50 protein-coding genes, 1 riboswitch and 1 other annotated feature (1 of these 52 cut by a window edge) are annotated in these 57,671 nt (G+C 36.2%); of the genes, 8 read left to right on the top strand and 42 right to left on the bottom strand.

Features of this window, described 5'->3' with window-relative positions:
• A protein-coding gene (locus HMPREF0077_RS04125) for a putative ABC transporter permease (RefSeq protein ID WP_004836707.1) crosses the window boundary here: on the bottom strand, positions 1-429 show its 5' portion. It extends 348 nt beyond the left edge of the window; 429 of the gene's 777 nt are visible here — the first part of the coding sequence; the start codon lies at positions 427-429; its stop codon lies off the left edge, out of view.
• Between the two features lie 188 nt (positions 430-617).
• On the bottom strand, positions 618-3,344 hold the full coding sequence (locus HMPREF0077_RS04120) for a hypothetical protein (RefSeq protein ID WP_004836706.1): 2,727 nt from the start codon (positions 3,342-3,344) through the stop codon (positions 618-620).
• A gap of 263 nt (positions 3,345-3,607) precedes the next feature.
• Between HMPREF0077_RS04120 and HMPREF0077_RS04115 the strand changes: the two genes are divergently transcribed.
• Positions 3,608-4,972 (top strand): Na+/H+ antiporter NhaC family protein, encoded by a 1,365-nt coding sequence (locus tag HMPREF0077_RS04115; RefSeq protein WP_004836705.1) that lies wholly within the window; start codon positions 3,608-3,610, stop codon positions 4,970-4,972.
• A gap of 58 nt (positions 4,973-5,030) precedes the next feature.
• Here HMPREF0077_RS04115 and HMPREF0077_RS04110 read toward each other — a convergent pair whose 3' ends face one another.
• A complete protein-coding gene (locus HMPREF0077_RS04110) occupies positions 5,031-5,678 on the bottom strand; it encodes a Crp/Fnr family transcriptional regulator (protein WP_004836704.1) in 648 nt (215 codons plus the stop codon).
• Between the two features lie 241 nt (positions 5,679-5,919).
• Between HMPREF0077_RS04110 and HMPREF0077_RS04105 the strand changes: the two genes are divergently transcribed.
• Entirely contained in the window at positions 5,920-7,140 is a 1,221-nt protein-coding gene (locus tag HMPREF0077_RS04105) for a diphosphate--fructose-6-phosphate 1-phosphotransferase (RefSeq protein ID WP_004836703.1), read from the top strand.
• A 140-nt stretch (positions 7,141-7,280) separates the two neighbouring features.
• Here HMPREF0077_RS04105 and HMPREF0077_RS04100 read toward each other — a convergent pair whose 3' ends face one another.
• Positions 7,281-8,315 carry a YeiH family protein gene (locus HMPREF0077_RS04100; RefSeq protein ID WP_004836702.1) on the bottom strand — a complete coding sequence of 345 codons (1,035 nt, stop codon included), beginning with the start codon at positions 8,313-8,315 and terminating at the stop codon, positions 7,281-7,283.
• A gap of 106 nt (positions 8,316-8,421) precedes the next feature.
• On the opposite strand from HMPREF0077_RS04100, the gene HMPREF0077_RS04095 reads away from it, so the two are divergent.
• Positions 8,422-9,297 (top strand): LysR family transcriptional regulator, encoded by an 876-nt coding sequence (locus tag HMPREF0077_RS04095; RefSeq protein ID WP_040349400.1) that lies wholly within the window; start codon positions 8,422-8,424, stop codon positions 9,295-9,297.
• Positions 9,298-9,381: 84 nt separating this feature from the next.
• Here HMPREF0077_RS04095 and brnQ read toward each other — a convergent pair whose 3' ends face one another.
• The 17 genes from brnQ to HMPREF0077_RS04010 form a co-directional block, all read right to left on the bottom strand.
• A complete protein-coding gene (gene brnQ / locus HMPREF0077_RS04090; RefSeq protein ID WP_040349399.1) occupies positions 9,382-10,725 on the bottom strand; it encodes a branched-chain amino acid transport system II carrier protein in 1,344 nt (447 codons plus the stop codon).
• A 64-nt stretch (positions 10,726-10,789) separates the two neighbouring features.
• Positions 10,790-11,018: a binding site (T-box leader), on the bottom strand.
• A gap of 99 nt (positions 11,019-11,117) precedes the next feature.
• On the bottom strand, positions 11,118-12,056 hold the full coding sequence (locus tag HMPREF0077_RS04085) for a 2-keto-3-deoxygluconate permease (protein WP_004836699.1): 939 nt from the start codon (positions 12,054-12,056) through the stop codon (positions 11,118-11,120).
• Positions 12,057-12,189: 133 nt separating this feature from the next.
• Entirely contained in the window at positions 12,190-14,307 is a 2,118-nt protein-coding gene (locus HMPREF0077_RS04080) for a glycoside hydrolase family 3 protein (RefSeq protein WP_004836698.1), read from the bottom strand.
• Positions 14,308-14,386: 79 nt separating this feature from the next.
• A complete protein-coding gene (locus HMPREF0077_RS04075) occupies positions 14,387-15,781 on the bottom strand; it encodes an MFS transporter (RefSeq protein ID WP_004836697.1) in 1,395 nt (464 codons plus the stop codon).
• A 15-nt stretch (positions 15,782-15,796) separates the two neighbouring features.
• On the bottom strand, positions 15,797-16,879 hold the full coding sequence (locus HMPREF0077_RS04070; protein WP_004836696.1) for a Gfo/Idh/MocA family protein: 1,083 nt from the start codon (positions 16,877-16,879) through the stop codon (positions 15,797-15,799).
• Positions 16,879-17,733 (bottom strand): sugar phosphate isomerase/epimerase family protein, encoded by an 855-nt coding sequence (locus HMPREF0077_RS04065; RefSeq protein ID WP_004836695.1) that lies wholly within the window; start codon positions 17,731-17,733, stop codon positions 16,879-16,881. Before HMPREF0077_RS04065 ends, HMPREF0077_RS04070 begins: the two co-directional genes overlap by 1 nt.
• Positions 17,726-18,751: a Gfo/Idh/MocA family protein gene (locus HMPREF0077_RS04060; RefSeq protein ID WP_004836694.1), complete on the bottom strand. Its 1,026-nt coding sequence runs from the start codon at positions 18,749-18,751 to the stop codon at positions 17,726-17,728. The genes HMPREF0077_RS04065 and HMPREF0077_RS04060 overlap by 8 nt, the downstream gene beginning before the upstream one ends.
• Positions 18,752-18,756: 5 nt before the next feature.
• Complete coding sequence (locus HMPREF0077_RS04055; protein WP_004836693.1) at positions 18,757-19,926, bottom strand: Gfo/Idh/MocA family protein; 1,170 nt, start codon at positions 19,924-19,926, stop codon at positions 18,757-18,759.
• Between the two features lie 105 nt (positions 19,927-20,031).
• Entirely contained in the window at positions 20,032-21,057 is a 1,026-nt protein-coding gene (locus HMPREF0077_RS04050; RefSeq protein WP_004836692.1) for a sugar kinase, read from the bottom strand.
• On the bottom strand, positions 21,057-21,683 hold the full coding sequence (locus tag HMPREF0077_RS04045) for a bifunctional 2-keto-4-hydroxyglutarate aldolase/2-keto-3-deoxy-6-phosphogluconate aldolase (RefSeq protein WP_004836691.1): 627 nt from the start codon (positions 21,681-21,683) through the stop codon (positions 21,057-21,059). Before HMPREF0077_RS04045 ends, HMPREF0077_RS04050 begins: the two co-directional genes overlap by 1 nt.
• Positions 21,684-21,700: 17 nt before the next feature.
• Positions 21,701-23,098 (bottom strand): glucuronate isomerase, encoded by a 1,398-nt coding sequence (uxaC, locus tag HMPREF0077_RS04040; protein ID WP_248596432.1) that lies wholly within the window; start codon positions 23,096-23,098, stop codon positions 21,701-21,703.
• Between the two features lie 142 nt (positions 23,099-23,240).
• Entirely contained in the window at positions 23,241-24,311 is a 1,071-nt protein-coding gene (gene uxuA, locus HMPREF0077_RS04035) for a mannonate dehydratase (protein WP_004836689.1), read from the bottom strand.
• Between the two features lie 17 nt (positions 24,312-24,328).
• Entirely contained in the window at positions 24,329-25,909 is a 1,581-nt protein-coding gene (locus HMPREF0077_RS04030) for a mannitol dehydrogenase family protein (protein WP_040349397.1), read from the bottom strand.
• Positions 25,910-26,205: 296 nt separating this feature from the next.
• A complete protein-coding gene (locus HMPREF0077_RS04025; RefSeq protein ID WP_004836687.1) occupies positions 26,206-27,861 on the bottom strand; it encodes a glycoside hydrolase family 13 protein in 1,656 nt (551 codons plus the stop codon).
• 121 nt (positions 27,862-27,982) lie between these two features.
• On the bottom strand, positions 27,983-28,435 hold the full coding sequence (locus tag HMPREF0077_RS04020) for a hypothetical protein (protein WP_004836686.1): 453 nt from the start codon (positions 28,433-28,435) through the stop codon (positions 27,983-27,985).
• Positions 28,436-29,227 carry a DUF3100 domain-containing protein gene (locus HMPREF0077_RS04015; RefSeq protein WP_004836685.1) on the bottom strand — a complete coding sequence of 264 codons (792 nt, stop codon included), beginning with the start codon at positions 29,225-29,227 and terminating at the stop codon, positions 28,436-28,438.
• Positions 29,220-30,413: a M20 metallopeptidase family protein gene (locus HMPREF0077_RS04010; RefSeq protein ID WP_004836684.1), complete on the bottom strand. Its 1,194-nt coding sequence runs from the start codon at positions 30,411-30,413 to the stop codon at positions 29,220-29,222. Before HMPREF0077_RS04010 ends, HMPREF0077_RS04015 begins: the two co-directional genes overlap by 8 nt.
• Before the next feature lie 136 nt (positions 30,414-30,549).
• Between HMPREF0077_RS04010 and HMPREF0077_RS04005 the strand changes: the two genes are divergently transcribed.
• Positions 30,550-31,755: a hypothetical protein gene (locus HMPREF0077_RS04005; RefSeq protein ID WP_004836683.1), complete on the top strand. Its 1,206-nt coding sequence runs from the start codon at positions 30,550-30,552 to the stop codon at positions 31,753-31,755.
• A 120-nt stretch (positions 31,756-31,875) separates the two neighbouring features.
• On the opposite strand, the gene larA is transcribed toward HMPREF0077_RS04005, so the two are convergent.
• From larA to HMPREF0077_RS03970, 7 genes are all read right to left on the bottom strand, one after another.
• Positions 31,876-33,150 (bottom strand): nickel-dependent lactate racemase, encoded by a 1,275-nt coding sequence (gene larA / locus HMPREF0077_RS04000; RefSeq protein WP_004836682.1) that lies wholly within the window; start codon positions 33,148-33,150, stop codon positions 31,876-31,878.
• Between the two features lie 99 nt (positions 33,151-33,249).
• On the bottom strand, positions 33,250-33,807 hold the full coding sequence (locus HMPREF0077_RS03995; RefSeq protein WP_004836681.1) for a chromate transporter: 558 nt from the start codon (positions 33,805-33,807) through the stop codon (positions 33,250-33,252).
• Complete coding sequence (locus HMPREF0077_RS03990) at positions 33,797-34,363, bottom strand: chromate transporter (protein ID WP_004836680.1); 567 nt, start codon at positions 34,361-34,363, stop codon at positions 33,797-33,799. The genes HMPREF0077_RS03995 and HMPREF0077_RS03990 overlap by 11 nt, the downstream gene beginning before the upstream one ends.
• 110 nt (positions 34,364-34,473) lie before the next feature.
• Positions 34,474-35,763 carry a TRAP transporter large permease gene (locus tag HMPREF0077_RS03985; RefSeq protein WP_004836679.1) on the bottom strand — a complete coding sequence of 430 codons (1,290 nt, stop codon included), beginning with the start codon at positions 35,761-35,763 and terminating at the stop codon, positions 34,474-34,476.
• Entirely contained in the window at positions 35,763-36,302 is a 540-nt protein-coding gene (locus HMPREF0077_RS03980) for a TRAP transporter small permease (RefSeq protein WP_004836678.1), read from the bottom strand. The genes HMPREF0077_RS03985 and HMPREF0077_RS03980 overlap by 1 nt, the downstream gene beginning before the upstream one ends.
• 9 nt (positions 36,303-36,311) lie before the next feature.
• A complete protein-coding gene (locus tag HMPREF0077_RS03975) occupies positions 36,312-37,319 on the bottom strand; it encodes a TRAP transporter substrate-binding protein (protein ID WP_004836677.1) in 1,008 nt (335 codons plus the stop codon).
• Between the two features lie 16 nt (positions 37,320-37,335).
• A complete protein-coding gene (locus tag HMPREF0077_RS03970) occupies positions 37,336-38,352 on the bottom strand; it encodes a zinc-binding alcohol dehydrogenase family protein (RefSeq protein WP_004836676.1) in 1,017 nt (338 codons plus the stop codon).
• Positions 38,353-38,486: 134 nt separating this feature from the next.
• Between HMPREF0077_RS03970 and HMPREF0077_RS03965 the strand changes: the two genes are divergently transcribed.
• The gene (locus HMPREF0077_RS03965) at positions 38,487-39,179 is read left to right on the top strand and encodes a GntR family transcriptional regulator (RefSeq protein WP_004836675.1); all 693 of its coding nucleotides are present in this window, start codon (positions 38,487-38,489) and stop codon (positions 39,177-39,179) included.
• A gap of 118 nt (positions 39,180-39,297) precedes the next feature.
• Here HMPREF0077_RS03965 and tkt read toward each other — a convergent pair whose 3' ends face one another.
• The 5 genes from tkt to HMPREF0077_RS03940 form a co-directional block, all read right to left on the bottom strand.
• Positions 39,298-41,286, bottom strand: a complete 1,989-nt coding sequence (gene tkt / locus HMPREF0077_RS03960; RefSeq protein WP_004836674.1) for a transketolase — start codon at positions 41,284-41,286, stop codon at positions 39,298-39,300.
• Between the two features lie 279 nt (positions 41,287-41,565).
• Positions 41,566-42,471 (bottom strand): N-acetylglucosamine kinase, encoded by a 906-nt coding sequence (locus HMPREF0077_RS03955; RefSeq protein WP_004836673.1) that lies wholly within the window; start codon positions 42,469-42,471, stop codon positions 41,566-41,568.
• 135 nt (positions 42,472-42,606) lie between these two features.
• A complete protein-coding gene (locus HMPREF0077_RS03950) occupies positions 42,607-43,638 on the bottom strand; it encodes an ABC transporter permease subunit (protein WP_004836672.1) in 1,032 nt (343 codons plus the stop codon).
• A 7-nt stretch (positions 43,639-43,645) separates the two neighbouring features.
• A complete protein-coding gene (locus HMPREF0077_RS03945) occupies positions 43,646-45,142 on the bottom strand; it encodes a sugar ABC transporter ATP-binding protein (RefSeq protein ID WP_004836671.1) in 1,497 nt (498 codons plus the stop codon).
• A 63-nt stretch (positions 45,143-45,205) separates the two neighbouring features.
• Positions 45,206-46,294 carry a galactose ABC transporter substrate-binding protein gene (locus tag HMPREF0077_RS03940; RefSeq protein WP_004836670.1) on the bottom strand — a complete coding sequence of 363 codons (1,089 nt, stop codon included), beginning with the start codon at positions 46,292-46,294 and terminating at the stop codon, positions 45,206-45,208.
• A gap of 278 nt (positions 46,295-46,572) precedes the next feature.
• On the opposite strand from HMPREF0077_RS03940, the gene HMPREF0077_RS03935 reads away from it, so the two are divergent.
• Together HMPREF0077_RS03935 and HMPREF0077_RS03930 are read left to right on the top strand one after the other, a co-directional pair.
• Positions 46,573-47,061 (top strand): dihydrofolate reductase, encoded by a 489-nt coding sequence (locus tag HMPREF0077_RS03935; protein WP_004836669.1) that lies wholly within the window; start codon positions 46,573-46,575, stop codon positions 47,059-47,061.
• Positions 47,054-47,299 (top strand): hypothetical protein, encoded by a 246-nt coding sequence (locus tag HMPREF0077_RS03930; RefSeq protein WP_004836668.1) that lies wholly within the window; start codon positions 47,054-47,056, stop codon positions 47,297-47,299. The genes HMPREF0077_RS03935 and HMPREF0077_RS03930 overlap by 8 nt, the downstream gene beginning before the upstream one ends.
• 87 nt (positions 47,300-47,386) lie before the next feature.
• Here the strand turns inward: HMPREF0077_RS03930 and thiE are convergent, their stop codons facing one another.
• From thiE to HMPREF0077_RS03885, 9 genes are all read right to left on the bottom strand, one after another.
• Positions 47,387-48,001, bottom strand: a complete 615-nt coding sequence (thiE, locus tag HMPREF0077_RS03925) for a thiamine phosphate synthase (RefSeq protein ID WP_004836667.1) — start codon at positions 47,999-48,001, stop codon at positions 47,387-47,389.
• Positions 47,998-48,819 carry a hydroxyethylthiazole kinase gene (thiM, locus tag HMPREF0077_RS03920; RefSeq protein WP_004836666.1) on the bottom strand — a complete coding sequence of 274 codons (822 nt, stop codon included), beginning with the start codon at positions 48,817-48,819 and terminating at the stop codon, positions 47,998-48,000. The genes thiE and thiM overlap by 4 nt, the downstream gene beginning before the upstream one ends.
• Positions 48,788-49,333, bottom strand: coding sequence for an energy coupling factor transporter S component ThiW (thiW, locus tag HMPREF0077_RS03915; protein ID WP_040349395.1), 546 nt, complete (start codon positions 49,331-49,333; stop codon positions 48,788-48,790). Before thiW ends, thiM begins: the two co-directional genes overlap by 32 nt.
• A 7-nt stretch (positions 49,334-49,340) precedes the next feature.
• The gene (thiH, locus tag HMPREF0077_RS03910) at positions 49,341-50,498 is read right to left on the bottom strand and encodes a 2-iminoacetate synthase ThiH (protein ID WP_004836664.1); all 1,158 of its coding nucleotides are present in this window, start codon (positions 50,496-50,498) and stop codon (positions 49,341-49,343) included.
• Between the two features lies 1 nt (position 50,499).
• Positions 50,500-51,270: a thiazole synthase gene (locus HMPREF0077_RS03905; RefSeq protein ID WP_004836663.1), complete on the bottom strand. Its 771-nt coding sequence runs from the start codon at positions 51,268-51,270 to the stop codon at positions 50,500-50,502.
• Positions 51,260-51,871, bottom strand: coding sequence for a sulfur carrier protein ThiS adenylyltransferase ThiF (gene thiF / locus HMPREF0077_RS03900; protein ID WP_004836662.1), 612 nt, complete (start codon positions 51,869-51,871; stop codon positions 51,260-51,262). Before thiF ends, HMPREF0077_RS03905 begins: the two co-directional genes overlap by 11 nt.
• Position 51,872: 1 nt before the next feature.
• Positions 51,873-52,070 carry a sulfur carrier protein ThiS gene (gene thiS, locus HMPREF0077_RS03895; protein ID WP_004836661.1) on the bottom strand — a complete coding sequence of 66 codons (198 nt, stop codon included), beginning with the start codon at positions 52,068-52,070 and terminating at the stop codon, positions 51,873-51,875.
• A gap of 384 nt (positions 52,071-52,454) precedes the next feature.
• Positions 52,455-52,553: riboswitch (TPP riboswitch) on the bottom strand.
• Positions 52,554-52,585: 32 nt separating this feature from the next.
• The gene (locus HMPREF0077_RS03890; protein WP_040349393.1) at positions 52,586-56,236 is read right to left on the bottom strand and encodes an ABC transporter permease; all 3,651 of its coding nucleotides are present in this window, start codon (positions 56,234-56,236) and stop codon (positions 52,586-52,588) included.
• Between the two features lie 6 nt (positions 56,237-56,242).
• Positions 56,243-56,947: an ABC transporter ATP-binding protein gene (locus HMPREF0077_RS03885; RefSeq protein ID WP_040349392.1), complete on the bottom strand. Its 705-nt coding sequence runs from the start codon at positions 56,945-56,947 to the stop codon at positions 56,243-56,245.
• Between the two features lie 150 nt (positions 56,948-57,097).
• Here HMPREF0077_RS03885 and HMPREF0077_RS03880 point away from each other — a divergent pair.
• The coding region (locus HMPREF0077_RS03880) for a TetR/AcrR family transcriptional regulator C-terminal domain-containing protein (protein ID WP_004836658.1) at positions 57,098-57,671 on the top strand (574 nt) is incomplete at its 3' end.

Raw genomic sequence — 57,671 nt, 5'->3', positions numbered from 1 at the left:
AAATCCACTCGTAAAATGGCTTAAAAAATGAACAAGTAAAGGATGGACTGCTTCATGGAGGATAAAGCATAGAGCACCCCATATCAATGAAAACTCTAAGCATATATAGCCCCTTAGGTTAAGAAGCTTGTCGGAATAATCCCACCACTTCATATGAAAAAGCTTTTCTAATATAAAGCCCGTAAGGTATTCTACAAGGGTTGCAATAAACATTGATGAAAAAAATAAAAGCAACTTATTGTTAGTTTCTACCAAGGATAGAAAATACAAAACTCCTATGGCTCCAAAACCATAGACTGGACAGTAGGGCCCATTCAAAAATCCGCTATTGACAAAGATTCCCCTAGTCATAGCCTTATAAAAAACTTCCAAAATCCAACCAATAAAGGCATAAATAAAAAAATAAGTTAGGTAATAAACAAAATCCATAAGCTTCCTTTCTGCAAGTAATATAAATTTTTTTATCTGTTACTATTATAACAAATAATCAGAATTTTTGCCCTATTTCCTAATAAAGCTAGCTTGAAGATAACAAGGGGCTGTGTAAAATTTTGTGTATTAAAGCTTATGATTAAGCTAAAGAAAAACTACCCGTTTGCACAGGTAGTTTGTAAGTTTTATTCATATTCAGCTAATATTTTTTCTGCTCTTTCAAGTTGGGTGTTAGATTTTGCCAACCAGTTTAGGACTTTGCCTCTAACAGATCTGATGATGTTTGGGTATTTTTCTATAAGCATTCTCAAAGCCTTGTTTATTATCTTGTTTTCTTCATGGGCTTTTTTGAGTTTTGCTAAAGCTAATTTTTTCTCTGGGCTTATTGGTTTTTTAGCCTTTCTTTGCTTTTGCTTAGAGTTTTCTTTTGGATTTTCAGGTTTTTGTTTTTCTTGTTCTGGTTTTTTTGTTTCTGGTTTTGCTTGTGGAGTTTTGCCTGATTCGCTTGGCTTTTTCACATCTGGTTTTACTTGTGGTGCTTTGCCTGATTCGTTTGGCTTTTTCACATCTGGTTTTACTTGTGGCGCTTCGCCTGATTGGTCTGGCTTTTTCACATCCGGTTTTACTTGTGGTGCTTCGCCTGATTGATCTGGCTTTTTCACATCTGGTTTTACTTGTGGCGCTTCGCCTGATTGGTCTGGCTTTTTCTCTTCTGGTCTTCTTTCTGGCTTATTTTTTTCTTTTTCAGCCATTTGTTTTAGGGCATCTAAGCTTAGTTGTTTACTTCTTATATCCTTATTAGCTGTATCAATTTGCCCTTGCTTTAGGGATATCTCACCATTTAGCTTAGTGAGTTTTTTCTCCATATCAGCAATCTTTGCTATGAGGTCATTGTTCTTTCCTCGCTCTTCTGAAAGTTTTGCGGCAGCTTTTGCATAATCCATTTTTCTATCTGGAACTCTTTTGTTGATTTTATCAATTTCTTGATTAATGCTTTCTATGGTTTTTTTGTTATTTTCGATCGAGTCTTTCTTTGATAAGTTTTCTTTTTCTAGCTTTTCTTTTGTAGCATCATAGGCTCCTAGATTCTTTAGGGCCTCTGTATTTTCAGCTATTTCTTGGTCTACTTTTGTGATTCCTTCATTTGCTTCTGCTAGGGATCTTTCTTGAGTTTTTACAGCTTCTTCTGCAGCTTCTTGTTGTTTTCTAGCTGGTTGTAAATGCTCTTTATCGTATTTTGGCTTTTCTTTCTCATCCTTAGCAAGCAACTTTTCAAGCCTATCTTTTTCTTCTTCTTTCTTTGCCTTATCCGCTTTTAGAGTCTTTAATCTCTCTTCTTTATTTTTGGCATTTTGTTCGTTTTCAGCTATAAGCTTTTCTAGTCTAGCTACTTCTGTCTTAGCTTTTTCGTAGCTTATTTTGATTCCCGAAAGAGAACTGTTTAGTACAGATAAACCATCTTCTGCCTGCTTTATTTCTCTCTTGGTTTCTTCACTTGTAGGGTCTTGATTTTTTTTATTTTCAAGCTCTTCTTTCTCTTGATTGATTTTACCTAAAGCAGCTTTTTTTACATTTAATTGTTCTCCTATTCCAACTAACTTTCCTTGATCCACATCATTTAGTTGAACATAATTTGCAACCTCTTTGTCTTTTTGGTCCATTTTATTTTCCAAGTCTTTTTCCTTTACTTGTAATTCTTTTAGACCCTCCCTTGCTGTTGCAAGATCTTTTTCTGCTCTCTCTCTATTTGTTGAAGGATTTCCTAAGCTGGAATCATCTTTACCTTCTTTTCTAGCTTGTTTTTGATTTTCCTCAGCTTCTTTTGCGTTTTGAACTGCAAATTCTAGATTTTGTATTTCTGCTTCTTTGGCTTTAATATTTTTTCTTATAGACTCTAACTCTGTGCGATATTCTTCTTTTTCACTTTTTGCTTTTTCTATATTTTTGGTTCTTTTCTCAATAAGTTGAGTAATGTCCTTCTTTTGACCATCTAACTTAGTCATTTCTTTTTCGATAGAAGAAATTTCGTTTTCTTTTTCTTCGATATTCTTATCTAAGTCTGGGTCATAGTTAGGGTTAGCTTTCTTGAGACTAGCTAATTCTTTTTCAAGACTTTCTTTTTTTGCAAGTCCATTTTCATATGTTGTAATAATATCCTTATTAGCAGCTAAACTCTTCTCATTTTCTGCATTATCAAAATTCTTAGCTTCAAGTTCTGATATTTCTTGGCTTATTTTTGCAAGTTCCTTGGTATTTTCTTCAAGTTTAGCCTTGTTTTTGTTGATATCTTCTTCTATTTTTTTGGAGTAAGCTTCGTGTTTTTCAACTTCTAATTTTGCCTTAGCAAGGTCTTTTTTGGCTTGTTCTAGCTTATTTTCGGCATCTTTCTTCTTAGCTTCTAGCTGTGTTTTAAAGTCTTTGCCCTTTTCAATTTTTCCCTTTAATTCTTCTATATCATCTTTGTTTTTTTCTAATTGACCTAGTTTGAGATTATTTTCTGTAATAGCCTTATCTAAACGTGTATTTTCTTCTTCCAAGCCTTGTATTCTTTTCTTAGCTTCATCTATTAGCTTTTGGTCTTGGGCTTGGGCATTCTTAGCTTCTTCTAGTTTTTCTTCAGCCTTTTTTAATTCTTTGCCAAGCTTAGCCTTAGCTTCTTTTATTTCTTCTTCTAGGGCTTTTTTCTCTTTTTCTAGGCTAGCCTTCTCATTTAGCTTATTAGCTAAATCTTTTTTCAAAGCTTCAAGCTCTTTTTCTATTCTTCCTATTTGATCCTTCTCGTTTTCTGCCCTTGTGTTTGTATTTTTACCTGCCTCAGTACTATCAGCCCCTACAAGATTTATATTTCCAACAAATGTTGAAGTTGACAGGGCCATGGCTAAAGCGATGCTTGCTATTTTTTGTTTTTTCATATATATTCCTCCATTAAATGTATTAGCTATTATTTATAGGTTTTTCTTTATTATAAATGAAGGGATATTAAATCCGTATAAAGTTTTGTAAAAAAAACTAAAAAATGTAAATAAAGCTAAAAAATATAAAATTTTTTAAGTTTTTTTCTTGGAATAATCTTCGTATGAATCTTTTTTTAATAGGATTTACTTTTGTATTTTACATTTTAAAACTTTAGCATAGAATTATAGTACATGATGAAATTTATGAGGGGAGGTGAATTATGAAAGAAAATAAAAATATTTCAGCTAAGGCCCTAGTTCCTTTTTTGGTTTTTATATTTAGTTACCTTCTTACAGGAGCAATCTTACAAAGCAGAGGAGTTGAGATGGCCTTTTATCAAGTGCCTGCCCCTGTTGCTGCCTTTCTAGGAATTATTACAGCCTTTATTTTGTTTAAGGGAAGTATTGACGATAAGTTTGACAACCTCATAGCAGGTTGTGGCGATTCCAATATCATAATCATGTGTTTGATTTATATTTTGGCAGGAGCCTTCTCAAGTCTCGCCAAGGCTTCTGGCGGTGTCGATTCTGTTGTTGGTCTCGGCCTATCCTTTGTTCCTCCAAGATTTCTTACGGCTGGTGTTTTTTTGATAGCTTGTTTTATTTCTATTGCAACTGGCTCATCTGTCGGCACTATTACTGCCCTTGGCCCCATAGCCCTTGGCCTTGCAGAAAGTGGCGGCATAAATATAGCCTTGATGCTTGGCTCTTTGGTAGGCGGATCTATGTTTGGCGATAACCTTTCTGTCATATCCGATACAACAATTGCTGCTACTAGAACGCAAAACTGCGATATGAAAGATAAGTTTAGGATGAATGCAAAGATAGCATTTCCATCTGGCCTTATCACTTTCATCCTTCTTATTATTTTTGCAAGACCTGAAAGTGAACCTAGTCAGAAGCTTCTAGCCTATAATATTATAGAGATTATTCCTTACTTATTTGTTCTCATTGTCGCCCTTATGGGGGTAAATGTATTTTTAGTCCTTACTTGTGGAATTTTCCTCTCAAGCCTTGTTTTGCTAAGCAATAATGGCTTCAACTTATTAGAAGTAGCTCAATGTATCTGGCAAGGATTTACAGGCATGTTCGAGATTTTCCTCTTGTCTATGCTAATAGGAGGTCTGTCCAATATGGTCGCCAAGGAGGGTGGCATCAATTGGATAATTTCTAAAATCAAAAAAATCGCCAAGGGGAAAAGGTCAGGAGAAATCGCCATTGGCCTTTTGGTTTCTATCGCTGACCTAGCTGTTGCTAACAACACAGTAGCAATTATTATCTCAGGGCCCATAGCAAAAGAAATGTGCAAGGATATGAAAATCGATCCAAGAAGGAGTGCATCCTTGCTTGATACTTATTCATGCGTCTTCCAAGGTATCATCCCTTACGCAGCTCAAGTATTGATAGCGGCAAGCTTTACTGAGGGAGCCGTAGCTCCTTTTGAGATTATCCCTTATTTCTGGTATCAATTTATCCTAGGGATAATATGTACAAGCTCAATCTTCTTCCCTTTTACTAAAGCAAAGGATAAGTGGAACTTTGAATATGATATGCCAGAATCCAAGGCCCAGTATTTAGGAAAATAAGCGCAAAAAGCTCTTCGCTGACCAAGTCTTTTGTGAAGAGCTTTTTCTTAAATTCTATTTATATCATAGCTTCCAAGGATTTTCTATCTTCGATTCTAATAAGCTTATCTTCAATTCTTATTAGACCCTTCTTAGCCATTTCCGATAAGCTCCTTGATAAGGATGGGCGGGTTGTGGCGAGATAGTCTGCCCATTCTTCCCTAGATATTGTAAGCTTTACTAGGTCATCTTTTTCATTGTCCAAGAGAAAGGCTGCTATCTTTTGCTTGAGATTAGCTTGGGAGTTCATTTGATTTTTCTTTGAAAGTTTTAGGCTTTTTCTTGCCAAGATTTCTATAAAATTTATCCTGAAATTTGTAGATTTGCTTGTATTTATAAGCTTTCTAAAGTCTTTAATAACTAAAACCTTACTATCCACATCTGCTTGGGCCCAAAAATCAAAGGGCTCTCTAAGATAGGCATAGACTTCACCAAATATAGCAGGCTTATCGAAACTTGCTATTATATATCTCTTGCCTTCAGGATCTATCTTATAGACCTTGATTCTTCCAGCTATTAAACAATACAAGTCATCCTTTATCTCGCCCTTAGTAAAAATATGACTATCCTTTGGATAAGTTATTAGATTAAGGTCTGCGATTTTTTTAATCTCCTCTATCTCCTCATTTTTCAAATTTTTGAAGATAGAAATTTTTCTTAAATCCATTTTTCCCCTCCCTATATTACATAAATTTTTAAATATGTTTTTTCTTCTAAATAGATTAAACTCTAGGATAAAGGATTCGACAAAATAAATCTTTATTTTTCAAATTAGTCATATTAACTCTCACCCCCTTCTTTTAAAGATAGGCTTTCTTCTTATATAAAAAGTTTTTTTTATAACAAAGCTTTAAAATATTTTCTAAATTCTGTATACTAGAAGTGAAATTAAGTAAAGGAGTGAATTTATGAATTGTATCATCGCCCAATCAGGTGGGCCTACTAGCGTTATCAACTCATCGCTTGCTGGAGCTATCCAAGCAGCTATCGACAATGATTTTGATCAAATTTTCTTAAGTCTCCATGGGATTGAGGGAATTATCAAGGGAGAATTTCTTGAAGTAGACAAGAAAAAATTTAAACTAAACGAAGCTAAGGATAGACTCATGGCTCGTCCTTCTTCTATTTTAGGCTCATGCAGGTTCAAGCTTCCAGAAGATTTAAAAGATGAAACTTACAATAAAATTTTTACCTTTCTCAAAGAAAAAGATATAAATGTCTTTGTCTACATAGGTGGCAATGACTCAATGGATACTGTAAAGAAACTAAATACCTACATTCTTTATAACAAGATTTATGGAATTAATGTTATAGGTTGTCCAAAGACCATAGACAACGACTTAAATGGCATGGATCATTCACCAGGCTTTGGGTCAGCTGCCAAATACATAGCCCACACTCTTAGGACTATAAGGGCTGATGTCGATGTTTACGACCTAGAATCTGTTACCATAGTAGAAATCATGGGTCGTCATGCAGGTTGGCTCGCAGCTTCATCACTTCTCGCAGACTACGGCTACTGCAAAGACCTAGTTAATCTCGTCTATGTTCCAGAAGTGGATAAATCCCTAAAGGATATAGAAAACGATGTGAAAAACAAATTGAAAGAAGAAAAAAATATTATCATAGCTATGGCAGAAGGCTTCCGCGATATTGATCACTCACTTGATAAGCCAATGTTTTCAAATACCGACGATGGTTTCAAGCACCCAGTAGTAAGTGGTTTTGCCAAAAGACTTGCTGACTATCTAAGAGATAAGCTTAAAGTAAAATCAAGGTCTGTCGAGTTAAATATTGTTCAAAGAACATCCACTTGCATATCCAAAACCGACTCAGACGAGGCCTTCAAGCTTGGCTATCTAGCCTTAAAACTTGGTATAGATAAGTCTAACCTCATTCCAGTCTTAAGAAGAAAAGAAGGCAAGGACTACGAAGTCTTCTACACAGAAGTAGAACCAGACCTAATAGCCAACAAGGAGATGAAAATTCCTAAGGATTGGCTAAAGGATGAAAATACCCTAAGAGAAAAAATAACAGCCTACGCCCTCCCTCTAATCCAAGGAGAAGTAGACCAAACATACGAAAACGGCATGCCTGTTTTTGTCGAGCTTTCTGATTTTACCAAGTAGTTTTTTCTTATCCTCTTAAAGCTTATTTATTTTTTAGAATATAAGAGATATAAAAAATCACCCATGACTTAGTTTTTCTTCTAAGTTAGGGGTGATTTTTAGTTAATAGGGTTTTTGATAGCTTTAACTTACTTTTGTTCTTACAAAATTCCTAGCAATTTTTCAAGTGTTAGGGTTATTGTAGTTATTGCTATAAAGCAAACTCCACCTAGGGCTAGGGGTCTTGCGCCTGATTTAAGGAGTTTTACTATATCAGAGTTAAAGCCTATGGCAGACATTGCCATCACTATGAAAAACTTTGATAGGTCTTTAAATGGTTTAAAGAAACTAATATCTACTCCCTTGGCAAGAGCAATTGTTGTTATTAGGCTTGCTAGGATGAAATAAATTATAAAGAATGGGAAGATTTGTTTTATTGATATTTTATTATTAGCCTCTTTTTCGGCATTTCTCATTCTTATAAAGGCTAGTCCTAAGCAAATAGGAATTATTGCAAGAGTTCTTGTTAACTTAACTGTTACTGCCTTATCTAGGGTTTGGCTACCAAGCTTATAAATACTATCCCATGTAGAAGCGCAGGCTGTAACTGATGATGTATCATTAACAGCAGAGCCTGCAAATATACCAAAGGCATGACCATCTACGGTAGAAAAACCAATCATACGACCAAGACTTGGAAATAAGATAGCAGCTAAGATATTAAAAAAGAAAATTACTGATATAGCCTCAGCTATTTCATCCTCATCTGCATCTATAACAGGTGCTGCTGCTGCAATAGCAGAGCCTCCACAAATTGATGATCCAACTCCTATGAGGGTTGCAATTTTTCCTTCTAAAAGCCCAGACTTGTAAGCGAGGTAGGCTATTATTAGTGAGGTTGATATGGTAGATAGGATTATAGGTAGGGATTCCTCGCCTGTCTTTAATACTAGGCTAAGATCAAGACCGAATCCTAGAAGGATTACCGCATATTGAAGGATTTTTTTGGATGTAAATCTTACTCCATCCATATAGGACTTTTTCTCCTTAATTATTTGACCCATGACCATACCGATTAAAATAGCAAAAACTGCTGGTCCTACGAGTGGGACTTTATTACCTATGTATTGAGAAATCACAGCTATTATTAAGCAGAGGATGAGCCCTTTTGTGTTTTTTTCTATAAATTTTGTCATACATTCTCCTTTCGCTTTTCCTATTATAACAAGGGATTATTATAATGTAAAATTATAATTATTTACACTCTTATAAATATTTGTTATGATAAATAAGGAGGTTACAATGTTAGATTTTAGAATAGTAAGTTTTTTGGAAGTATGTGAATACATGAATTTTACAAAGGCAGCTGAGAGCCTTAATATAACTCAGCCTGCTATATCTACCCATATCAAATATTTAGAAGAGTATTATAATTGCAAACTGTTTTATAGAAATAAGAGGAATTTATGTCTTACAGACCAAGGCAAAATTCTAAAAACAGCTTTAACTTCTATGTCGAATGACGAAGATAGGCTAATGAGCTTAGTCAGCAGCAAAAATACTAAGAAGGAAAAAATTTCCTTGGGTTTTACGAGGTCAATCGGTGAATACATAATTTTAGATAAACTCATAGCCCTAATAAAGGAGAAGGCTTCTTGCAATTTTCACATCTTCTACGAAAATACTGACGAAATTCTAAAGGATCTTGATGGGGGAAAGATTGACTTTGCAATAATCGAAGGCTTTGTTACTGCTAAGGATTATTTTATCAAAACTTACAAGACTGATAGGGTTGTCTGTATAGCCCACAAAGATCATAAATTTAAAAAACCAGTAAGAAAACTTACTGATTTGTTAGACGAGAGGGTTATTATCAGAGAGGATGGCTCCGGAACCCTTGCTATATTGAAAAATTTCCTCAATATGGACAATATTGATACCAACGATTTTTCTAATATCATCGAAATTAATAATATGCACGCCATAGTAGCCCTGCTTAGAAGGGATTGTGGTATAAGTTTTCTATTTGAGTCTTGCGTAAAAAAGGAATTAGAAGCAAATGAACTTAGGATTGTCGAGCTAGAGGATTTTAATCTTACTCACGATTTTTCTTTTGTAGCAAGCAAAAACTCTATTTTTATTGATTCATATTTAAAAATTGCCGAAGCATTTTATTAGCCTTATATATTTCTCTTCTTTGGGATAAAATAGACCTCCCTAAGCTTTCGTCCTAGCTCGGGGAGGTTTTTTGATGGATTTATTTTAATATTCTTGTCTTGCTTTTTCTAAGGAGCTTAGATTGCCTAGAGCCTTTACAGCAAGGCTTGTTAGCACTACTACTACTAGGGTTGGTAATAGCCAAGATAGACCTTCTTTATACATTGGTAGGGCCTTTACTAGACTTGTTACAAAGCCAAGGTGTAGTTTAAAGGTTTTATCCAATACTTCTATTAAAGGTAGGCCAACTGAAACTGCTGCAGCAAAAATGTAAGAGAGTTTGCTGAAGTTTAGGAAGCTTTGGCTTATACCCATTACTATTAGTACAAGGGCTACTGGATAGATTATTTGTAGGAGTGGTACTGATATTTCCAAGAGCTTATTTAGACCAAAGTTTGCCATTATAAATGAGAATAGAGTCCATATACATACCCAAGACTTGTAGGATAGTCTATTGTTGAATAATTTCTCAAAATATTCTCCACCACTGCTTATAAGTCCAACGCAAGTTGTTAGGCAAGCTAGGGTAAAGATAAAGGCTAATAAAACTAAACCAAAATTACCAAGGGCAAGTTTTATAGATTCAGCAAGAACTTGGGCACCATTTTCAAGACCAACGAACTTAGCACTTCCTACCATACCTATACTTGCAAGCATAGCATATACTACAAAGAGGACAAATCCTGCAAGAAGACCTGCTTTTATCTCATATCTTGTAACTTCTTTCTCATCATTAACCCCAAATCTTCTTATAGCTTGTGCTATAACAAAACCAAAGTTAAGGGCTGCAACTGCATCCATTGTTTCATATCCTGCCAAGAATCCTTTTGTAAGAGGAGCCTTTAAATAATCTCCTGTAGGAGCTGCTACGCTTTTATCCATACTTATAACCTTAAAGAACATGAAGGCTATCAATAATAAGAGGGCTGGTGTAAGAAATTTTCCTACTCTTTCGACAAGCTTGCTAGGCTTTAAGCATATAGCAAGGGCTAAGGCAAAAAATACAAAAGTATAAACAAGCCTAGCTAGGCTCATGTTGAAAGATGCTGGTATATATGGTGCTATAGCCATCTCGAAAGGAACTGATCCTGCTCTTGGTATGCCAAGTCCAGGTCCTATTGATAAATATATTGCTGTTGTGAAAACTAAAGCAAAGGCAGGGTTCACCCTGTTGGCTAGATTTGATAAGCCATTAGTTTTTCCTACTACTATTGATCCCAAAACTGGAAATACTACAGCAGTAACGCAAAAGGCCAATAGAGCAACAAAGGTTGCTTTTCCTGCCATATTTCCTAAAAGAGGTGGGAAAATTAAATTTCCTGCTCCAAAGAACAGACCGAATAACATTATACTAACTTGTAAAAATTGACTTCTAGATAATTTTTTCATTATTTCCTCCAAAAATTTATTAACAATATTTATCCATCAAAAAAGTCCCTTGTCTAAACATTAGACAAAGGACGAAATATTCCGCGTTACCACCTTTATTCTTATATAAATATAAGCTCTCAAGCATCTAACAATGCTGGGTTTTGATAACGCCAACCATGGCGACACATCTTACTTTCTTCAGACGTGCAAAAGAAAAATGATTTTCGAACTTACTTCTAAGATTGGATTCCACCTAAGACCAACTCTCTGTGCTTGTCCATAAGCCTACTCTTTTTTTCGTAATTTTTAATAACTATTGTTAGCTATATTATAAGACCATCACTTTAATTTGTCAAATATTTTTCTATAAAAATTCAAATTATTTTATAAGTTGCAGACTTTTAAGGCTTCTAGGCCCTATTGTTTTTTGACTTAGCCCAAAGGGCGGTAATCAAAGGTGTAAGAATAATAGTAATGACCGCTGAAGCAGCTACTTGGGCAGTAGCAAGACCAACAAGGGGAAGATAAGACGGATCAATTTCTGCAATTATTTGAGGCACAGCAACAGCGTTAGCTCCAGTTGTAGATATAGCCCAAGCGGCATGGCCTGGTCTTTTGTTAATATAAATATCTGCAAGAAGGGTAATAGAACCAATAATAAAAATCACTATGAAGGCAAGTATTAGTCCTGAAAATCCAGCCCTAAATATATCTTTAAAATTAATTGAAGAACCCATGGTAAAACCCAAAAAGGGAATTATGACCTTCTGTGATAATTTCAAAATCTTAGCAAAATCCTTATCAATATTGCCTATAAGTATCCCAATTATTACAGGCATTAGAGAATCTGCCATAGCCCTTAGAGGAATGTTCGCAATCCCAGACATACCTAAAACTAGCATAGCAAGCATGGGACCTGTAATCAAACTAGTAATACCAGCAAGACCCTGATCCAAATCATCTCCGTAGTCGATATTTAGGGTGATAAAAACAGAATTATTATGGTTAAGACTAGCGCAAACCAAGGCAAGTATGGATATACCAAATATTCCATCTCTGCCAAAAAAGGAAGCTACAAGAAAAATAATAAGTAGTCCTGCACCTAGACGAGCTATAGCTATAACAGAAAATCTCTTAAATATTTCAAAAATATTAGAAAAATGGATCTGACTACCCGCAGCAATCAAATTTATTCCCATAAGAGTCTTCATCCCGGCACTCGTAAAAAGAGCCTCAGTAAAAACACCAAAGTGCAAAAGGCTAGGCAAAAGAGTATTGATAAGACCTGCAAGTATCAAGGGAACCATCATATTAGCTGCAGGAATTTTTTTTATTAGAGCTTTAAACATAAACTACCTTTCTTGATAATATAATTTCTCATATAAAATACTACAAGATTATATATTGAGCAAAAAAAAATGATGGTGATAGATAGAATTAGGATTTTAAGCTATCACCATCATTAATCATTTATAACCTATCTTAGTAAGTTAAGCCAAAGCCTAGTTTATATTCATTGCCACATTCATCCTTGTAGGCATAGGTCATGCCTTCTGGCATATATTTTTCTTTGTCATAGCCTGGAACATCGTTAGGGCTTACGCAGATTCCTTCTTCATCCACAGCTATAGCTTCTTCTGACTTAGGGAAGGTGAATGGAAGTTTACCTGTTGGGGCGAATTTTCCTGTTAGGACATCCATTTGGGCGGATGTAAAAGTCTCAAAGTGGGCTAGTAGAGCGTCAGCCTTCACTTCTGCTTTTTCTAATAGCCAAGGCATGTTTGAGTTTACTGTAACTATTAGTTTTGCTCCATTTTTGTCGGCAATTTTCCTATATTCGTCAAGTTTGTCAATATTAGCTACTGTTGTTTCAGTATATTCACTTCCATCCATAGCCTTGTTAGTTTTGTTTTCACAAAGGTCAAGTTCTAGTAAACCAGGTGTTGCTGTAAAATAGTTACCTGATTTTGGTGTGATTTGTACATAAATATAATCAGCGTCATTTATGTCTCCTACTATTTTAATATCATCCCTATTTTTTAGTTCTTCTATTGCTTCTTTTCTAAAGGTTTCAGCCTTATCGGCTTCTTTGTGGAGATAGCCAACATAAACTTTTGCCTTATCAGCCATAGGTAGGCAATTTTCTTTATTTTTTAGGAGAACTACTGATCTAAGGTGGGCTGAATAAGCTTTTTTCTTGTTTTCTTCATTAGCTACGAAGTCTTTTGCCCTTTGTGGGTCTACATAGGTTTTGTCATCGAATAAGCCTAGATCAAACATTTCTGTAAGTAGTCTAATATTTGCTTCGATTAATCTCTCACGACTAATTTTACCTTCTTCATAGGCCTTAATTATCCATTCAACTTCGTTAGTATCTGAGATTAGGTCAACTCCGTTGTTTATGGCACAGGCTGCACGATCTTGCTTTTCTAGGTGCATCATGCCCCAAGCCATGTTATCGAGGATGCCTGAGTCTGAGTTGATGTAGCCCTTAAAGCCCATATCCCCTCTTAGGATATTTTGGATAAAGTATTGGTTAAAGGCAAAGCCAACTGGCTCGAAAGGAATTTTTTCTCCCTTATAGTTTTGAACGGCTGATTTGTCATGGGAAGGTATTGAGTAGTAAGGCATGATTGATGAAACTTTTTTCTCTGCAGCTCTCTTAAATGGTGGAAGATGGTATTTTTCTAATGAACCAGCTGTAGCATAGACATTGAATTTTCCTTCCTTGTAGTGAGGGTCAAAGCCGTTTTCCCTAGCTCCACCACCTGGAAAGTGTTTCATGGTAAGGGCTACTGATTCGCTATTTAATTCTTCTCCTTGGAAGGCTTCTATTAAGTCTTCACAAGCCTTGGTGATTAATTCTACATCTTCTCCCAGGGTTCCATAAAATCTTTGCCATCTAGGGTCTGTGGCTGTGTCGATCATGTACATATAGCCTTTTCTAAGTCCTGAATATTTCCACTCATCTCTTGCGATTTGTCCAAATTCCTTGAAGATTGAGTATTCATAATCCCCATATGGGTGGAAGTTTCTTGCCCTATCTCCAAGATAGGCTGCGGCAAGACCTAGGGTTGATGGATAGGTTGTAAATACTCCTACTGCATCGTTCATACCGAAGGTTCTTTCTGCATTTTCATTTCTTGAGTTTGAAGCGATTATTACAGGTATGCCCAGTCTAGAGCTTTCGGCAACTTCATTCATAGCATTTGCCCATTTAGCAATTTCATCTTCTGAGAAGTTATCTCTTAGAATAAAGTGGCGAAGGTTTTTATCAAGAATATGACCTGTTGAACCGTGGTTTATTTGACCTATAAAAATATTTGTATCTTCATAAACTTCTTCATCAAGAAGACCATCATGGCTTGTTTTCGCCTTATCTTCTTGGCTAAGACCCATTCTTTGGGACTTAATCATCATATTTCCAGCAAGCTCTTCTATAGTCATCCTATAGGCAAGGTCCTTCGCACGAACGCTTGATGGTAGACGCCAGTCCTCATAAGGGTCAAGAGAGCCATTTCCATTTAGGTCTTTAAACTTAAAGCCTTCATTTTCTATTAGTTTTTTGTTTCTTACTTCTAGTTTTAATTGCTCTGTCATTTAATCCTCCTAGTTTTATATTTTTACCCTAAAAAGGGTTAAAAAACCTCCAATCATTTCCAAATTGGAGGTTAGATTATTATTCTATTTCAAGTCTCTTATCTTCTAGGTATTTATTGTTTTTCTCAACAGTCTTTCTATCAAGTGGATATATTAACAATACTACCAAGCCACCAAGGCCCAAGGCTACAGCTGGTATTAGGGTTGCTACATTGTATATTCCAACAGCAACTTCATGAGTTTGGGTTGCTGCTCCTGCAACATAGCCTACTGCTGCTACTGCAAATCCACCAAGTCCTCCAGCGAAAGCTTGACCTAGTTTTCTTGCAAATGAATAGATAGCGTAAACTTTTCCGTCATCTCTTATGCCATTTTTAATTTCTAGATCATCTATTACGTCTGTAATCATAGCCCAGGTTAGGGTGTTGAAGATTCCTAGGAAAATGTAAGCAATTACTGTTCCAGCTAAGAACATATACATATTTTCTAGTTTTAAGATGAATAGTATAAAGTAAGTAGCTGCGGAACCTAATAATCCTATAGTTGTTGCTTCTTTCTTACCAATTTTTTGTCCAAGCTTCATTGCCATTGGAGCTGTAAATAGCATAGGCACTGTACCACAAAGACCTGCTAGAGCCATACCTGTTGTGTTTTGGAAGTAGGTTGAATAAACATAAATATTCATTGATCCAACTAAAAGCATTGCTAGTAGCAAACAAACTGATATTACTATGATTGATAGTAGAGATCTCTTGGTGATTACATCGCCAATTCCTTGGAGGATGTTCTCTTTTTCTCCACCTGATTCTCTTTCGATGTCAACCCTTTCTGTACAGAAGCTGTAGCAGATAAAGTAAGATACAATTGCGAGTATGCCGTAAATTCCTGCTACAAGAGGAAATCTTCCTTCGAGAAGAACATCTGGTTGACCTGCAACTTTTTGATAAATTAGATAAGGAGTAACAAAACCTATTACAAGACCTGCAACAGTTGCTCCTAGGGTTCTAAAGGTTGAAAGTTCTGTTCTTTGGTCAGCTTCTGGTGTGATTGCTGATGCCATTGATCCATAAGGAATGTTGATAAAGGTGTAACATAATGATCCCCATAGTATGTAGGTTGCATACATTATGATGATTTTTGTTCCCATAGGTAAATCTTTTAGTCCTGATTGGAATAATAGGAAACCTGCTATTGCTACTGGTATAGCACCCCATTTGATAAATGGTCTAAATTTACCATCCTTATTTCCTGGAAACTTATCTACGATTGTTCCCATGCCTACATCGGTGAAGGCGTCAATTATTCTTGATATAAAAAACAATCCACCAACCATTTTTGGATCTATTCCCCATACGTTAGTGTAGAATAGCATAAGGAAACTACTTACGAGGGTAAAAGTAAAGTTATTAGCAACATCACCTGCTGCATAACCTATCTTATCTCTAATGCCAAAAGGCTTTACGTTTTTTTGCATTTTTTTCTCCTGCTTTTAATTTGTTATTACTATAGCTTCTTCTTGGCATTTTAAGCAAAGCTCTTGGGCCTTGAAGATATGCTCTTGAGTCATGGCATTTTCTGTGCCATTTATACAATCGAGTATCATCTGTCCAAAAAATGGGAAGCCTACTTTGCCATTTACTTCGAAGTGTTCTTCTCCATTTTCATCTACCAAAAATACATGGTCCCCTGTCGCTTCTGTGGCAACATTTGTATATTTTCTGACTTCTATATATCCCTTAGTTCCTGTTATAAAAGTCCTTCCATCTCCCCAACTTGAAAGACCCTTTGGTGAGAACCAATGAACCTTGTAGAAAAATGTCGCTCCATTTTCCCCAAGGATGGTCGCATCACCATAATCTTCTAGTTCTGGAGTGTCAGGATTGTCGTAGTTAGCCACCTTGCTGTGAAGGACTTTGGCATCCTTATTTCCGGTATAATAGAGGAATTGTTCGATTTGATGGCTTCCTATATCCGTAAGGATTCCACCATATTGGTCTTTTTTGAAAAACCAGTCTGGGCGACTTTCCTTATTTAGACTGTGAGGGCCAAAGCCTGTTACTTGGATAACCCTTCCTATTCTTCCTTCTTCTATGAGTTTTCCTGCAAAGATTGCTCCTTCAACATGGACTCTTTCGGAAAAATATACGAAGTACCTTCTGCCAGTTTCTTTTACGACCTTTTTTGTTTCTTCTAATTGGTCGTAAGTGGTAAATCCGGTCTTATCGGTAAAGTAGTCCTTGCCAGCCCTCATGGCCTTATTGCCTAGGGCTGATCTTAGATTTGGAATTGCTGCTGCCGCAAGCATTTTTATCTCAGGATCCTTTAATATCTCATCGACAGATGCTACTTCCTTGGCTTCTGGAAATTTCTCTTGAAATTCTTTTATCTTTTTAGGGTCTTTATCATAGACATAAACAATTTCTGCCCCAGCCTCCTTTAGTCCATTGCACATACCATAGATATGGCCATGATCAAGGGCTCCAACTCCTACTTTAAACTCACCAGGACCTACGACCTTGTTGGCCTTGCCTTGTGGAGCATAGTTCATCCCGTCTTTTTTGTTAATTGTCATTAGAATAAATCTCCATAGCCATTAGCGACTAGCCAATCATAAGAAATTTTAAGTTCATTGAAGGGATCTCTGCCATAAGACATGTCTTGTTCAACTAATAGATACCTACAGCCTGACTTTATAGCTTGGTCTGCACATTCCTTTAGTGGAAGGGAGCCTTGTCCCAATGGTGCAAATCTTGCCCTGTTATCGAAAGCTTGTCTAAAGGCTTTTTGATCAGTTTGCATAAGCTTTAGATCATCCATAGTTAGTGGCAAAACTTCGTAGTCTTTTAGGTGGACTAATTCTACTTTGCCTGCATATTTTTTTAGGATATTTACAGGATTTTCTCCACCCTTTTGTATCCAGTGAACGTCAAGCTCGAAGCCGAGTTCTGGGGCGTTTTCTGCTATTATATCGAGGAGATATTTGCCATCATATTTTACAAATTCTATGTGGTGGTTGTGGTAGTAGAGTTTTATACCATCTTTTCTTAATTTGAGGGCATATTCATTTGCCTTTTTTGCAAATTCTATAGCCTTATCAAGATTTGCCATCTTATCAAATGGAAGTATGCCGATTCTTAAAAGGTCTGTGTCAACTGCCTTACAGTCTCCTACAATCTTATCATAGTCAGTTTCAAGGCTTTCTTGACCAGGAAACATTGGCTCAAGGGCTGCTGACATCGCAGCTACTTCCATATCAAAGTCCTTGCAAGCTTTTATGATTTGGTCTATGTTTTCCTTAGTCGTTTCTACTTGGGATACTTCTACTGACTTGTAACCTATATCTGAAAGTCGTTTGAAGGTTTCATATGGCCCAAGTTCTTTGAAAGAATCCACTACTGTGGAAGCTTGTACTCCTATTTTAGTCATTAATAATCTCCTCTTTTTTGATTTCTATATTTTCCTTAGATGAATTAATTATAGCCTGGATTATTTCCATTGTTTCCATAGCGGAAGCTAAATTGCAATAATCATCTGTGTCATCGATTATAGCTTTATAAAATTTATTGATTAGTTTCTCGTGACCTGCTCCATAATAATCCTTAGTAGCATCGCTCTTATCGTCTTCTGCCAAGCATTCTAGGGCTTTGTTGTAAAGCCTATTGTCTTTTATTGTGTATTTTTCGCTCTTACTTATTACTTGTAATTCTATTGAGTCAGTTATCGAATAAGCATTAGTCGCCATAAAGAATCCATTTACCCCATCTTCATATTCGATGAAGGCGCTTGCTGTATCTTCTACCTCAATTTCCTTATTCATAAGCTTGGTCATAGTTGCTGTAAGGCTTTTCCAGTCTTTTCCTGTAACAAAGCCCATAAGGTCTAGGGTGTGGATGGCTTGGTTGATTATAACTCCAGCTCCCGCTTCTTTTATCTTTCCTCGCCAAGCTGCCTGTTTATAATAATCCATACCCCTGTACCAAGTTACTAAGCCCTTTACTCCAAAGACTTCTTCCTTATTATCTTCCAATAGTTCTTTGAGTTTTTGAACTGTCTTGTTGTATCTATTTTGAAAACAGATACCAAGCTTTTGCCTATCCTTGTAGGTCTGGTAGAAATCATAGAGTTCTTTGGTTTTTTCATAACTTACATCAACTGGCTTTTCGCAAAAAACGTGAAGCCCCTTTGCTAAGGCGTATTTTGACACTTCTGTGTGAAGATGATGAGGCAGGCAGATATGAACAAGATCTAGGTCTTCCTTATCTATCATTTCTTTATAGTTAGTATAATAAGTATTACTTTCACAATGGGTCATCTCACATTTATCTTTAGCCCTATTACTATCTATATCACACACAGCAACTAGGTCTGCGTAAGGCGAATTATTTATGGAAAAGAGGTGGATAGGGGAAACTGTTCCGAGTCCTATAACTCCTACTTTTAACATAAACCCTACTTTCTTTCTTCGAATTTGCCTTCTTCTTTGATTTTTTCATTTAGAAGTTTTAGATAAAGGTCATCGTCAAAGTCTTTTACAGAAACAGGCTTGCCTAACCAGCTTGAAAGGTGAACTGCATTTGCAAGTCTTACTCCATTGATTCCTTCAGCTCCGTCGGCAAGAAGCTCTTCACCATCGAGTATGTGGGCAGCAAAGTTTCTTAAAACTTCACAGTGTTGGCCACCCCAAACAGAGTTTTCTTCAATAACTTCTGTTTCAAAGAGGTCATCAAATTTCATTTGTCCTGCAAAAAGCATCTTTACATCGTCAATCGTCATCCTAGCATTGAGGTCATTTTCTGTTTCTTTAAGTCTATATATTGTTGCCTTCTTAGAATCATCAACTACAATCTTTCCACCATCACATACGATTTCTAGCCTATCAGTTCCGATTATCTCGTTAGTGCCAGTTACAAATACTCCAGTCCTTCCATCATCATATTCCATAAGGAAATGAACTTGATCATCTACAACAATATCTCTTTGGTAACCATATTGTACGCTTGAGTAAACCCTATCTGGAGCACCTGTCATCCATTGGATAAGGTCAAGTTGATGAGGGGCTTGGTTTACTAAAACTCCTCCACCTTCTCCTCCCCAAGTAGCTCTCCAGTCAGATTGTCTGTAATAGGCATCTGGTCTCCACCAGGTTGTGATAATCCAGTTGGTTCTTCTGATTGTGCCAAGCTCGCCTGAGTCTAGGATTTTTTTAAGTTTTCTATATAGGGGATTAGTTCTTTGATTAAAGAATAGGGCATAAGCCTTATCAGATTTTTTAGCAACTTCGTTTAGCTCTTTTACTTGTTTGGTATAAACTCCAGCTGGCTTTTCGTTAAGTACATTTACCCCATGAGTTAGGCCATAGATTGCCATTTCTGGGTGGAGGTAGTGAGGTACGCAGGTTACGATTCCTTCAACTTCTCCGCTATCTACCATTTCTTTGTAAGATTCATAAAGCTTAGCCTTTGGAAAAACTTTTTTTGCTAGGTCTAATTTTTGGGAATCTATGTCGCAAACTGCAGTAACTTCTACATTTTCAACCATCTCTTCAGATATGAATTTTCCATACATGGAGCCTTCTGTTCCATAACCAATAATTCCTAATTTTAATTTTCTATCGCTCACTTTAGCCTCCTAAATTTATTCATCGCTTATCGCTAATCGTTTTCCAATTTGTTAAAAAATAATCTTCAGGAAGGGAGCGAACCCTCCCTAAAGATTTTGCATTTACTATCTTTGAACCCTACCTGAAGCATCTCCTCCAACTAGGTTTTCTACTTCATCTCTTGACATGTGGTTGAAGTCTCCCTTGATTGTATGTTTTAGGGCACTTGCTGCAACACCAAAGTCTAGGGCATCTGCTGGGCTTTTGCCATCAAGTAGACCTGTAATTAGGCCTGCTGCAAAGCTATCTCCTCCACCTACTCTGTCTACGATTCTTAGGTCGTATTTTGGTGCTTTGTGGAAGTCTTTGCCATCATAGATTAGGGCTGACCAACCATTATCAGATGCTGAGTATGATTCTCTTAGGCTTGATGCTATCATATCAAAACCGAATTCTTCCTTCATTTGTTTGAAGATTTCATGGTAGCCTTCTACGTCAAGTTTACCACTTGTTACGTCTAGTCCTTTTGGTGTAAAGCCTAGGCAAAGAGATGCATCTTCTTCGTTTCCTATACATACGTCAACGTATTGCATCAAATCTTTCATTACTGCTTGAGCTTCTTCTGGACTCCAAAGTTTTGCCCTGTAGTTTAGGTCGATTGAGATTTTTGCTCCAGCTTTTTTAGCTGCTTGCATAGCTCTCTTAGTAATTTCTGCTCCAGCTTTTGATATGGCAGGTGTTATTCCTGATGTGTGAAACCACGCTGCGCCCTTGAAGATTTCGTCAAAGTCAAATTCGTCTGCTTTAGCTTCTGCTATGGCGGAGTTACTTCTGTCATAGATTACCTTGGATGGTCTTGCTGATGCTCCTGTTTCTGAGTAATAGATTCCTACTCTTTCCCCTCCACGTACGATGTAGTTTGTGTTTACTCCGTATCTTCTTAGGGCGTTTACTGCTGCTTGGCCTATTTCGTGTTTTGGAAGTTTTGTTACATAGTAGGCATCGAAACCATAGTTTGCAAGAGATACTGCTACATTTGCTTCTCCTCCTCCATAGATTGCATCGAAGCTTTCTGCTTGAACAAATCTTTCATATCCCGGTGTGGATAGTCTTAACATGATTTCGCCTAGGGTTACAACTTTTTTACTCATTATTTTCTTACCTCCGCAATTTTTGCTAAATATTCTTTTGCTTTTTTGGTGATTTCTTCTCTACTTCCTTTTACTAGGTTTGAGCCTGCTCCTACTGCTACTACTCCTGCCTTGAACCATTCTTCAAGGTTATCTAGGCTAACGCCACCTGTTGGCATGATTTGGAAGTGTGGGTATGGTCCATGGATTGCTTTTACATATGATGGGCCTGTTAGAGAACCTGGGAAGAGTTTTATGATGTCTACTCCGTATTTGTAGGCTTCTAGCATTTCTGCTGGTGTTACACAGCCTGGCATATAAGGGATGTTGTAGATGTTACACATTTTTGCTACTTCTTTGTCAAATGATGGGCTTACTACGAATTTAGCTCCATTCATTATTGCAAGTCTTGCTGTTGTTGGGTCTAGAACTGTTCCTGCTCCAAGTAGGGTGTCAGCTGGCAGTTCCTTTTGGATTCTTTGGAATACTTCTATTGCGTTTGGTATGGTGAAGGTTACTTCTAGGGTGTTGATTCCTCCATCAATTAGGCCCTTGCAGAATTCTATTGCTTGGTCTGCTGATTCTGCTCTTACTACTGGTACGATTCCTAGTTCTAATACCTTGCTTATTGTTTTTACTTTGCTCATATTTCCTTCTTTCTTTTTTATAAATCTATCTTAATGTATTTTGTTGCGTTGTTAAAACAAATATCTTCGATTACCTTGCCGAGGAATTTCTCATCAGCTGGGTATTCTCCCTTTTCTACTAAATCTCCTATGAAATTGCAGAGGATTCTTCTGAAATATTCGTGTCTCGGATATGATAGGAAGCTTCTTGAATCTGTAAGCATGCCTATGAACTTTGAAAGAACTCCAACACTTGAGAATACCTTTAATTGCTCAATCATTCCATCCTTGTGATCAAGGTGCCACCAAGCTGTTCCGAGTTGAATATTTTGCATATTATCAGGATTTGCCCTATTGAAGGAGCCGCCTATGGTTGCAATTGGAAAATGGTCTTTTGGATTTAGTGGGAATATTACAGTTCTTGGAAGTCCGTCATTTTCTTCAAAGTCTGAGAGAAGATTTGCAAGATTTTCTGCAAAATTCAAGTCGTTTTGGCTATCTCCTCCAACATCAGCTCCAAGCTTTTCGAATAGGACTTTAGAATTGTTTCTTATAACTCCAACGTGGATTTCCATAGCCCAGTCTAGTTTCTTGTATTGGCTAGCTAAGAAGATTATAAGCTCTGTCTTGTAGGCTTCCTCTTCTTCTAAACTTATAGGATTGCCAGCAAGTTTCTTTTCGACAATTTTATTTAGACTCTCTTCATCCAATCTTCTGTAAGGAATATATTTGAAGGCTTGATCACTTGCCTTTGCACCATGTTTATCGAAGAAATCAATTCTAGCCTTGAGGGCTTTTTTTACATCTTCGAAGTTTTTGATTGAAAGACCACTAGCCTTGGCTAGGGATTCAATGTATGAAGCATAGCTTTCTTTTTCGATATAGAGGGCATTGTCAGGCCTAAAGGCTGGAAGAACTTTTACCTTAAAGTTATCTTTGGCAATAAGCTCATGGTATTTCAAATCATCAATAGGATCATTTGTTGTACACACTGCAGCTACCTTGCTCATTTCTATAAGACCCCTTGGTCTAAATTCATCCTTTGCCAAAATTTCGTTACACTTATCAAAAATTTCTCTAGCATTTTCCTTATTTAGACATTCTTCTATGCCAAAGAAGTTTTTAAGTTCTAGGTGAGTCCAATGATAGATTGGGTTACCGATTAGGTTTGGCATTACTTCTGCGTATTTTTCAAACTTCTCAAAGTCTGTTGCGTCACCCGTAATATATTTCTCATCCACTCCACAAGCTCTCATCATCCTCCACTTGTAATGGTCTCCTCCAAGCCAAGCTTCAGTTATTGATGGGATGTTCTTATTCTCATAGATTTCCTTGGCTTCAAGGTGGCAGTGAAAGTCAAAGATTGGCATTTTTGCTGCATAATTATGGTAGAGTTTCTTGCCAAAATCATTATGAAGCATAAAATCTTCTGTCATGAATTTCATCCTTATTTCTTCCTTTCATTTTTTAAAATTTACTTAATATTTTTATCCAAAGTATCTTCCTTTATTAGGAGAGGGCGATTACTCACCCCCTCCTATCGAGGATATGTTCGTAGTAAACTGTGTACTTTAATTTCTATTTATTAGCCTTGTCGATTGCTTCCCAAAGTCCGTTTAGGTAAGCTACTCCAAGGGCTCTATCGTAAAGACCGTAGCCTGCTCTTCCCTCTTCACCCCAAATCATTCTTCCATGGTCTGGTCTTAGATAACCGTCAAATCCGTTATCATAAAGGGCTTTCATTATAGCATACATATCTAGTGAACCGCATTTTGATAAGTGAGCTGATTCATAGAATTGTTTTTCGCCAGTAAACTTGATATTTCTTGCGTGGATTGCTCCAACCTTGCCTCTTTTTGTAAAGTCAGCAATTATATCTGCTACGTTATTTTCTACTCTTGATCCTAGAGAACCTGTACAAATACATAGGGTATTTGATGGAGAGTCTACTAGATTTACAATTTTTTCTAGGTCTTCTGGGGTTGAAGTTATTCTTGGAATATCAAAGATTGGCCAAGCTGGATCATCTGGGTGAACTGCCATCTTGATTCCTACTTCTTCACATGTTGGAATGATGCCTTCGAGGAAGTATTTGTAGTTTTCTCTAAGCTTATCTTCATCTATATCCTTGTATTTTTCGAGAACTTCTTCTAGTTGAGATAGTCTTTCTGGCTCCCAACCTGGAAGTTCAAAGTTTCCAGCTCCTTCAAGGATTTCATTTACCATATCTCTTGGGCTAAGGCCTTCTACCTTAGCTTGATCAAAGGCAAGGGTATTTGAGCCATCTGGAAGCTGTTTGTATAGGTCTGTCTTAACCCAGTCGAAAACTGGCATGAAGTTATATATTACAGTCTTTACTCCACAAGCTGCGACATTTCTTAGGGATTGTTTGTAATTTTCGATATATTTATCTCTTGTAGGAAGTCCCATCTTTATATCTTCGTGAACATTTATAGATTCAATAATCTCACACTCAAGTCCTACAGCATGGCACTTATCAACATAAGCTTGAAAGACATCCTTCTCCCACACTTCTCCTGCTTCCCACTCATTCATCATAACCATAACTCCTGTAACTCCAGGAATTTGAGCAATATATTCTAGCGATATTGGGTCGTTATTACCATAATGTCTAAAGGTCATTTTCATAAGCTTCTTCTCCTAAATTATCCTAAGTATTTCTTTAGTGTAGCTCTTACACTACCTGGGCCAGCTGACAATTCTTCAAAGTATTTAATAACTAATTCATCAAGTCCTACTTCTTTTAGGTTTACGCCGAAAATCTTTTCATTGGTCAATAATTCTTTTAAGCCATCAGTAACTTTGAACTTGCCAAGTTCAATGTCTTTAAGGCTTTCTTTTAGATAATCCATCATTGGATCATTTGAAAGTTCAAAGGCTTTTCCTTCATCATTAACTCCCAAAAGATATCTAAGCCATCCAGCTAGGGCTAGTGGGATAAATTTCAAATCCTTAACATCAAGACTTTCATCATTAACATAACCTTTTATAGTTTGACCAAATCTTACTGATATTTTTTGTGATGTATCTGTTGCGATTCTTTGTGGGGTATCTGGCATGAATTTATTTGGAAACCTTACATTAATTACTTCATCTATGAAGTCTTTTGGATTGATAATTCCCGGATTTACAACAACCTTTAGTCCCTCATCATAACCGATTTTCTTTATGAGTTTTACAAGCTCAACATCTTCCATCTCTTCTGCAATTGATGTATGGCCTAGAATGCAACCATAAGTTGCAAGAACTGTGTGAAGTGGGTTTAGACAAGTTGTAACCTTCATAGTCTCTACCTTATTTACAGTATCCCTATCTGCCATATATACTCCACCTTCTTCAAAAGCTGGTCTGCCATTTGGGAAAGTGTCTTCAATTACAAGATATTCAGCCTCTTCTGAATTTACAAAACCTGCAACATATGAACCCTTGCTAGTTACTACTGGCTCCATAGCACTAAAGCCAAGTTCTTCAACGTGTTTTTGAACCTCACTTGCAGGCCTTGGTGTAATCTTATCAATCATAGAAAGTGGGAAGGCAACCTTCTCTTCGATATATTTTATGAAAGCTTCATCCACAAAACCATTTTCTAGCCAGGTCTTTGCAATTAGCATAACTGAATTTTTAACAAGATCACCATTATGGCTTGCATTATCCATTGATAAAAGTGTAAGTGGCTTTGCATTTTCCTTAAATCTCAAATTTAGTAAAGCGGTTACAATGCTCATAAGGTGCTTTGCCTTAGCTGGTCCATTTTTAAGATCATCTGCAACAACTCCCATTAGGCTTCCATCTGAAGCATAAAGGTTGTAGCCCTTTTCAGTAATAGTAAAACTCATAAGTTCAAGATTTGGATTAAGGGCAATCTCTTTAATTCTGTCCATATCTTTGAGTGTTAAAGACTCAACCAAGTTAGCAATAAGAGTAGTATCAAAATTTCCGTCCTTATGAAGGGTAACTGATAAAGCTAAGTTGTCATAAGGCTTGTAAATTTTTTCGATAATCTCTTCATCGAATGATTCAACAACAGAAATTCCCCTATCCTCCTTGCCAGCATTAATAGCATCTTGGTTAACTCTTGCTATAAAACCTCTGAAGATATTACCTGAACCAAAGGCAAGCCATTTTGGATCCTTGATTGAATCTTCTCTTAGTTTTTTTACATCATAGTTAGGACCCTTGTCCACTACTTTTAGAATCTGAGCTAAATTTTCTAATTTTAGTTCCATAATATCCTCCATAACTTTTAAATTCATTCCTCTTATACCCTTAATAAAGCAACTTATCTCTATTTTTTTATAGAAAAAATTTGATTTATTTATTGTAAACGGTTACAATTTTATTCAAAAAAAATATTTACTTCGCTTTTATTTTTGTAATCGCTTACATTCTCATCTGATATAAATATAACATTTAAAAATCCTCTTGTCAACCTTTTTTTTAATTTAATTCACCTATTATTTTCAAAAGAAAAAGAAGTAAAAATCAAAGAAAATTTCCTTTGACCCTTACTCCCTATCATCTTCTATTCACAAGCAAGAATTGCGAAAGCATAAGCTTCTAGTTTCAATTTTCCTCCACTAAGTTCCGCCTTCTTATTTGAGAAGATAATTTTTTCATCTTCTACTTGCCAAACTTTTTCTTCCCTAGAGAAATTTGCAATTATCACAAGTTTCTTGTCGGATAGTTTTCTTTGATAGGCAATAATTTCCTCATCCTCACTTTCCACAGCTATAAAATCACCATAGATTAAGATATCAGCATAGGAGGAATTATTTCTTAAATTTATCATATCTTTATAGAAACTAAATACAGAGTCTTCGTCTTCAATTTGGCTTTCAGCATTTATTTTTGGATACTCTCTCGCCATCTTTAACCAAGGCACATTATCTGAAAATCCTCCAAATTTTTCATCAGTCCAAGGGAAAGGAACTCTAGGATTATCCCTGCTTCTTAGGTTGGTAAAGTTTAAAGCTTCTTTTTCGCTAAAGCCTTCTTCCAAACTCCTCTTGTAGGAATCAAGAGATTGGATATCTTGGAAGTCTTTTACATCATCCCTAGTAAAATTTTTCATACCGATTTCTTGCCCCTGGTAGATATAGGCAGTTCCCCTTAAAAAGAAGTAAATGCCCCCTAGCATCTTAATAGCGTCTATATTCTCATCATCTTCTCTTAGAATTTTTGTAGTAGCTCTTGGTTGGTCGTGATTTTCTATGAAATTCGCTGACCAGCCATATGCTTGTATTTTTTCTTGGCTGTTAAAAATAGCCTCCCTAAAATCAGCCACCTTCCATTCGACCCTCTTATACCAAGTTTCTTCTATCAAGTCGAAATTGGCAGGTATAAAATCAAAGACCATAGAAAATAAGCCATCATCACCAATATATTTTTTGTAGCTTTCATAGGAAAGTCCTGCCGTTTCTCCTACTGTCATCGAGTCATTTGGCCTAAAGGTCTTATCTGATAAAATTTTAATCAAATCTTCGACGCCTTCTTGGTTTCTTCCAAACTTAATAACAGAAACCCTTCCATCTGCCCCATCAGCCTTGCCACTTTGGTAGGTCAGATCTTTTTTGATATGATTTATAGCATCCATCCTAAAGGCAGCTATACCCTTATCTATCCAGAAATTAACTATATTTATTATCTCTTCTCTTACTTTAGGATTTTCCCAATTAAGGTCTGGTTGTTCCTTAGCAAAGGAGTGAAAATAATAGGAATCTTCACCATCGACCTTAGTCCAAGTAGAACCCCCAAAAATTGACCTCCAATTGTTTGGCTCAGTTTTTCCTTCTCTAAAAATATAATAATCCCTATAAGGGCTAGCCTTATCAGCTAGGGCCTTCCTAAACCATTCATGCTCATTAGATGTATGATTTAAGACAAGATCCATCATTATCTTGATATCCCTTTTCTTAGCCTCTCTGACAAGCTCATCAAAATCAGCCATAGTCCCAAACTCTTCGTTAATATCAAAATAATCAGAAATATCATAACCATTATCAGCCATAGGGGACTTATAAATTGGGCAAAGCCAGATCATGCTTATTCCCAAAGTCGATAAATAATCGAGCTTTTCAATAATCCCCCTCAAATCACCAATCCCATCAGCATTAGAATCCTTAAAGGACCTAGGATAAATTTGATAAACAACCTCTCTCTGCCACCAATGTTTTCTCATAATAACTCCTTAGTCTTTTCTATTTTCTTCCTTTGCTCCATTATACTATTTTATATCTTATTTAAAGATTAATATTAAAAATCCGAAAGCCTGTTAAGGATTTCGGATTCTTGATAATTATTTAAAATATGCTCATGAAAAAATCACCTAATAAGGAAGATATTAAGAAAGTTCCTATTATTACAAATATAGATACTATAATTCCTCTAGCTCCAACTTTTTTAAAGGCACCCCAGTCCTTACCTATTATAATTCCTGCATAACCTAATATAGGTGTTATTATGGCATTGATACTTAAATGACCTACACTAGATACGATAAATGCAGAAACTGGAGAAATCGGACTTGCTACAAGGATGGATATTATAGATATCCATAGCACAGCTGAAACTTTTTTCAAAGGCACTACATAGGATAAAAAGTAGCCTATTAGGGTTATAAGCGATAGAACTATGATTCCTGAAAGTGAGGCACCAAGACTTTCTTCGCCAATAATGTTACATACAGTACAAGCTATGATTGTAAATAGCAGAGAAAATATTAGGGCCGGTATATCTGTTTTAAATTTTTGCATCTATTTGTCCTTTCTGAAAAAAGTGAGTTTCTTATATAAAAATTCTGTTAGCGGTAAACCTAAAAATATTCCTAAAGGTAGGGCAATCACGCTTGATATTAGATTAGAAAGGCCCGCAAAGGCAGTCATTTGTGCTTCTAAGTCTGGATAATTAGCAATTAAAGCTGATAAACCTGCTGTCATCATAGAGGCTGAACCTGCTCCTGTTCCCATGGCAGCTCCAAGAGGAGATACTATCTTTAAACTAATCGCAACAGATGATACCACGCTTAAAATGATTGGACCTAGAATAGTTCCTATAATATAGACTGCCATAACTCCCCTAAATTCTGGAGATTCAGCTCCATAAGTATCTTGGATAAGCCCAACATTTGTCTCCCTGCTCAAGGCATGACACATACCTACTGACTCCCTTTTTAGCCCAAGTAGGATGGCTACAGGAAGAGCTACAATTATAGTTCCAAGATTACCAAAATTCTGAAGAACTAGAGCAAGTCCTGCTTTTCTAATAGCTTCAATTTGACCACCACTGGTTACTCCTAGTTTTGCAATCAACACTGCAAGCATTATTCCCATCATAGCATTTGCATTAGGAGCATCTTCTTTAGTCAAAATATTAGCTTTTAACATATATATGCCGAAGGATATTAACATTGCCCATATCAGCGGTGAAAATACGATTTTAATACCCTTTAAATCAATAGACTTTGCACCTATTAGTACTGAAACTATTGCAATAGCTAATACAACTAAATGCATTTTTATCTCGTTTTTTCTTCCTATATTATTCATTTATAGCTCCTTTAGAAAATTCAAAGGCTGTTGCTACAAAGATAGCTACTCCCTTATAGAATAAAGATTCATCAAGATCAAACTTGGAATTGTGATTTACATAAACTTCACCGTTAGGATTTTGGGCAAGGTTTGATAGGAATAAGAAAGCTCCTGGCACTTTTTGTAGATAGAAAGCCATATCCTCTGCACCCATAACCGCTTTATCCATTTCATAAATATCATCTCCAAACATTTCGCCTACCAAACCTCTTACAAAGGAATTGAACTTAGGATTGTTATTTAAAACTGGATAAAATCTTTCATAATTTACTTCAGCATTTCCTCCGTAAGTTTTTGCTATTCCAGATGAAATTTCTTCTACTCTTTTTTCTATTGTATCTCTTACATCCTCACTCAAAGCTCTGGCTGTTCCTACCATTTCGACTTGATCAGGGATTATGTTTTGGGTAAAACCGCCATTGATTTTACAAACAGAGACAAGACCACTATCTACTGGATTAATTTCCCTTGATATAATTTTTTGAAGACCTAAAAGAACCTCGGCAGATATAATAATAGGATCTACTGTAGCTTGAGGACTAGCTCCATGGCCTCCATGACCATTAATCTTAATGGTAAACTTATCCATTGAAGCCATCATTTCATTATCTTTAAAGCCAATTTTCCCATGAGGAATATCAGCCAGATGTCCACCATGCATACCAATTATGTAATCAACCTTAGGATTTTCGAGAACTCCTTCTTCTATCATAGGTTTTGCACCTCCAGGAATCTCCTCACCTGGTTGGAAGATAAACTTAACACTACCCATTAGTTTATCCTTATTCTCATTTATAATCTTTGCAGCTGTTAAAGCTACTGCCATATGGCTGTCATGTCCACAAGCGTGCATATGACCCTCAATCTCAGAAGAAAAATCTAAGCCAGTTTCTTCTTTTATTGGTAAAGCATCCATATCAGCCCTTATAGCCAAACACTTGCCTGGCTTAGCTCCTTCAATGAGCGCTGATACTCCATTACCATTTATGTACTCCTTGTAATCGATTCCAAATTCAGTAAGCCTTTCTTTTACATACTTAGATGTTCTTGGAAGGTCAAGTTCCAGTTCTGGAATCCTATGAAGATCTCTTCTAATCTTGATGCACAAGTCTTCCTTGTCTTTTGCTAATCTTTCGTAATCCATAACTTTCCTTTCTTCGTAAATTATAAAATTTACATTAATTTATCTTTTATTTGTCTTTAAAAAGACCTAAAATGATTATATACTAAGAAAACGTATTCGTCAACTAAAAAATACAATATATGTTATAATAGAATATATGAAAATTTTACTAATCGGGACAATTGAGTCCATAAATAAGATAGAATCGATAATTAAGAATGAAAATTTTGACCTAAAAAAAATTGTTATTGATGATACTGACTCAATAACAAATATTTTAGATAGTATTCCAAATGATATAGATGGAATTTTCGCAAGTGGGATAGGAGTATTCAACAAGTTAGTTCACTCTTACGAGATTGATGTTCCTGTAACTTATGCTAAAAGAGGAGTTGTAAGTTTTAGCAAGTGTCTATTAGAAAATTATGATAAGATTAAGACTTATAGGCATCCTTCTTTTGATTGTTTAGATAAAGATACTTTGGATGGGCTAATCTATGACTATAATATAAATATAGATTCCTATGAAATAATTAGTTATGATGCAGATTATGGAGAAAATTCTTACCTTTTAAACCATATTGACCTCTATAAAAAAGGGAAAACTGATTGTGTATTTACAGCTTACGGATATAGCTATAATGTCCTAAAAAGTATTGGGATTCCAGTTTTTAGGTTAGAAGCTTGCAAGATTGATATAGAGGATGACTTTAAAGGTCTTGTTAATAAGATTAACCTTAAAACTAGTAAAGACCAGACCTTCCTAATCCACAACTTTCATATAGATGCTAAAAATTCGCATTTAAGAAAATTAATCAATGACTACGCCTCTATTTTTGAAGGTATAGTTGTAGACCAAGATGGTGAAACTTTGGTTATTTCCAACAGGGGATTTAGTTTAAATGAATTAGAAGATAGCTTAAGAGTTTTTAGGGGCAAAGATACAAACCTTAAAATCTCCCTAGCCAGTGGTAATACTATAAAAGAGGGCATAGATAATTCTATGTATGCTAAAAAATTTATTAGTTCAAGTCAACCTATAGTTCTTTATAACGGAGAAGCCATAAAGTTTATTAAAGATGGACGCAGTGATGATGTAATGAACTTAGATAAGAAGGACTTATACAGAATTTCTGTAAATTCAGGAGTTAGTCTAGAATACATCCAAAAAATATGTCTATACACAAGCAATAAGAAAACTTCTATACTTACAAGTAGCCAAATATCAAATAGTCTACAGGTTACTAGAAGGACTGCAAATAGAATAATGAACAAGCTAGTATCTAGCGAATATGCTAAAGACCTTATGCTAAAGGATGGAAGTAAGGGTAGGCCTTCAAAGGCTATAGAAATATTATTTTAATCGCTATGCTTATTTTAGCGTAATTTAAAAGGGGCTGTTGCTAAAATATGAATAATCATCGTCCCATCATTAGGAGTTTCTTCTAATGATGGGACGATTTATTCATTCTGCAAGAGCCCTTTATCTAACTATTACTGCTATTCCATCAGGGATTACTGTTACTTTGCTGTCTTCGCCCATTAGTTCGTTTGCTTTTTCCATTGCTTCGTCTAGGCTTTTGACTGGGATGAAGTGGAAGTCTTCTAGGACTTTTTTGTCATAGTCTGATACATAGATAACAGCTTTTGCCTTTAGTAGGATTCTACAAAGTATTTGTGATTCCCATTGGTCTGGTATGGTTTCGATTTTTGGTCTGTCTAAGAAGCTCTTGTAAAGTTTTTCTACACTTCTTTCTTCTAGGAAGGCATTGTAGAAGGCATCTCCTCCTGTACCATCACCAGATTCTGAGCAAACTATTATTACTCCTCCATCTTTGATGGTAGCTTCTGCGGCAGTCATTGATTTTACTGTTTGATAGATGTTTTGGTCGAGTGGGTAGCCACCATTTGATGTTATGGCTATGTCTGCTTCTTTTCTTTCCACTCCTGCCTTATCTTTTAACCAGCTTGTTCCTGCTTCGTGGGCCTTTTCGAGATCTCCTGCTACTGCATGGATTACTTTCTTTTCAGAGTTTATTACTACGTTTACTACATAGCAAAGACCGAGGGCTCTTGCTGCTGCAACCATATCCTTGTGGATTGGGTTGTTTTCTAGATTTCCTGTTCTGGAATATTTGCTGTCGATAAATTCTGAGTTGTGATTGTACATTACAGTTTTTCTTGAGCAACATCCAGGGAATACTGATTTTCTACCACCGGAAAAGCCTGCAAAGAAGTGTGGTTCAATGAAGCCTTCTGCTACTAGAAGGTCTGCTTCAGCAGCTATTTTATTTACAACTATATCTCCTCCTGAAGGAAGTTTTTCGTCAAGGGTTACTAGCATAGATTCGTCATCGCAGTCGTGGATGTAGATGTTTTCATTATTTACTATATCTTCGCCTAGTTTGAAAATTAATTCTTCTTTTGTTGTGCCCCTATGGCAACCTGTTGCTACTAGTAAGGTGATATCTGCATTCGGATTTCCTTCTCTAATTTCTTTAAGCATTGGTGGAAGGATGTATCTGCTTGGAACTGGTCTGGTGTGATCGCTTATTAGGATTACAACCTTATTTTTCCCTACTGCTAATTCTTTAAGTTTTTTAGATTCGATAGGATTTTCCATTGCTTTCTTAACAATTGTTAGTTGATCATCTTCAGGATGATATTCTTCTAAGTGAGATGTTAGAACTCCCAAAATTCTTGAGTCATCAATTTCTGTTTCTTGGTAAGCTTTACCATATGGCAATTTAATTTTCATAAAAACTCCTTTTTTATTTGCTCTTCTTCATGAAAAGCTTTTCTTTTATTATATTGAATTACTAGGATAAATGCAAATGTTTTTCCTAATTATTTCTAGCTAGATAGCTAGGATATTTACCAAGAGATAGATAAGACCTGATCCTAGCATGACCTTTATTGGGTCAATATCTTTTTTAAGCATAATGATTAGGGAAAGGAGAAATAAAACTAACATCTTTAAGTCGATTTTTACAATATTAGTGGCTCCTAGACCAAAAAGGGCCGTCCTTAGTATATCAATTCCAGCTATTAGGATCATAGAAATTATGGCAGGTCTTAGAAAATATAGGACATTGGATATGGATGCTAAGTCCTTGTATTTCTTATAAAAATAAGCCAAAATTCCAACTATTATGGCAGAAGGTGTTAGGCAACCAAGGGTTGCTACAAGCCCTCCCATAAGTCCTGCCATCCTAGTTCCTACGAAGGTTGCAGAATTAATAGCTATGGGTCCCGGAGTCATTTGGCTAATGGTTATAAGGTCGTTAAATTCTGAAAGACTTAGCCAAGAGTTAAAAGTTACAACCTCCTGTTGGATAATAGGAAGGGCCGCATAGCCCCCACCAAAGGAGAAGAGTCCGATTTTGAAAAATGTTAGATATAAACTAAGAAGCATCTTTCTCCCCTTTCTTCATAAAAGAATAAATTAGGCCTATTATAATTAAAGTTAAAATTATGTAGACTATATTTACTTCAAAGAAAAATCCAGCTATAAAGCTAAGGATCATTACCAAAATCAAGCTTAGAGATTTAAGTTTTATTAAATCCCTAGTCATATCTATGACAACCTTTAATATTAGTGCAGCAACTCCAGCCTGCATCCCCTTTAGGAAGATTGCTATGTAGGCATTTGCTATAAAGGCCTTATAGAAGATAGAAATAGTAGAAATTATTACAAGAGGCGGAATAATTGTCGCAAAGATTGCTACAAGCATACCTAAAATACCGCATAGCTCGTAGCCTACTACAACCGCCGCATTTACAGCTACTGCTCCTGGAGCTGATTGGGCGATAGCTGTCATATCTAGCATGTCATCTTTTTTAAGCCATCCTAGCTTATCTACGAAAGTGTCTTTCATAAGAGAAATTATCACATAACCCCCACCAAAGGTGAAGGCAGAAAGATACAAGGTAGACAAAAAAAGCTTACCTAACTTCTCACTTCTTCCCATAGGACCTCCTTAATTTTTCACTAGTCTTACCATTTTACCATTTATATTATTATTGTTAAGTTTAAATCCAAAAAAAGACGAGCTAGAAAACTCGTCTGTGTGAAAAGTAATTAGACTTGTACTCCTGCCAATAACTCGAAAGGACCTATAACAATTTGTGGGAATACTATCATAAGAATTATAATGATAACTTCAACCATCAAGAATGGCAAGACTGATTTTACAACTCTTTCCATGCTTATCCCGCCTGCTGCACTAGCCACATTAAGCACCGTTCCAACTGGTGGTGTAAGAAGTCCCATTACTATTGAAATTACAAATACAACCCCAAAATACACTTCATTTATTCCTGCTTCCTTGATTACTGGTAGCACAACAGGTGCTAGTATTAGGATAGTTGGGTTTACATCCATTGTTGTTCCAATAACAAGAATCAAGCCTAGGATTATTAACATCAATAGTCTAGGAGAGCCTATGAATGGATGAAGTAGATTAGACACTAGGATAGGTATATTAGCAACCGTCATTACCCAAGAAGAAATTGCTGATGCTGCAACAAGAAACATTATTGTAGCAGCTGATTTTGCTGAAGCAATAAGACCTTCTAATAAATCTTTTGGAGAAAGTTCCTTGTAGACAAATAAACCAATTATTAGGGAATAAACTACAGCAAAAACTCCAGCTTCTGTTGGTGTGAAAGCTCCAGTTTGAAGACCAAGCAAAATTCCAACTGGCATAAGGATAGCCCAAATAGCATCTGTTGTAGCCTTCATTCTCTCTTTGAAAGGCTTTTTGGCAAGTGGGCTAATGTTTCTTTTCTTAGCAACAATAAACCACATAATGGCTAAGCCGACTGATATGTATACAGCAGGTGCTACGCCAGCCAAGAATAGATGAGAAACTGGAATACTCGCCGTAACTCCAAGGACAATCATTGGTGCAGAAGGAGGCATGATTGGAGAAAGCAGGTTTGATGCTGCTACAAGTCCTGTTGCATCATCCCTGTCATAATTTGCCTTAACCATCATAGGGATAAGGATTCCGCCCAAAGCTGCTGTAGATGCTACTGCTGAGCCAACCATACTTGCAAACAACAAGGTTGCTATAATAGTTACATAACCAAGGCAACCTCTAAAATGTCCTACCCAAGCACTAGCAGCCTTTACTAACCTATTTGTAAGTCCACCCCTATTCATCAAATCTCCAGCCAACATGAAGAATGGCAAAGCCATCATAGAATAACTATCAGCACCATTAAACATATTTTGAGAAATTATTTGTACATCAAATCCATTTAGGTAAGCAAGCATGCTTACACCACTAAATATAAGAGCAAAAGCTATAGGTAAACCTATCGCCATCGATCCTAATAATGAAATTATAAATACTATTAGTGTCATTAGTCTATCTCCTTAACATCATGCTTGTTATTCTCAAATTCTTTTTCTATATAATCACTTGCTTGTAGTTTAAATTTGTCAGGATATTTTATAGCCAAATATATTTTCTCTACAGCCAATATCCCTATGCACACACTTGACAAAATACAGATTGAATACAGAAATGAGAAAGGAAGTCCCAAAACAGCAGTTCTTGCTCCACTACTTTGAATAACCATTTTTACTGACCCAAGCATTAAAATCACCATCATCACCAAAGAAATAACGTTTACAATAATGCTAGATATAATTTGCCCCTTCTTAGGAAATCTCTTAACCAACATATCTACTGATAAGTGCTCGCTTTCTCTCATAGCAACAATCGCCCCTATAAAGGTCATGAAAACAAAGGTATATCTTGAAACTTCTTCCGAAAAAGCAAGACCCGTATTAAATACAAACCTTAAAACTACATTAAGAAAAACAAAAACGACCATTATTCCCATCATAATCCCTAGCAAAATATCTATCAATTTGAAAAACTTTTTATAATTGTTCATGCATTTCTCCTATTTCACATCTTGAATTCTTTTGACAAGGTCTTCTGCCCAATCATACTTATTAAATAAATAATCATAAACAGGTTTAGCCATTTCTCTCATCTTCTTGAAGTCCTCTTCGCTTGGTTCAGTTATATTTATTCCTTTTTCCTTCAAGAATTTCTTATCATCTTCTATACTCTGCTCATATATGTCCCAAGCTCTTTGAGCTGTTAATTTTGCAGCCTTCTCAAAAACTGCTCTATCTTCTTCTGGCAAACTTTCAAGAAACTCCTTATTTCCTAACATTTCAATCGAAGATACCATGTGATTTGTTTCATAAATATCCTTAGAAACTGTATACCAACCTTCTTGTCTAAAGGTAGATAGAGGGTTGTCCTGGCCTTCTATAACTCCTTGCTCAAGAGAAGTAAATACTTCGCTCATATCCATTATTACAACATTTGCCCCTAAGGCCTCGGCAAGTTTTACATGGATAGGATTGTTAGGCATCCTTAGCTTTTGTCCCTTAAAGTCGTCTATAGATTTAAGGTCTTTTGATGATGAGAAAACCCTTGCACCATTAGGAGCCCAAGCCATAAACTTTAAAGGTTCTCTATCTTCTAGGTACTTTGCTATCTCATCGCCTATCTCTCCCTCATAAACTTTCCTAGCATGCTTAACATCTCTAAAAATAAAAGGGAAATCAGGTGTCGCCATCATATCTATCTCTGACCACATTACAGTTCCAACAGCTGTAATTTCTATAATTCCAGACCTTGTATAGTCAAAAAGTTGTTTTTCTCCACCAAGTCTACCAGAATCATATAATTGGACGTTATACCTACCTTCTGTTTCTTTCTCAATCATTGGCAGAAATACTTCTCTAATCGCAATATTTACAGGATGTGTCGGAGCGACAACTGTAGCTACTTTTACAAGTTGTCCTCCTTTTCCTGTGGTATCGTTTTTGCAAGAAGAGAATGAAAATAATAATACTAAAGCAAGTGCTAAACACAATATTTTATTTCTTTTCATTGCTCGCTCCCCTAAATTAATCTAGCATCAAAATTACTTTTTCAGTATAAACATCCTTATCCATTATCATCTTTATAGCATCTTCAACTTCTTCAAAGCTCATCTCATGGCTTACCAAATCATCAAAAGGAAGGCGTCCAGAATTATATCCCTCTATAACTTCAGGAAATCTCCTATTGCTTAATCTTGAACCAACAACATCGAGCTCCTTAGATGTAATATCTACCGAACAAATCTCTGAAGCTTGGGTAGAAAATCCTAAATTGACTACTGTACCAGCACTTGCTGCAAGTTTTACAGCTTGTTCAAATGTTTTTGGTGTGCATATAGCATCTACAACTACATCAGCCAATCTTCCATTATTGTATTTTTTAATAACCTCTGCTGGATCTTCGCTTCTAGCATCTATAGCAACCATTCCATATTTTTGGGCTCTTTCTAATTTCTTAGGGTCCATATCTGATGTGAATACCTTTGCCCCAAAATATTGAGAAACTCTTCCAACAGTTTGTCCAATACTGCCAGCTCCCATAACAAATACCACATCTCCTTCAGAAACCTTAGCCCTTTGATTTGCTTGAAATCCTATAGAGAATGGTTCAACTAGCACACTCTTATTCCATGGCATAGAAGGATCTAACTTGTAGGCTTGATGCTCTTTAACTACTATCTTCTCTTGGAAACCTCCGTCAACATGTACGCCCCTAACTTTTAGATCCTCGCAAATGTTTACCCTTCCTGTCTTGCAGTTTTTGCAATGTCCACAATTTATAACTGGATCTACAGCAACATGATCTCCTACACTTAGGTTCTTAACATCACTCCCAACTTCCTCAACTACGCCAGTCATTTCATGACCTATTATCCTTGGATATTTTGCCATTGGATTTGAGCCATTGTAAATTCCTATATCGGAACCACAAATTCCTACAGCCTTAATTTTTATTTTCACATCATCATTATCCTTGATTTGAATTTCTTCTAAATCGACAATCTCTAAATCATAAGGCTTATTAATTCTTACAGCTTTCATAAATTCCTCCAAAATTTTTCTTGTATTCTAGTATACTAGTATGCTTGTACTTATAGGGTAACATTATCCTCTTAGAATGTCAATACTTAATATATATTTTTATTAAAATCTGATATAATATAGGAGGTGATTAAATGAATTTTAAAGTTTTAGATAAAAAAAGCAAAGAAAAAACAAAAGAATATGTAATTCGTAACATGGTTTACAACATAGAATTTTTAAATTTAGAACCTGGAGAAAAGATAAGTGAAAACCAAATTTCAGAGCTTTTAAATTTGAGTAGAACTCCTGTAAGAGAAGCTTTCACAAGCCTTAGGGCAAATTTACTTATTGATGTAAAGCCTCAAATAGGAACTTTCATTTCATATTTTGATATTGATATGAGCAAAGAGCTTTTATTTTTTAGATCAAGTCTTGAGGAAAAAGCCGTTATAGAAGTGTGCAAGAAAGATTGCTTGGACAACTTAGAAGTTTTTAAGAAAATTATAGAAAAGGAAAAAATATTGCACAGTTCCAAAGAATTTGAAGAATTGTTGGCTCTTGATAATAAATTCCATAATCTTATCTTTGAAGAGCTAGGGTATAGAAAAATACCTTCAATTATCGAAAATAATACATCCTACTTGGTAAGGATGAGAATCCTTAGGCTAAAGGCTAATATTAGGGAAAAAAATTATATTGACGAGCACGAAAAAATCTTGCAGTTCATGATTAATAAAGACGCTGAAAATGCATCAAAAATACTTAAAAATCACATAAATGAACTTGTAGATGATATGAATGAGTTAAGTGAAAAATATCCAGACTATTTCAAAAGTTATAATTAACTTGATAAAATGTGGCAGTAAAAAGATTAAGCTGATTTCAAAAGTTGTCCTATAAGCAACTCAAGAAATCAGCTTGTTTATTATCTTACTTCCGCTTTTTTCTTGTCTTTATTTATTATTATTTGAAAAATTTATTTTCGATTTTTTCTTTTATAGCTTCAACGCTAAAGCCGAGTTCTTCTTGAACCAAATCTCCCTTGCCAGAAATTCCGAACCTGTCTATGCCTATATTTAGGCCACAAGCTCCTGTCCATTCTGCCCAGCCAAAAGTTGTCGCCATCTCGATTGATACTTTCTTTACTCCTTTTGGAAGGACTTCCTTCTTGTAGACCTCATCTTGGGCTCTGAAAAGTTCCATAGATGGCATTGATACTACTCTAATCTTCTTTCCTTCTTCTTCAAGAGCCTTTGCTGTATCAAGAGCTAAAGCCACTTCTGATCCTGTTGCTATTAAGATAAGGTCAGGATTTTCGCTATCCTTAATGATATAGGCACCCTTGTCAATATTATCTAAGTTTTCGGTTTCCTTTAAGTTTTTAACATTTTGACGAGTTAGGGCTATTACTACTGGGCTTGTTTTGCTTTCAAGGGCAACTTTCCAAGCAAGTCTTGTTTCATTTGCATCAGCTGGTCTTAGGACTATGGTGTTTGGTATTGCTCTAAGCATGGCAAGTTGTTCAATTGGTTCGTGGGTTGGTCCATCTTCTCCTACTGCTATTGAATCGTGGGTCATGGCATAGGTTAGAGGATGGCCTGATAGGGCTGATAGTCTTACTGCTGCTTTTAGGTAATCAGAAAATACAAAGAAGGTTGAAACATGGTGGAAGCTTCCGCCATGAGCCATAATACCATTACCTATTGCTCCCATGGCAAATTCACGAACCCCATACCAAATATTTCTGCCAGCAGGGCTTTCATCTCTAAAGGCTTCGGAGTCTTTGATATTTGTCTTATTTGATGAGAAAAGATCTGCTGATCCACCCCAGAAGTTTCTAGTGATTTTTGCCAAATCTTGGATGATTTCTCCACCAGATGCCCTAGTTGCGCTAGCCTTCATAGAAGAGTCGTATTTTCTAACTTTATCCATGAAGTTTTCAGGAAGTTCTCTATTAATTCCTGCCATTAATTCCTTGTAGTCTTCTGGATACTTTTCCTTGTAAGATTTTAATTTTTCATCCCAAAGCTCATTTGCTTCTCTACCATTCTTAGCAATGCCTTCACTAAAGACTTGGTAGACTTCTTCTGGAATTTCAAAATCTGCATAATTCCAACCATAAACTTTTTTTGCAGCAGCAAAATCTTCTGAACCGATTGGTGCACCATGAACCTTATTTGTACCTTCATTTACAGAGCCATAACCTATCACAGTCTTAACTTCTATTAGACTTGGAGCATTAGAATATCCCTTAGCAGTTTCTATAGCTTGGTAAATATCATCAAGATTATTTCCATCTTCTACCCTTAGATAATTCCAATTTTGTGCCTTAACCCTAGCTTCTACATTTTCAGAAAATGATGTTGTAAGGTCTCCATCTAGGCAGATTCCATTTGAATCATAAAGAACGATTAGCTTATTAAGCTTTAGATGACCCGCAAGGCTCATTGCCTCGTAGGAGACACCCTCCATAAGATCCCCATCCCCACAAAGAGCGAAGGTATAATGATCAATTATTTCTAAATCATTTTTGTTATAAAGAGCCGCCATGTGCTTTTCACAAATAGCTATGCCGACAGCTTGAGCTATACCTTGACCAAGAGGACCTGTAGTAACCTCAACTCCTTCGGTATGTCCAAACTCAGGATGGCCTGGAGTTAGAGAACCAATTTGTCTAAATTCCTTTAGATCATCCATACTAAGCTTATAGCCTGAAAGATGAAGCAAAGAATAAAGCATTGATGAACCATGACCTGCAGAAAGGATAAACCTATCCCTATCAAAAAACTTAGCATTTTTAGGATTAGCCTTTAGTATCTTGTTATACAAAACATAAGCCATTGGAGCAGCTCCCATAGGAAGACCCGGATGACCACTATTTGCTTTTTCAATCTGAGCTATAGACAAAGCTCTTATAGCATTAACTGCCAAAGTATCATTATTAGTAAACATTTAATCTCCTTTATAATTCGTTCTACCTTATACTTTACTATAAATTTCAAGTATTTTTAGATATATAAAAGGTCTTAGACGAAAATATTAACTATTTATTATTATTTATAGACCTAGAGGGAAAGACTATAAATCATTTATCTAAAATATTTCATTTCTTATAAAATCACATGTTTTTTAGTTCTAGCAAAGAACTCCTCAAGCTTTGGAAAAAGACTCAGTATAGACTTGTTGCAATACGTATAAACAAAAAGCACCAATTTCTTGATGCCTTTAGCCTTATTTCCTGTATAATCTAGCCAAAATCAAAGCTCCTTCTGATGGGTTTGTGTATGGCTTTTCAATTTTGATTTGATTTTTGGAATTTTCTTCTATTTTCTTTATTAATTTTTCACCTAAATTAAAGATGCCACCTGAATAAGAAACCTTTACTTCACCTTTAAAGTTTAGGCCCTTGATTATAGAATCTATTACTAGTGCGGCTTCTTTTGAGATTTCTTCAAGGAGAAGATAGCAATAAGGATCATCTTTTTCTAGGCCTTCGGAGAAAATTTTTGATAGGTCAGCTATCTCGTCCCTTCTCATTTTTTCTGCCATATCTATTATTTCCATATCATCTTTTAGACCTAAGCTTTGTCTAATTAAGTCATAGAGGATTGTCCTATCACATCTTCCATCGCTCATCTTTGTGAAATGATTTAGGATTTTAAGGCCTATATAATAACCACTTGCTTCATCGCCAAGAAGGGGACCCCAGCCGCCAGATCTCATAGAATTTCCTTCTTCATCTACTCCATAGCCAATTTGTCCTGTTCCTAGGACAAGATTTATACCAGGCTTTGCATTAAGACTTCCCGCCCAGCCATTTACACAGTCATTAGCTACAGTAAATCTGTCAGAAGCTATGGCCTTGCTAATTCCTTCATCAATGTAGCTAACAGTATCTGGATATTGACCATAGCCTGGAGCTGCAACGAAGGTGTAGAGGATTTCTTCTGGCTTTATGCCTGCTTTATTACATACTTCATCTACTCCAAGCTTCATTATTTCGAAAAATTGTTGTCTTGTTATTTGTTTTGGGTGGATGGTGATTTGCTTTGACTTAAATCTTTTGCCATCGACATCTAGAAGAAAGGCGGTTTTTGTGCCTCCTCCATCTACCCCAAGGTATATTTCTTTTGGCATTTTTTCTCCTTTATGTTTTGATTTATTGACTTAATTTTATTTTACTACGCTCTTCAATTATAGAATAGATAATTTATTAAAATTACTTACTTTCCTTCGGGATAATTTAAAAAAGACTCAAGAGTCTTTTTTAAATTACTTTTTCCTTATTCTCTTTCTTGTATCTAGGGCTACTGTTAGGATTATTAGGATACCCTTTATGATTATTTGGACATAGGAGTTAAGTCCTATGTAAAGGAGGCCGTAGTTTATTACTTGAAGGATTATTGATCCTAAAACTATGCCTGGTATAGTTCCTATTCCTCCTGAGAAGGATACTCCACCGATAAGACAGGCTTCGATTGCGTCTAGGTCGTAGGCTTCTCCTGTAGTTGTCGTTACAGAACCTAGTCTTGGTCCTTCCAAAAATCCTGATAGACCATACATGATACCGGATATGATAAAGACTATCATGATGGTTTTTGTTACATTTATACCTGATACTTCTGCAGCTTCTGGGTTACCACCTACTGCAAACATATTTTTACCTAGAACTGTTTTGTTCCATATAAACCACATGATAATTGATGCTATTACCGCATATATTATCAGATAAGGAAATTGCAAATTACTTCCAGGTATTGTGAACCCTCCCCTTACTACATTGGCATATTTTTCATCAAAGCCTCCTATAGGTTGAGGTCCGTAAGGGTTTGAAGCTATAAATAATTGCAAGATACCAAATATAGCAAGTTGAACACCTAGGGATGTTATGAAGGCGTGTAGTTTTAGATAGGCTACACCAAATCCGTTAAAGGCCCCGCACACAGCACCTATTGCTACTGCAGCCAAAAGACCTAGGAGAAGGGATGGTTTTTGGATATTAGGAAAGAATTTTTGGGCAAAGCCTGGTGATTGTAAAAGAGCACCAGCTATGGCCGCTGTAAATCCAACTATCCTTCCTGCAGAAAGGTCTGTTCCTGCTAGTATTAGTAGACCTCCTGTTCCAAGGGCTATAAAAAGCCTTGTTGATGTTTGCGATAGGATGTTGATTATGTTTCTTGGATTGGTTATAAAGGTAGGATCTACCATAATTATTCCCACTATTAGGGCTGCAATTATAATAATCAGAGCGTTGTTTAGTATAAATTCTTTGAAATTGAATTTCTTTGTTTCTGTGTTTTCCATAATTCACCTATACATACATAGCCTGTAGGGCCATGATTTTTTCTTGTGTTAAATTTTCATCATTATCTTCTATGCCAGCAAGTCTTCCATTACTCATTACCATAATTCTATTACAAATCATTTGTAATTCTGCCATTTCTGATGAGATGAAGAGGACTGATTTGCCAGTGCTCGCAAGCTCTTCTATTAGTTTGTAGATTTCATATTTGGCACCTACATCTATTCCCCTGGTTGGTTCATCTAGCAAAAGAACATCTGGGTCTGTTAGAAGCCAACGACCTATGATGACCTTTTGTTGGTTACCACCTGATAAGTCCATAATCTTGGTGTGTTGGCTTGGAGTTTTGACCTTCATTGATTCTATTACCTTACTAGTATTTTCTTTGAGGGCCTTGTCATTTACTATGCCATTTTTTGAATAAGCTTTGATGTTTGCTATGGTTGAGTTAAATCTTATATCTGCGTAAGGATAGATACCTGTGGCTCTTCTTTCTTCTGTAACTAGGGCAAAACCGTTTTTTATGGCTTCTTCTGGGTTTTTATTTTCCACTTCCTTGCCATTTAGAATAATCTTGCCTGTTGCTTTTTTCCTGATACCGAAAATTGTTTCAACTAATTCTGTTCTTCTAGATCCTACAAGACCAGCAAGTCCCAAGACTTCGCCCTTTTTTAGATAAAAACTTACATCTGTAACTGATGGTTTGTATTTTCCTGTAAGATTTTTGACTTCTAATAAAATCTCATCTCTTATATATTTATCAGCATTAAAGCTTGTTGAATCAAGCTTTCTGCCTACCATTAACCTTATGATTTCATCCTTGCTAAGTTCAGATGCCTTTTTTTCTGCTATAAATTCTCCGTCACGCATGACTGTTACATAATCTGAGATTGACAAAATCTCTTCCATCTTGTGAGATATGTAGATTATTCCTACACCCTCAGCTCTCAATTTGTTTATTATTTCAAATAATTTTTCCACTTCATTTTCGGTTAGGGAGCTGGTAGGCTCGTCCAATACCAAAATTTTTGCATCGTAAGATACTGCCTTAGCAATTTCTATAAGCTGTCTTTCAGCTACTGAATACTTGCCAATAATTTTTTTCGGATCAAAGTCTAATCCAAGTCTATCAAAGAGGTCTTGGGTTTTCTTATACATTTGTTTACTATCTATTATTCCATGCTTTGCAGGAAATCTCCCAAGCATTATATTTTCTGCAACAGATCTCATAGATACTTGGTTAAGTTCTTGGTGGACCATGGCAACCCCACTATCTAGGGCATCCTTTGTTCCCTTATAAGAAACCTTGTTACCATCTATGTAAATATCTCCGCCATCTGGTGTATATATACCAAATAAACACTTCATAAGAGTAGACTTTCCTGCACCATTTTCTCCCATCAAGGCGTGAACAGTGCCTTTTTGTAAGGTAAAGTCGACCTTATCTAGGGCTTTAACCCCTGGGAAGGTCTTGGTTATGGCTCTCATTTCTAATAAATTACTCATATCTTCCTCTTTATAGTATTACAGTCTATATAAGAAACTTATATAGACTGTATGTGCTACTTATTATTTACCTGTGTAGATTTGATAGTCAATTCTTATTGATTTTTTATCTGCTCCAAGTTTATAGTCTGTTCCTTTAATGAAGTCATTGTTTGCTAACCTATTTTTCATTGTGTCGATTAGAGCTTTTGCCATTCCTTCAGCATCTTGTTTAACTGTTCCTGACATAGTGCCTTTGTCGATTTCTGCTACTGCAAGGTCAGTTGCGTCAACCCCAACAACTACCATGTTGTCTTTTGATGAACCTGTGTTCATTCCAACTGCTTGAAGGGCTGAGATAGCACCTATTGCCATACCGTCGTTGTTGGCTATTACAGCATCAATGTTATCTTGGTTTGTTTGTAGCCAAGTATCCATAGCTGTTTTTGCCTTATCTGTATCCCATTTAGCATCTTGGAAGGCAACTTCGTTTACTTTTATGCCATTATCTTTTAGGGTTTTAACTGAAAATTCTGTTCTAGCTTGAGCTTCTGGGTTATCAAGACCACCATTGAGCATTACATAATCCAAAACTCCGTTTTTGTTTCTATCCATATCGCCTTTTTTCCAAAGGTCTGTTAGGATTTGTCCTTGCATCTTTCCAGCTTCTGGAGCGTCAGTTCCTATGAATATGAAGTCCTTTAGGTCATCTTCCTTCATTGATTCTGTCATATCTCTATTGAAGAAAGCTGTAGGAATACCGCTAGCTTTGATAGTTTCCATAGCTGTTGGAGCTGCAGAAATATCCACTATATTCATAAAGATTCCGTCTACACCTTGAGCAATGATATTGTTAAGTTGGTCTGTTTGGGTACCTTGGTTATTTTGACCATCTTGGAATACCAATTCGATTGAATCATCATCCTTATCTAATTTCTCTAGTTGTTGACGAACTGAAGCTATGTAAGTATCAGATCCATTGTAGAGAAGAACGGCGATTTTCTTAGCCTTGCCATCAGATTTCTTTTCGTCCTTTCCCTCATCCTTTTTAGCTTGATCTTCTGTTTTGGTCTCTTCTTTAGCATCATCAGCTGGCTTATTGCCACCACAAGCTGTAAGGCCAAGTGAAAGTGCCATCACTAGTGCTAGTCCTGTAAACTTTTTAATATTCATAAATTCCTCCCTTTGAATATTATAATAAACGATTTCCCGTTCTATAACATTATACCCTGAAATCGCCTTTTACAAGCATATTTTATGCTAAGCTTGTTTTTATGATTTTAATATATATTAAAAAAGAAATTTTGTCAACACTTTCCTACAAAAGTAAACATTTGGACACTTTATTTTAATATTGAATAAGAATGAATAATAATGTTTACCTAGTGATAATTCTTCCGCTTGCTGAAATTTGCTTGTTAGTGATGATATAATTAAAGAAAGGAGTTTATATGAAAATTATTTTAGCTGTTGATAAAAATTGGGGAATCGGCAAGAATGGCAAGATGCTTTTTCACATAAAAAAAGACCTAGGTCATTTCAAAGAACTTACTAGTGGCAATATTTGTATTATGGGAAGAAAAACCTATGAGTCCATGGGAGGGGCTCTTCCTAACAGAGAAAATCTTATTCTTAGTAGAAATAAGACTTACCAAGCCCCAGACGCCTTGGTATTTAACGATTATAGGGATATCTTCTCCTACCTAGAGGATAAGGATAAAGAGGTTTTTGTAATAGGTGGAGAAAAAATCGTAGAGCTTTTCCTAGATTTTTGTGATGAGGCAATTATTACAAAAATTTATGCAGAAAGGCTTGCTGATAGTTTTCTTCACAACTTCGATTCAGATGATAGATGGGAAGTTATTAGTAAATCTGATATTATGGAAGAAAATGGGGTATCTTTTCAATATATAGTTTATAGGAGGATTATAGATGAGTAAAATAGAAATTTTTGTTAGTGATAAGTGCCCAGATTGCGCTTTGCTTATTAGAGATAGGATAGAAAATCCTGATAAATATAAGGGCCTTATTTTTTATAATATAACTGAATCAATGGCAAATCTCAAGAGATTTCTATATTATAGGGATAGGCTAGAAGGCTTTGAAGATGTAAGAGAGGCCTGTCGAGTTGGCGTTCCTTCTAAGGTTATTGATGAAAGGGATGTAGAATTTTTATAGATTAGTTTAGAAATATAAAGCCCTAGCAAAGATTTCACAGAGAAATCTCGCTGGGGCTATATTTGTGCTTAGTTGGTTTTTAATTATTTATAGAATTTCTTGAATTTTTGCCTTTAATTTTTTTGTATCTTCAAGTACCCTTGGGCTATCCATAATCGCCCTTACCACGCAGATTCCATCTGCTCCTGAGCCTTGTAGGATGTCAATATTATCAATATTTAGACCACCTATGGCGTAAACATCAATAGCGACATTTTTTTTAATTTCTCTTAGGGTCTCTACACTTGTCCTTTTGGTCTTAACGTGGGTCTTAGTTTCATAAATAGCTCCAACTCCAAGATAGTCAGCCCCTTCTTCTTCACACTTTTTGCCAGCTTCAACAGACTTGGCAGTCGCTCCTATAAGGGCATCTTTTCCCAATAGTTTTCTTGCAAGGCTTATTGGCATATCGTCACTTCCTAGGTGAACTCCAACCCCCAAGGCCCAGGCGAGATGAGGCTTATCATCTATTAGCATAGGAACCTTGTATGAGTCGCAAAGGTCTTTTACTTTTTTTCCTAAAGCTAGAATTTCCCTATCAGTCTTATCTTTTTCCCTTAGTTGGAGGATGTCGACCCCTCCCTTTAGGGCATCTTCAATTCTTTGAAGAAATTCTTCTTCAGTATATTTGTCAGAGTTTGTTACCAAATAAAGTTTTTTCAAAATTTTACCTCTCTTATTTTGGCTCTTTGGATTATTTCATCGTCACTTATGGTTGATATTTCATCCATCAAATTTACATAGAAAGTCCCAAGTCTATCAGTGTCAGCTTTCTCAGAAGAAACCTCAAGGAGCAAAAGGCCTGTTAGACAAGCCGAAATTGGATCTGCCACTGCCATAAAGCTTGAGATAAGACCTGTAAGCATACAGCCTGTAGCGGTTATCCTCGATAAGTTTTCTACTCCATTTTCTATAAGAAAATACCTATCCTCATCTACTAAAAGGTCAATCTTTCCTGTAAGTAGGATAGTAGCTTGATATTTTTTAGAAAGCTTTCTTGCCATATAGGAAAGCTCCTTAATATTTTCATCAGAAATTTCATCAGCCCTACCTACATCTATGCCGATTGCCTCACTCTTTTCTCCACATAGGGCCTTGATTTCGGAGCTATTTCCCTTTATTAAGTCGAAATTATCCTTAGCAAGTAAGTCTTTAGCGTAATTTAGGCGAAGGCTTGAAGCTCCGACACCTACCACATCTATGGCGGTAGGAATTTTTACCTCATTTGCTTTTCTAACCGCCCTGGCCATGGCAAGCATCCTTTCACTAGTTATATTACCCAAATTTATGCTCAAAGACTTTGCCATGTTTACAATTTCACTAACCTCATCTGGGTGAGCCGCACAAATTGCCTTAGCTCCTATGCCAAGGATGGTATTTGCGACCATGTTTATGGCGATTGGATTTGTTATGGCGTGGATTAAGGGAGAAGTTTCTTTTAATTTTTCCCTATTTATTAAAATCTGACTTAGATTTTTCATAAACATTTACTCCGAGTTTCCTTTGGATAGGATATAGAACCTTTGCCCTTTGGAGGGTCTTTAGGAAGATATAGGCAACTGATCCACCAATCATTGTAGCTATCAAAAAGCTTGGAAGATAGAAATACCATGTTATATCTCCCTTGCCCCAAAGTAGGGCCATGACTGGGTAAGAAGCTATTGAGCCTATAATACCTGTGCCTATTATTTCTCCAATAACGCAGGCAAGGATTGATCCCTTGCTTTTTCTATATAGGTAACCTGAGAAAAAAGCTCCAAAAACTTGACCAGTTATGGCAAGAGGAGGGATACCCAAAAGGCTCATCCTTATGGCAGCTGTAATTATTCCATTAGCCAAACTATACCAAGGTCCCAGAAAAACTGAGCAAACTATATTTACAAAGTGAGCTGTAGGAGCGAAACCCTCAAACCTAAGGATAGGTGAAATCACAACTCCTATGGCTACAAACATCGAAAGAGTTACCAAGATTAAAATTTTTCTTTTGTTTTCCATAATTCTCCTATACATTTATATAATCGGTAAAGACTGGGGTCATACCGATTTTCTTTAGGTCATCGTAGGCATCCTTCGCTGACCTAGCATCGTCTATCTCGAATTGTTCGTCACCCTCATCCGCACTTTTCTTTGACCTATGACCTATTGATGTGTCTACTGAGGCAGAAATTTTAGTTGCCCCGTATTTTACAGCAAGGTCTCTAAAGTCTTTGGACTCACGAGTAGAAAGGGTGATAGAGACAAATGGCAAGAAGATTCTTATGGCAAGCATGATTTGGAAGAATTTCTTATCATCAACTATGTTGAAATTAAGAGTATCATCTGCTCCATGGGTTGGCCTTATCCTTGGAAGGGAGATAGCAATTTCTGCCTTAGGATATTTTTTTTGAATTTCCTTGGCGTGTATAGCAAGCTTAAAGGCATCTTCGATTGGATCAGCCAAACCAAAAAGTGCACCAAAACCAACTCCCCTAAAGCCAGCCATTAGGGCACGCTCTTGGGTGTCAATCCTATAATTAAAGCTTCTCTTATGACCTGATGGATGATAGTAGTCGAAGGCTTTTTTGTTGTAGGACTCTTGAAAAACAGTAACAAAATCAGCCCCTGCCTCTTTCAAGATCTTGTATGAGTCGATATTGGTTGGATAAACTTCAATTCCTACCACTTTAAAATACTTACTGGCAATCCTACAAGCATCCGCTATATAATCAACCGAGGAAAATCTCTCGCTTTCTCCAGTAAGGATCAGAACATCCTCTATGCCAGTTTCAGCCAAGGCCTTCATCTCTTCTTCTATCTCTTCATAATTAAGCTTAGCTCTTTTGATATCGCTTTTTGCTCTAAAACCGCAATATCTACAAGAGTTTTCGCAGTAATTTGCTATATAGATTGGAGAAAATAGGCAGACATTATTACCAAAATATCTTATCCTCTTTTCCCTGGCAAGCTCTGCCATCTCTTCAAGATGATCTTCTGCCTTATCGCTTAGGAGATTATAGAAATCCCTATCGGTCAAATCCCTAGCATTAAGACTTGCTATAAGTTCACCCTCACTTACCTCTAGATCTTTAACTTCTTCGTAGGCCCTTAGGACCTTATCTTTTATATCTGATTGTATTATATCCATTTCTGGAAAATAATCATTAACACTTTTAATATTCATATCAGTCAAAAAAGTCCCTTAGTGGTGATGATGGATCTGCTCCCTTATCCAAAACCCTACCTGGTCTTGCAAGGTAGGCACATCTACCTGCTTCTATTCCTAACTTGAAGGCCTTTGCCATCAAAGTTATATCTGATGCACTAGCAATTCCAGTATTAGCCATTATGGCAGCTGCTCCCATTTCCATAGCCTCAGCCGCATGGCTTGGAACACCTATTCCAGCATCTACAATTACAGGAAGGTCAATCTCATCAATTATTATCTTTATAAAATCTCTTGTAGCAAGACCCCTATTTGAGCCAATTGGACTTGCAAGAGGCATAATGGAAGCGGCTCCCGCATCTCTTAAATCTCTGGCAAAGTTAAGGTCTGGATACATATAAGGAAGGACTACAAAGCCTTCTTTAGCGAGAACTTCGGTTGCCTTTAGGGTTTGGTCATTATCTGGCAAGAGATATTTTGTATCTCTCATAATCTCGATTTTTACAAAATTGCCACAGCCCATCTCCCTAGCTAGTCTTGCTATCCTAATGGCTTCATCTGCATTTCTTGCTCCAGAAGTATTTGGGATAATTGTCACATCTTTTGGAATATAGTTTAATATATTTGCTACATCCTTGGTGTTTGCTCTTCTTAGAGCAACTGTAATCATTTGTGCTCCAGCAGATTCTACTGCCGCATCAATTAATTCTGGTGAATATTTTCCAGAACCCAAGATAAATCTTGATTCGAATTTTTTATCTCCTAAGATTAAATAATCTTTATTTTCCATTTTCTTCTCCTACGATAATTTTAATAGCGCATAGGGCTTCAAGACTTGCAATAATTGCAACATAAGGAAAGAAGAGGCCATCTTCTACTTCAGACTTGAAATCTCCTATCATAGTCACATTCTCAATTTCTTTGATTTTTATATCGGAAAGACTCCCAAGTCCAGATAGACCTGAGCCCATAATGAGTTTTTTATCTTTTTTTCCTAAAAAATAATCAAAAACCAAGGCTTTCATCTCTTTCTTGTCAAAGGCTTCTATAAAAATATCAGTCTTTTTGCTTAACTGGTCCAAGTTTTCCCTAGAAATCTTAATTTCCTCGGCAAAAACTTTGGTGTAGGGAATAGTTTCCTCTATTTTTTTCTTAGTTTGAAAAACCTTGGACTTGCCCAAATCATTCATATCATAATTTTGCCTATTGAGATTAGAATATTCGACCTTGTCAAAGTCATATAGGTAGACACTGCCAAGACCACACCTACTAAGCTCCATAGCAATGTTAGATCCAAGACCTCCACAACCTAAAATAGACACAGAGGCTCCCTTTAAGATTTCATTAATTTCTGGTCTTTGTCTTTTTAAAATTTCTTCTCTTAAATCCATATCAACCCCCTCCAACAAAGGAGAACACCTCCACCTTGGAAGAATCTTTCATAAGGAAAGTATCAAAATCAGCTCTTTTTACAAGCTTCTCATCAACTTCGCAGGCTAGAAAGTCTGGATTGAAATTATTTCTAAGGAGAAACTCTCTTAGATTTTCATTTTCTACAAAAGAAACTTCCTTATCATTTAATTTAATCATCAAATCACCTCCTCAAAAAAAGGCACAAAAAGGATAACCATACCCGAGGTGGTATGCCCCTTTTAGTGCCTAATGACAATTTAACATATTAAGTTTATCCTTATCTTAGCTAAAAATAATGTAGCATTCTACAGCTAGCCTTCGTACTCTTGGAGGGAGGCTTTAAGGGGGTTTCGATTCCCCCTCCAAAGCCCCCTCCAAACCTCCCCGCAAACTTCACCCCACAAACGACCCTTGCAGGGGGCGAAAAAGGTAGAAAGGCACTTCGTGCTTTCTTTTTAGTAAGTTGTAAATCTTAACAGATTGAAATACTAGCTAATGTCTATTTTCTATTGATGATTTTTATCATAAAAATAGACCCCTACTAGGGGTCTTTAAACTTTTTGCTTTGTTTTTTAGCTTTCTTACGCAGGTTTTAACCTAACAAGTTTAAAGGGTTAATGGATATCCATCTCTCAGCTATTTGCACCCCTAGCTAATTTTATTATAAAACATTTTTGGATTTTTTTCAATATTTACTCAACAGATTTTAAAGCTTCAAGCATATCGACATTTTTTAGCTTTTGATAGATTAATAGTCCCAAGCCTATTGTTATTAAAAGGATTATTATAAGCGGAATTATAAAGGATGTGCAGGTTAGGGCTGGATTAAACATAACTTCTGCTGGTGGTACAACTTTTAAGATATATTTAAACAAGATATCTCCAAGTCCGTAGCCTAGGAGTAGACCTAGGATGGTTAGAAAAATTGTTTCCCTATAAATGTACATCGTTACTTCCTTATCATAAAAACCCAAGACCTTGACTGTAGATAGTTCCCTTATTCTTTCTTGAAGGTTAATATTGGTCAAGTTGTATAAGATTACAAGAGAAAGAAGGGTCGCTACAAGTATTATCAAAACCATGATTTTGTTTAGGGCTTGGACTATAATTTGGGTTTGCCTTTCTATAAGAGTATTTGAAACTACTGTCTTAACTCCTTTCTTATCCATAAATTCCGAACCTATTTTATTAGTATTTGCTAGGCTATCATCTACTAGGCTAATCACATCTGCATTGGCCTTATAGTCTCTCGCAAATACCTTCTTGTAGTATTTGTCTGACATGAAGACAAAATGTCCTGCATACATTTCAGTAATAGCTGAAACCCTGACTTTCCTTTCAACATCATTAGCATCGAGGAGGGTCATTTCATCACCAATCCTAAGATTAAGTATGTCAGCAAGCCTTTCGGAGATCACTACTCCCTCATCATTTAATTTGATTTTTTCTTTGCTTTTCCTATTTCTAAGGTCTACAAACTTATTGACCTCATCAATCCTGTCACTGGCTAGGAGATTTATTTCTTGTTTATCTCCAAATTTTCCAGCTTTTTTAGTCATTTTTTCATAATGTATAGGCAAGTGGCTTTGGATATCCTTTGAAGCTAGTAGGTCATAAATTTCTTTTTCCTCATCCTTATCCATATTCTTCTTATAAGAAGCTATTAAATCATAGTTGATTATTTCTTCAAATTGGCTTTTTTCGATTCCTGCTATTGATTTTTGAACAGAAAATCCTGCAAAAAGCAAGGTCATTCCCCCTGCTACTCCAAAAATTGTCATTAACATTCTCTTTTTATAACGGAAGATGTTTCTAGCCGTTACCTTTTGGATAAAACCAAGACTTGACCATATAGGGGTGATTCTTTCCAAAAGGATTGATGAACCCTTGGCAGGAGCCTTTGGCATTAGAAGGCTTGTTGGCTTTTCTGTAAGTTGCTTTTTTGCTACTAGATAAGCTGGTAAGACTGAACTTAACAAAGAAAGAACTATCGCAAATACGCTTATCCTTGGATAAAATTTTAGGTACATTCTAGCTACGCTAAAGTTTTTTCCATAGGCACCGTAAACTATACTTGGTAGGAGAATGTGGCCTAGGATAATTCCTAGTAGAGTTCCACTAAGACCTGCAAAAAGTCCGTAAAGGGTAAATTTCTTTATTACATCTCTATCATCATAGCCCAAGGCAACTAGGGTTCCGTTGTTTATTCTTTCTTCATCGACAAATCTCGTCATTGTTGTAAGAGTAACAAGAGAAGCCACAAAGTATAAGAATACAGGGAAGATATTTGAAAGCTTGTCGACAATATTAGCGACTATTTGATAGATGGTGTAGCCTGCGAAACCAAGGGCCTCTCTTCTGCTTGAAACCATGTAGGTTGGTTCTTCAAGGCTTGCCATGACCTTCTTTGCATCTTTTATCTTATCTTCTCCAGTCTTGATTTTATCCTTTGCATCTTTAGACTTTTTCTCAAATTCACTAAGACCATCTTGGTAAAAAGCTTCTTTTTCTGCCAATTCTTTTTTAGCTTGCTTGTATTTAGCTAAGTTTTTGCTGTAGATCGCATCATTTCTGGATAACTTATCAAAGCCTTCTTTCCATGCCCTTAGACCTTGGTAGTATTTTTCTAAGTTTTCCTCATAGCTTATCCTAGCTTTTTGATAGAGAACTAGGGAATTTTCATAGCTAGCTTTCGCATGATCTATGTCTTTTTTCTTAGCCTTTAGCTGTGCATATGATTTCTCAATATCATTTTGCCCTTCTATAAGGATTTTTTCCTTAGCTTCTAGTTCTTCTTTCGCCCTAGCTAATTTTTCATAAGAAGAATCTAAGTCATATCTTTTGCTTTCTAGGATTTTCTTTCCTTCTTCATATTGTTTTAGGCTATTTTCATCAAGCCGACTTTCCTTTAACTTATCTAGCTTCGCTAGCTCTTCCTTAGTGTAAGCAAGTTTTCTTGAAAGTTCTTGGTTTTTTTGGTCAAGCTTAATCTTTTCTTCATCACTCAAGGCTTCTTGGCTAAGTTTCTTACTAAGTTCTTCCTTGCTAGTTTCTAGATTTGTAATACTTTGACTAAGCTCTTCTTCCTTAGCTCTAAATCCATCAATTTTTGCACCTTTTGTTGCAAGGTCTGCCTCAGCCTTAGAAAGCTCCTTATTTTTCTCATCTAACAAGGATTTATTGGCCTCATAATCTTTTTTTCCCTTCTCCAGCTTAGCTTGACCTTTTTCTAAGTCACTTTTTTTGCCAGCTAGAATTTTTTCCCCAGACTCTATCCTATAAGCCCCATCATCAATCTTATCTTTAGCATCATCTAATTGCTTTTTAGAGTCTAGCAACTTATCCTTGCCCTTATCTAGCATCTCTTTGCCACTAGCAAGGTCAAGCCATTTTTCATCCAATATTTTTCTGCCCTGATCTAAGGAATTTTTAGCAGACTCTAGGCGTGTATTAGCTTCTTCTAAGTCTTTTTTTCCTTTAGCTAGCTTACTTTTAGCCTCATCTAGCCTTCTTTGCTTATCCTTAATTTCATCATTAGCATAAGTAATCTTAGCTTCTGCCTTATCAATCTCATCTTGCATCTTTCCTTTTACAAGGCCTAGCCTGTGCTTGCCTTGTTTTTCCAACAAAGAATCCAAATCTTGGCTGTGGGCTTCGATTTTGTCCCTATAGAGGTCAGAGTAAGGATCTAGATTTTCTGTATCGGTAAATTTAATCCTTGCTATCATATAATAATCAGAAGAAAAATTATCTGCCAAAGTATAGGCCAAGCCCGACAAGTTTCCATCTCCAGCACTTGAAGGCCCCATATTCACATAAGACATATACTCTGCACTATCAGCAAAACCAACCACCCTATAGGTGTGAATTTTAAGGACGTCCTTGCCATCAAGGCCTGCCTTTTCACTTAGCTTAATCTTATCTCCAAGTTTATAAGTATCTCTCATGTTGGTAGAAAGAATAATATCTGTTGGTTTTTTTAAATCTTCTCCCTCTTTAAGTATATATTTGGAAATAGTCTCTGGCCTAGAGAAAACTCTTATGGCTGTATCGGTATTTGAGATTTTCACATCCTTAAAATACCCATATTCAACCTTATCCTCGCCACTTGCTTTTTCAATCTCTAGCCTATCATCCTTATCAATTCCCATAGAGGCAATTACACTTATATCAAAAAGATTAGTTTGGTCAAAATAATCCCTACTTGTAGCTCTCATATTAGGGCCTGTTACCTTTAGACCAACAAGGGCAAAAGAGCCTATCATCATCAAAAGGAAAATAGAAAAAAACCTAGCCCTAGATGATGTGAATGATTTTTTAATGCTTTTTTTCAAAGTATTCATAAGAACCTACCATTCCAAATCAACAATATCTGCTGGATTTTCGTTTACATCAATAGCTTCTACACTTGCATTTCTCACATGAATAACCTTATCAGCAATAGGGGCTATAGCAGAATTGTGGGTTACAATAATTACAGTAACATTTTTCTCTCTCGCCATATTTTGGAGAATCTTTAAAACTTGCTTACCTGTTTGATAGTCAAGGGCTCCAGTAGGCTCATCACAAAGGAGTATCTTCGGATTTTTAGCAATAGCACGAGCTATTGCGACTCTTTGTTGCTCCCCACCCGATAATTCAGCTGGAAAATTGTTCATCCTCTTTCCAAGTCCCACATCCCTTAATACTTTCTCAGAATCGAGGGCATCCTTAACAATATCCGATGCGAGCTCCACATTTTCCTTAGCGGTGAGGTTTGCAACTAGGTTATAAAATTGAAAAACAAAGCCTACATCATTTCGCCTGTAGCCAGTAAGCTCCTTCTTGTTTAAGTTCGCTATATTTTTTCCATCAATTATAACATCACCCTTACTATTAGTATCCATTCCTCCCAGGATATTGAGGATAGTTGACTTGCCTGCTCCAGAGTTACCCAATATTATAACAAGCTCGCCCTTGTCAATAGTAAAGTTCACATCTCTGTTAGCTACTACTTCATTTTGTTTGCCTTCATTATATATTTTATAAGAATTCTTCATTTCTATATAAGCCATCTTAATAATTCCTTTCATAAAATTAAATATCTTAACTCATAGATAGAATTTACTAGCTTGATAGGCACTTACAATCATTAATTTAAGGCTAGTGTCTAGTTATTAGACAAATGTATGTATTTGATGGTAAAATTTATCTAAGGAGAAATTATGAGAAAGGAAATAAACTCTTATAACACTAAACTAAGTCTGGCTAAAAGTCTAAAGGATCTACTTAAAACCAAGTCCTTCGCCAAGCTTACAGTCACAGAAATTATTAAAAAAAGCGAGGTAAATAGAAATACCTTCTACTATCATTTTGAAGATATCTACGACTTATTAAGGTGGACCTTGGAACAAGAGGCAATCGAGAAGGTTAGAAACTACGATTCCATAGATGATATAGACAAGGCCATTGACTTCACCCTAGACTACATCAAAGACAACCAAGCCTTTCTAAGGAATGTTTTATTTTCAGTCGGAGAAAGGGACCTAAAGAGATTTTTGGCAAAAGATTTTAAAGAAATCGTCAAAAATTTTATAGTTTTAGGAGAAGAAAGACTCGGAAAGATAATTGATGATTCCTACAGAAGTTTCCTAACAGATTACACAACTGAGGCTATAACAGGAATACTCACAGAAATCATCACAAAAAAAGATCCCGTCTCCAAGGACAGAATCAATTATTTTATTCAAATCACCATCACAAGCTCCCTTACAGCAGCTATCAATAATTACGTTTCTT

The organism is Anaerococcus tetradius ATCC 35098 (assembly GCF_000159095.1).
GTDB classification, from domain to species: Bacteria; Bacillota; Clostridia; order Tissierellales; family Peptoniphilaceae; genus Anaerococcus; species Anaerococcus tetradius.
This window is presented reverse-complemented; position numbering and strand designations above follow the sequence as displayed.

Excerpts from the sequence above, each read along its gene's own strand:
- HMPREF0077_RS04120 (WP_004836706.1), bottom strand. The coding sequence starts at position 3,344 with ATGAAAAAACAAAAAATAGCAAGCATCGCTTTAGCCATGGCCCTGTCA.
- HMPREF0077_RS04115 (WP_004836705.1), top strand. The coding sequence starts at position 3,608 with ATGAAAGAAAATAAAAATATTTCAGCTAAGGCCCTAGTTCCTTTTTTG.
- HMPREF0077_RS04110 (WP_004836704.1), bottom strand. The coding sequence starts at position 5,678 with ATGGATTTAAGAAAAATTTCTATCTTCAAAAATTTGAAAAATGAGGAG.
- HMPREF0077_RS04105 (WP_004836703.1), top strand. The coding sequence starts at position 5,920 with ATGAATTGTATCATCGCCCAATCAGGTGGGCCTACTAGCGTTATCAAC.
- HMPREF0077_RS04100 (WP_004836702.1), bottom strand. The coding sequence starts at position 8,315 with ATGACAAAATTTATAGAAAAAAACACAAAAGGGCTCATCCTCTGCTTA.
- HMPREF0077_RS04095 (WP_040349400.1), top strand. The coding sequence starts at position 8,422 with ATGTTAGATTTTAGAATAGTAAGTTTTTTGGAAGTATGTGAATACATG.
- brnQ (WP_040349399.1), bottom strand. The coding sequence starts at position 10,725 with ATGAAAAAATTATCTAGAAGTCAATTTTTACAAGTTAGTATAATGTTA.
- HMPREF0077_RS04085 (WP_004836699.1), bottom strand. The coding sequence starts at position 12,056 with ATGTTTAAAGCTCTAATAAAAAAAATTCCTGCAGCTAATATGATGGTT.
- HMPREF0077_RS04080 (WP_004836698.1), bottom strand. The coding sequence starts at position 14,307 with ATGACAGAGCAATTAAAACTAGAAGTAAGAAACAAAAAACTAATAGAA.
- HMPREF0077_RS04075 (WP_004836697.1), bottom strand. The coding sequence starts at position 15,781 with ATGCAAAAAAACGTAAAGCCTTTTGGCATTAGAGATAAGATAGGTTAT.
- HMPREF0077_RS04070 (WP_004836696.1), bottom strand. The coding sequence starts at position 16,879 with ATGACAATTAACAAAAAAGACGGGATGAACTATGCTCCACAAGGCAAG.
- HMPREF0077_RS04065 (WP_004836695.1), bottom strand. The coding sequence starts at position 17,733 with ATGACTAAAATAGGAGTACAAGCTTCCACAGTAGTGGATTCTTTCAAA.
- HMPREF0077_RS04060 (WP_004836694.1), bottom strand. The coding sequence starts at position 18,751 with ATGTTAAAAGTAGGAGTTATAGGACTCGGAACAGTTTCCCCTATCCAC.
- HMPREF0077_RS04050 (WP_004836692.1), bottom strand. The coding sequence starts at position 21,057 with ATGAGTAAAAAAGTTGTAACCCTAGGCGAAATCATGTTAAGACTATCC.
- HMPREF0077_RS04045 (WP_004836691.1), bottom strand. The coding sequence starts at position 21,683 with ATGAGCAAAGTAAAAACAATAAGCAAGGTATTAGAACTAGGAATCGTA.
- uxaC (WP_248596432.1), bottom strand. The coding sequence starts at position 23,098 with ATGACAGAAGATTTTATGCTTCATAATGATTTTGGCAAGAAACTCTAC.
- uxuA (WP_004836689.1), bottom strand. The coding sequence starts at position 24,311 with ATGAAAATGACCTTTAGACATTATGGTAATAACGACCCAATATCGCTA.
- HMPREF0077_RS04030 (WP_040349397.1), bottom strand. The coding sequence starts at position 25,909 with ATGGAACTAAAATTAGAAAATTTAGCTCAGATTCTAAAAGTAGTGGAC.
- HMPREF0077_RS04025 (WP_004836687.1), bottom strand. The coding sequence starts at position 27,861 with ATGAGAAAACATTGGTGGCAGAGAGAGGTTGTTTATCAAATTTATCCT.
- HMPREF0077_RS04020 (WP_004836686.1), bottom strand. The coding sequence starts at position 28,435 with ATGCAAAAATTTAAAACAGATATACCGGCCCTAATATTTTCTCTGCTA.
- HMPREF0077_RS04015 (WP_004836685.1), bottom strand. The coding sequence starts at position 29,227 with ATGAATAATATAGGAAGAAAAAACGAGATAAAAATGCATTTAGTTGTA.
- HMPREF0077_RS04010 (WP_004836684.1), bottom strand. The coding sequence starts at position 30,413 with ATGGATTACGAAAGATTAGCAAAAGACAAGGAAGACTTGTGCATCAAG.
- HMPREF0077_RS04005 (WP_004836683.1), top strand. The coding sequence starts at position 30,550 with ATGAAAATTTTACTAATCGGGACAATTGAGTCCATAAATAAGATAGAA.
- larA (WP_004836682.1), bottom strand. The coding sequence starts at position 33,150 with ATGAAAATTAAATTGCCATATGGTAAAGCTTACCAAGAAACAGAAATT.
- HMPREF0077_RS03995 (WP_004836681.1), bottom strand. The coding sequence starts at position 33,807 with ATGCTTCTTAGTTTATATCTAACATTTTTCAAAATCGGACTCTTCTCC.
- HMPREF0077_RS03990 (WP_004836680.1), bottom strand. The coding sequence starts at position 34,363 with ATGGGAAGAAGTGAGAAGTTAGGTAAGCTTTTTTTGTCTACCTTGTAT.
- HMPREF0077_RS03985 (WP_004836679.1), bottom strand. The coding sequence starts at position 35,763 with ATGACACTAATAGTATTTATAATTTCATTATTAGGATCGATGGCGATA.
- HMPREF0077_RS03980 (WP_004836678.1), bottom strand. The coding sequence starts at position 36,302 with ATGAACAATTATAAAAAGTTTTTCAAATTGATAGATATTTTGCTAGGG.
- HMPREF0077_RS03975 (WP_004836677.1), bottom strand. The coding sequence starts at position 37,319 with ATGAAAAGAAATAAAATATTGTGTTTAGCACTTGCTTTAGTATTATTA.
- HMPREF0077_RS03970 (WP_004836676.1), bottom strand. The coding sequence starts at position 38,352 with ATGAAAGCTGTAAGAATTAATAAGCCTTATGATTTAGAGATTGTCGAT.
- HMPREF0077_RS03965 (WP_004836675.1), top strand. The coding sequence starts at position 38,487 with ATGAATTTTAAAGTTTTAGATAAAAAAAGCAAAGAAAAAACAAAAGAA.
- tkt (WP_004836674.1), bottom strand. The coding sequence starts at position 41,286 with ATGTTTACTAATAATGATACTTTGGCAGTTAATGCTATAAGAGCTTTG.
- HMPREF0077_RS03955 (WP_004836673.1), bottom strand. The coding sequence starts at position 42,471 with ATGCCAAAAGAAATATACCTTGGGGTAGATGGAGGAGGCACAAAAACC.
- HMPREF0077_RS03950 (WP_004836672.1), bottom strand. The coding sequence starts at position 43,638 with ATGGAAAACACAGAAACAAAGAAATTCAATTTCAAAGAATTTATACTA.
- HMPREF0077_RS03945 (WP_004836671.1), bottom strand. The coding sequence starts at position 45,142 with ATGAGTAATTTATTAGAAATGAGAGCCATAACCAAGACCTTCCCAGGG.
- HMPREF0077_RS03940 (WP_004836670.1), bottom strand. The coding sequence starts at position 46,294 with ATGAATATTAAAAAGTTTACAGGACTAGCACTAGTGATGGCACTTTCA.
- HMPREF0077_RS03935 (WP_004836669.1), top strand. The coding sequence starts at position 46,573 with ATGAAAATTATTTTAGCTGTTGATAAAAATTGGGGAATCGGCAAGAAT.
- HMPREF0077_RS03930 (WP_004836668.1), top strand. The coding sequence starts at position 47,054 with ATGAGTAAAATAGAAATTTTTGTTAGTGATAAGTGCCCAGATTGCGCT.
- thiM (WP_004836666.1), bottom strand. The coding sequence starts at position 48,819 with ATGAAAAATCTAAGTCAGATTTTAATAAATAGGGAAAAATTAAAAGAA.
- thiW (WP_040349395.1), bottom strand. The coding sequence starts at position 49,333 with ATGGAAAACAAAAGAAAAATTTTAATCTTGGTAACTCTTTCGATGTTT.
- thiH (WP_004836664.1), bottom strand. The coding sequence starts at position 50,498 with ATGAATATTAAAAGTGTTAATGATTATTTTCCAGAAATGGATATAATA.
- HMPREF0077_RS03905 (WP_004836663.1), bottom strand. The coding sequence starts at position 51,270 with ATGGAAAATAAAGATTATTTAATCTTAGGAGATAAAAAATTCGAATCA.
- thiF (WP_004836662.1), bottom strand. The coding sequence starts at position 51,871 with ATGGATTTAAGAGAAGAAATTTTAAAAAGACAAAGACCAGAAATTAAT.
- thiS (WP_004836661.1), bottom strand. The coding sequence starts at position 52,070 with ATGATTAAATTAAATGATAAGGAAGTTTCTTTTGTAGAAAATGAAAAT.
- HMPREF0077_RS03890 (WP_040349393.1), bottom strand. The coding sequence starts at position 56,236 with ATGAATACTTTGAAAAAAAGCATTAAAAAATCATTCACATCATCTAGG.
- HMPREF0077_RS03885 (WP_040349392.1), bottom strand. The coding sequence starts at position 56,947 with ATGGCTTATATAGAAATGAAGAATTCTTATAAAATATATAATGAAGGC.